40 protein-coding genes, 1 pseudogene and 1 riboswitch are annotated in these 47,809 nt (G+C 69.9%); of the genes and pseudogenes, 15 read left to right on the forward strand and 26 right to left on the reverse strand.

Annotation, left to right across the window (positions count from 1 at the left end; all coding sequences use genetic code 11):
• Window positions 1-158: 158 nt before the first annotated feature.
• From VIR15_RS06790 to VIR15_RS06815, 6 genes are all read right to left on the reverse strand, one after another.
• Window positions 159-1,373 (reverse strand): pyridoxal phosphate-dependent aminotransferase, encoded by a 1,215-nt coding sequence (locus tag VIR15_RS06790; RefSeq protein WP_331926711.1) that lies wholly within the window; start codon window positions 1,371-1,373, stop codon window positions 159-161.
• A gap of 158 nt (window positions 1,374-1,531) precedes the next feature.
• A complete protein-coding gene (mptB, locus tag VIR15_RS06795; RefSeq protein WP_331926712.1) occupies window positions 1,532-3,676 on the reverse strand; it encodes a polyprenol phosphomannose-dependent alpha 1,6 mannosyltransferase MptB in 2,145 nt (714 codons plus the stop codon).
• Entirely contained in the window at window positions 3,669-4,265 is a 597-nt protein-coding gene (locus tag VIR15_RS06800; RefSeq protein ID WP_331926713.1) for a histidine phosphatase family protein, read from the reverse strand. Before VIR15_RS06800 ends, mptB begins: the two co-directional genes overlap by 8 nt.
• Before the next feature lies 1 nt (window position 4,266).
• Window positions 4,267-4,746, reverse strand: a complete 480-nt coding sequence (locus VIR15_RS06805; RefSeq protein ID WP_331926714.1) for a hypothetical protein — start codon at window positions 4,744-4,746, stop codon at window positions 4,267-4,269.
• A gap of 39 nt (window positions 4,747-4,785) precedes the next feature.
• On the reverse strand, window positions 4,786-7,170 hold the full coding sequence (locus VIR15_RS06810) for an ATP-binding cassette domain-containing protein (protein WP_331926715.1): 2,385 nt from the start codon (window positions 7,168-7,170) through the stop codon (window positions 4,786-4,788).
• 15 nt (window positions 7,171-7,185) lie between these two features.
• Window positions 7,186-7,818, reverse strand: a complete 633-nt coding sequence (locus tag VIR15_RS06815) for an ECF transporter S component (RefSeq protein ID WP_331926716.1) — start codon at window positions 7,816-7,818, stop codon at window positions 7,186-7,188.
• Between the two features lie 98 nt (window positions 7,819-7,916).
• Window positions 7,917-8,033: riboswitch (TPP riboswitch) on the reverse strand.
• Window positions 8,034-8,095: 62 nt separating this feature from the next.
• Between VIR15_RS06815 and VIR15_RS06820 the strand changes: the two genes are divergently transcribed.
• Complete coding sequence (locus VIR15_RS06820; RefSeq protein ID WP_331926717.1) at window positions 8,096-8,512, forward strand: DUF4235 domain-containing protein; 417 nt, start codon at window positions 8,096-8,098, stop codon at window positions 8,510-8,512.
• Window positions 8,513-9,004: 492 nt separating this feature from the next.
• Window positions 9,005-9,463 (forward strand): annotated as a pseudogene (locus VIR15_RS06825) (SAM-dependent methyltransferase); the annotation flags it as partial.
• A 33-nt stretch (window positions 9,464-9,496) separates the two neighbouring features.
• Here the strand turns inward: VIR15_RS06825 and VIR15_RS06830 are convergent.
• Together VIR15_RS06830 and VIR15_RS06835 are read right to left on the reverse strand one after the other, a co-directional pair.
• Window positions 9,497-10,162 (reverse strand): response regulator transcription factor, encoded by a 666-nt coding sequence (locus tag VIR15_RS06830; RefSeq protein WP_414654938.1) that lies wholly within the window; start codon window positions 10,160-10,162, stop codon window positions 9,497-9,499.
• A 17-nt stretch (window positions 10,163-10,179) separates the two neighbouring features.
• On the reverse strand, window positions 10,180-11,466 hold the full coding sequence (locus VIR15_RS06835; RefSeq protein ID WP_331926719.1) for a sensor histidine kinase: 1,287 nt from the start codon (window positions 11,464-11,466) through the stop codon (window positions 10,180-10,182).
• Window positions 11,467-11,609: 143 nt separating this feature from the next.
• Between VIR15_RS06835 and VIR15_RS06840 the strand changes: the two genes are divergently transcribed.
• Both VIR15_RS06840 and ppdK read left to right on the forward strand, forming a co-directional pair.
• Window positions 11,610-11,819 carry a DUF1918 domain-containing protein gene (locus VIR15_RS06840; protein ID WP_331926720.1) on the forward strand — a complete coding sequence of 70 codons (210 nt, stop codon included), beginning with the start codon at window positions 11,610-11,612 and terminating at the stop codon, window positions 11,817-11,819.
• Between the two features lie 125 nt (window positions 11,820-11,944).
• A complete protein-coding gene (gene ppdK / locus VIR15_RS06845) occupies window positions 11,945-14,650 on the forward strand; it encodes a pyruvate, phosphate dikinase (RefSeq protein WP_331926721.1) in 2,706 nt (901 codons plus the stop codon).
• Window positions 14,651-14,736: 86 nt separating this feature from the next.
• On the opposite strand, the gene VIR15_RS06850 is transcribed toward ppdK, so the two are convergent.
• Window positions 14,737-15,426: a response regulator gene (locus VIR15_RS06850; protein WP_331926722.1), complete on the reverse strand. Its 690-nt coding sequence runs from the start codon at window positions 15,424-15,426 to the stop codon at window positions 14,737-14,739.
• A gap of 13 nt (window positions 15,427-15,439) precedes the next feature.
• The gene (locus VIR15_RS06855) at window positions 15,440-17,122 is read right to left on the reverse strand and encodes a GAF domain-containing sensor histidine kinase (RefSeq protein ID WP_331926723.1); all 1,683 of its coding nucleotides are present in this window, start codon (window positions 17,120-17,122) and stop codon (window positions 15,440-15,442) included.
• A gap of 135 nt (window positions 17,123-17,257) precedes the next feature.
• Between VIR15_RS06855 and VIR15_RS06860 the strand changes: the two genes are divergently transcribed.
• Window positions 17,258-17,773, forward strand: coding sequence for a dsRBD fold-containing protein (locus VIR15_RS06860; RefSeq protein WP_331926724.1), 516 nt, complete (start codon window positions 17,258-17,260; stop codon window positions 17,771-17,773).
• Window positions 17,774-17,807: 34 nt separating this feature from the next.
• Here the strand turns inward: VIR15_RS06860 and hutI are convergent, their stop codons facing one another.
• Genes hutI through VIR15_RS06875 form a run of 3 tightly spaced genes read right to left on the reverse strand, consistent with a single transcriptional unit; the run spans window position 17,808 to window position 21,636 of the window.
• A complete protein-coding gene (hutI, locus tag VIR15_RS06865; protein ID WP_331926725.1) occupies window positions 17,808-19,031 on the reverse strand; it encodes an imidazolonepropionase in 1,224 nt (407 codons plus the stop codon).
• Window positions 19,028-20,365, reverse strand: a complete 1,338-nt coding sequence (locus tag VIR15_RS06870; protein ID WP_331926726.1) for a formimidoylglutamate deiminase — start codon at window positions 20,363-20,365, stop codon at window positions 19,028-19,030. Before VIR15_RS06870 ends, hutI begins: the two co-directional genes overlap by 4 nt.
• Complete coding sequence (locus tag VIR15_RS06875; RefSeq protein ID WP_331926727.1) at window positions 20,362-21,636, reverse strand: allantoate amidohydrolase; 1,275 nt, start codon at window positions 21,634-21,636, stop codon at window positions 20,362-20,364. Before VIR15_RS06875 ends, VIR15_RS06870 begins: the two co-directional genes overlap by 4 nt.
• Window positions 21,637-21,667: 31 nt before the next feature.
• Here VIR15_RS06875 and VIR15_RS06880 point away from each other — a divergent pair, with 31 nt between their 5' ends.
• Window positions 21,668-22,159: an aminoacyl-tRNA deacylase gene (locus tag VIR15_RS06880; protein WP_331926728.1), complete on the forward strand. Its 492-nt coding sequence runs from the start codon at window positions 21,668-21,670 to the stop codon at window positions 22,157-22,159.
• On the opposite strand, the gene hutU is transcribed toward VIR15_RS06880, so the two are convergent.
• Both hutU and hutH read right to left on the reverse strand, forming a co-directional pair.
• The gene (gene hutU / locus VIR15_RS06885) at window positions 22,160-23,815 is read right to left on the reverse strand and encodes a urocanate hydratase (protein ID WP_331926729.1); all 1,656 of its coding nucleotides are present in this window, start codon (window positions 23,813-23,815) and stop codon (window positions 22,160-22,162) included.
• Between the two features lie 22 nt (window positions 23,816-23,837).
• The gene (gene hutH, locus VIR15_RS06890) at window positions 23,838-25,409 is read right to left on the reverse strand and encodes a histidine ammonia-lyase (protein WP_331926730.1); all 1,572 of its coding nucleotides are present in this window, start codon (window positions 25,407-25,409) and stop codon (window positions 23,838-23,840) included.
• Window positions 25,410-25,500: 91 nt separating this feature from the next.
• Between hutH and VIR15_RS06895 the strand changes: the two genes are divergently transcribed.
• Window positions 25,501-26,262 carry an IclR family transcriptional regulator gene (locus VIR15_RS06895; RefSeq protein ID WP_331926731.1) on the forward strand — a complete coding sequence of 254 codons (762 nt, stop codon included), beginning with the start codon at window positions 25,501-25,503 and terminating at the stop codon, window positions 26,260-26,262.
• Between the two features lie 217 nt (window positions 26,263-26,479).
• Window positions 26,480-27,457 carry an NAD(P)H-quinone oxidoreductase gene (locus tag VIR15_RS06900; RefSeq protein WP_331926732.1) on the forward strand — a complete coding sequence of 326 codons (978 nt, stop codon included), beginning with the start codon at window positions 26,480-26,482 and terminating at the stop codon, window positions 27,455-27,457.
• Window positions 27,458-27,529: 72 nt separating this feature from the next.
• On the opposite strand, the gene VIR15_RS06905 is transcribed toward VIR15_RS06900, so the two are convergent.
• On the reverse strand, window positions 27,530-28,999 hold the full coding sequence (locus VIR15_RS06905; protein WP_331926733.1) for a PhoX family protein: 1,470 nt from the start codon (window positions 28,997-28,999) through the stop codon (window positions 27,530-27,532).
• 246 nt (window positions 29,000-29,245) lie between these two features.
• On the opposite strand from VIR15_RS06905, the gene VIR15_RS06910 reads away from it, so the two are divergent.
• From VIR15_RS06910 to VIR15_RS06920, 3 genes are all read left to right on the forward strand, one after another.
• Entirely contained in the window at window positions 29,246-29,857 is a 612-nt protein-coding gene (locus tag VIR15_RS06910) for a hypothetical protein (protein ID WP_331926734.1), read from the forward strand.
• A 147-nt stretch (window positions 29,858-30,004) separates the two neighbouring features.
• On the forward strand, window positions 30,005-30,643 hold the full coding sequence (locus tag VIR15_RS06915) for a bacterial proteasome activator family protein (protein ID WP_331926735.1): 639 nt from the start codon (window positions 30,005-30,007) through the stop codon (window positions 30,641-30,643).
• A gap of 142 nt (window positions 30,644-30,785) precedes the next feature.
• On the forward strand, window positions 30,786-32,531 hold the full coding sequence (locus VIR15_RS06920) for a metallophosphoesterase family protein (protein WP_331926736.1): 1,746 nt from the start codon (window positions 30,786-30,788) through the stop codon (window positions 32,529-32,531).
• On the opposite strand, the gene VIR15_RS06925 is transcribed toward VIR15_RS06920, so the two are convergent.
• A complete protein-coding gene (locus tag VIR15_RS06925) occupies window positions 32,521-34,299 on the reverse strand; it encodes an AMP-binding protein (protein ID WP_331926737.1) in 1,779 nt (592 codons plus the stop codon). The two genes, VIR15_RS06920 and VIR15_RS06925, sit on opposite strands and share 11 nt — an antisense overlap.
• A 90-nt stretch (window positions 34,300-34,389) precedes the next feature.
• Here VIR15_RS06925 and VIR15_RS06930 point away from each other — a divergent pair, with 90 nt between their 5' ends.
• Window positions 34,390-34,812: a VOC family protein gene (locus tag VIR15_RS06930; RefSeq protein WP_331926738.1), complete on the forward strand. Its 423-nt coding sequence runs from the start codon at window positions 34,390-34,392 to the stop codon at window positions 34,810-34,812.
• A 749-nt stretch (window positions 34,813-35,561) separates the two neighbouring features.
• Window positions 35,562-36,398: a nuclease-related domain-containing protein gene (locus VIR15_RS06935; RefSeq protein ID WP_331926739.1), complete on the forward strand. Its 837-nt coding sequence runs from the start codon at window positions 35,562-35,564 to the stop codon at window positions 36,396-36,398.
• Window positions 36,399-36,555: 157 nt separating this feature from the next.
• Here the strand turns inward: VIR15_RS06935 and VIR15_RS06940 are convergent, their stop codons facing one another.
• The 5 genes from VIR15_RS06940 to VIR15_RS06960 form a co-directional block, all read right to left on the reverse strand.
• Window positions 36,556-38,145 (reverse strand): GntT/GntP/DsdX family permease, encoded by a 1,590-nt coding sequence (locus VIR15_RS06940; RefSeq protein ID WP_331926740.1) that lies wholly within the window; start codon window positions 38,143-38,145, stop codon window positions 36,556-36,558.
• A gap of 14 nt (window positions 38,146-38,159) precedes the next feature.
• Complete coding sequence (locus VIR15_RS06945) at window positions 38,160-38,699, reverse strand: gluconokinase (protein ID WP_331926741.1); 540 nt, start codon at window positions 38,697-38,699, stop codon at window positions 38,160-38,162.
• 544 nt (window positions 38,700-39,243) lie between these two features.
• A complete protein-coding gene (locus tag VIR15_RS06950) occupies window positions 39,244-40,434 on the reverse strand; it encodes a 6-phosphofructokinase (RefSeq protein WP_331926742.1) in 1,191 nt (396 codons plus the stop codon).
• A 94-nt stretch (window positions 40,435-40,528) separates the two neighbouring features.
• On the reverse strand, window positions 40,529-40,918 hold the full coding sequence (locus VIR15_RS06955; RefSeq protein ID WP_331926743.1) for a nucleotidyl cyclase domain-containing protein: 390 nt from the start codon (window positions 40,916-40,918) through the stop codon (window positions 40,529-40,531).
• The gene (locus VIR15_RS06960; protein ID WP_331926744.1) at window positions 40,890-41,021 is read right to left on the reverse strand and encodes a hypothetical protein; all 132 of its coding nucleotides are present in this window, start codon (window positions 41,019-41,021) and stop codon (window positions 40,890-40,892) included. Before VIR15_RS06960 ends, VIR15_RS06955 begins: the two co-directional genes overlap by 29 nt.
• A gap of 146 nt (window positions 41,022-41,167) precedes the next feature.
• On the opposite strand from VIR15_RS06960, the gene VIR15_RS06965 reads away from it, so the two are divergent.
• Window positions 41,168-41,428 carry a hypothetical protein gene (locus tag VIR15_RS06965; protein WP_331926745.1) on the forward strand — a complete coding sequence of 87 codons (261 nt, stop codon included), beginning with the start codon at window positions 41,168-41,170 and terminating at the stop codon, window positions 41,426-41,428.
• Here the strand turns inward: VIR15_RS06965 and hcaB are convergent.
• The 4 genes from hcaB to VIR15_RS06985 all read right to left on the reverse strand — a co-directional run bounded on the left by hcaB (window position 41,422) and on the right by VIR15_RS06985 (window position 46,892).
• Window positions 41,422-42,228 carry a 3-(cis-5,6-dihydroxycyclohexa-1,3-dien-1-yl)propanoate dehydrogenase gene (hcaB, locus tag VIR15_RS06970; RefSeq protein ID WP_331926746.1) on the reverse strand — a complete coding sequence of 269 codons (807 nt, stop codon included), beginning with the start codon at window positions 42,226-42,228 and terminating at the stop codon, window positions 41,422-41,424. The genes VIR15_RS06965 and hcaB overlap by 7 nt on opposite strands.
• Window positions 42,229-42,245: 17 nt before the next feature.
• The gene (locus tag VIR15_RS06975; RefSeq protein ID WP_414654936.1) at window positions 42,246-45,437 is read right to left on the reverse strand and encodes an ATP-binding protein; all 3,192 of its coding nucleotides are present in this window, start codon (window positions 45,435-45,437) and stop codon (window positions 42,246-42,248) included.
• 207 nt (window positions 45,438-45,644) lie between these two features.
• Window positions 45,645-46,151: a nitroreductase family deazaflavin-dependent oxidoreductase gene (locus tag VIR15_RS06980; RefSeq protein WP_331926747.1), complete on the reverse strand. Its 507-nt coding sequence runs from the start codon at window positions 46,149-46,151 to the stop codon at window positions 45,645-45,647.
• A 162-nt stretch (window positions 46,152-46,313) separates the two neighbouring features.
• On the reverse strand, window positions 46,314-46,892 hold the full coding sequence (locus tag VIR15_RS06985) for a GNAT family N-acetyltransferase (protein WP_331926748.1): 579 nt from the start codon (window positions 46,890-46,892) through the stop codon (window positions 46,314-46,316).
• Window positions 46,893-47,246: 354 nt separating this feature from the next.
• Here VIR15_RS06985 and VIR15_RS06990 point away from each other — a divergent pair.
• Window positions 47,247-47,809 (forward strand): SGNH/GDSL hydrolase family protein (locus VIR15_RS06990; RefSeq protein ID WP_331926749.1); only part of this gene is annotated, 563 nt, incomplete at its 3' end.

Raw genomic sequence — 47,809 nt, forward strand, 5'->3', positions numbered from 1 at the left:
GCGGGATCAGCCTCACCCGCGAGCCGCAGGGACGGCGCCACGCCCTGTTGGCCATCGCGCTGTCCATTGCCTTGACCATCGTCTGGGGCGTCGTCCTCGGCGCCCTGCTCAAGTGGTGGGCCAGCAACACCGCGTGACCCAGCCCAGCGGCATACGGCCTATTGGGAGTAGGTGGACAGGAAACGCTCGAGCCGTCCGACGGCGTCCTCGAGCTCCTCGATCCTGGGCAGGAAGACGATCCGGAAGTGGTCGTGGGTGGGCCAGTTGAAGCCGGTGCCGTGCACGACGAGCAGCTTCTCCTCGCTCAGCAGGTCGAACGCGAACCGCTCGTCGTCGCGGATCCGGTGCACCTTCGGGTCGAGCCGCGGGAAGAGGTAAAGAGCCCCCGCCGGCTTGGTGCACGAGACGCCCGGGATCTGGTTGAGCAGCTCCCACGCCCGGTCGCGCTGCTCGAGCAGGCGCCCGCCCGGGAGGATCAGCTCGTTGATCGACTGGTAGCCGCCGAGGGCAACCTGGATCGCGTGCTGGGCCGGCACATTGGCGCACAGGCGCATGTTGGCCAGGATCTCGAGGCCCTCAATGTAGTTGCGCGCGTGCTCCTTGGGCCCGGTCAGCGCGAGCCAGCCCGCCCGGAAGCCCGCCACCCGGTAAGCCTTGGAGAGGCCGTTGAACGTGAGGCAGAACAGATCAGGGGCGAGCGCTGCGATCGACGTGTGCTTCGCGTCCTCGTAGAGGATCTTGTCGTAGATCTCGTCCGCCATGATGATCAGCTGGTGCTTGCGGGCGAGCTCCGCGATCGCCGCCAGCACCTCGGTCGGGTAGACGGCTCCGGTCGGGTTGTTGGGGTTGATGACGACGATGGCCTTGGTGCGGTCGGTGATCTTGCTCGCGATGTCGTCGAGGTCGGGCGCCCAGTCGGCCTCTTCGTCGCACCTGTAGTGGACGGGCGTGCCGCCCGAGAGCGAGGCGGCAGCGGTCCACAGCGGGTAGTCCGGCGCGGGGATGAGCACCTCGTCCCCGTTGTCGAGCAGCCCCTGCATCGCCATGACGATGAGCTCGCTGACACCGTTGCCGAGGTAGATGTCCTCGATGTCGACGCGGGGGAAGTCGCGGACCTGATAGTGCTGCGCGATGGCCCGTCGGGCGCTGACGATGCCCTTGCTGTCGCTGTAGCCCTGCGCGGTCGGCAAGGCCTGGATGACGTCGACGAGGATGTCCTCGGGCGCCTCGAAACCGAACGGCGCCGGGTTGCCGATGTTGAGCTTGAGGATGCGATGCCCCTCGTCCTCCAGTCGTTTCGCCTCGGCGAGCACTGGTCCGCGGATCTCGTAGCAGACCGTGGCGAGCTTCTTCGACTGGGTGACCAAACGCATGTCGTACAGGTTCTCAGGTGGTCGTCCCAGCGGCGCCGTGATTCTCGTCATGTGGCCTTGGCGCGTGGCAGGGGCACAAGCGGTGGCCGTATGCCGCTGAGCTCGCCGGGTGCCTCCGTGCAGTCTCAGGGCCGTCTCAAAGCCGTCTCAGAGCCGTCTCAGTGCAGCAGGCACGCCAGCGAGTTCGCTGCGCTCGTGGCAGTCAGCCGGACGCCGATGTCACCGCTCGGCGGGCTGATGCGTGCCGTCAGCTCCCGGCCGTCCTCAAACGCGGACAGGACGGCCGTACCGCCCTCCGGCGACCCCCGCTGCCAGCCGAAGGCCCGGAGCCACGTCTCGATGTCGTCAACGGATGGCCCGGTGAGCGGACCCCACGTGAGCTCGGCCCAGCCCTCGTCGGTGATCCCGCACGGTGGCCGCGAGCTCGAACCGAGCGGCGGGAACTGCTGCTCGACGTCGTCGATCCGGGACATCATCGCCTCGTGGGCCGCGACGTCGTCCTCGGCGATCCTGGCCGTCACGGCCCAGACCGCGAAGGCGACCAGCGCGAGGACCGGCAGCGCCAGGAGGAGCCAGCCACGGCGGGCGCGTCGCCTCGGGACGTCGGTTGCCGTCGTCGCCCAACCCGAACCGGCTCCCGGGAAGCCCGATCCAGGCTCGGAGGGCGAGGGTCGCGGGCGCACGCGGCCATCATTCCGCACAGGCCCGGGGGTCAGGGGCCGGTTGAGGTCGAGGATTCCCGACCACTCGACCCGTCGCGCCCACCGCCCGCCGCGCATCGCCAGGACGACCGCGGCGACGACGGCGATGGGGACGCCGATCGCCGTCGTGGTCAGGCCGAGGCTGTAGCCATCGGGAAGTTGGGCGAAGCACAGGATCGTCACCGCCACCGGCAGCCAGCGCTCGAGCCCGTGAGAGAGTGATCCGGCGCCGAGGGTGGCGGCGAGCAGGGGCAGGGCCCAGAGGAAGTACCAGCCGAGGAAGACCGGCGCGAGGACGATCACGGCGAGGAGGGCCCAGCCGGCCCCCCGCACCACCCGGGCGCGCTCAGCCTCGACGACGTCGACGCCGTTTGCCTCCATGCGCTCGACCGCCCCGCCCGGCTTCGCGGCCCCGAGCCAGACGAGCACGAGGATGACCGCTAGCACGAGGAGACCGACGACGCGTGCGACGGAGATGCCGGAGTCGCGCCACTCGGGTCGGCCGAGGACGTGGCCGACAGCGCCGACAGCCATCCCCACGCCGGTCGGCAGGGAGGTCCACTGCTCGTTCCGGCCGGCCGTGCCGGCTGGATTGAGCCAGGCGAAGCCCAGGCCGGACGCCCGGCTGACGAGCGCCATCAGGAGTGCCGCGGTCACACCGGTGAGCGCCAGGCCGGACAGCACCTCTCGCGGCCGGAGAGGCACCCGCCACGGCTCGGTGAGGTCGCTGGCGTCGTCCACCCCCAGCCGGGCGGCGGTCAGCCGGCGGGCCCAGATGAGGGCGATGAAGGGCAGCGCGATCACCGCCGTGACCTTGACCATGGCGCCCAGAGCCACGACGAGGACGGCGCGGACGAGCAGGCCGCGCAAGGCCAAGGCGAAACCCGCGACGACAGCAGCCACCATGACGGCGTCGTTGTGGGCACCACTGACATAGTGCGCCCCGACGAGCGGGGCCGCCACGGCCAGCCACGCGGCGGTGCGCTGGGACGTGCCGACGCGGCGGGCCACGTCCGAGACCGCCCACGCCATGACGACGACCCCGAGGACGGCGGCGATCCTGAGCAGGAGCAGGGCCAGCCAGAGCCGGTCGCCTGCGACGGTGGCCGCTCCCCGGGCCATGAGCAGCCAGACCGGTCCGTACGGTGCCGGCGTGTCGAGCCAGGTCGGGGCGGTCGACTCCCTCCAGTCCGACGCCAGGTCGCGCACGCCATGCTCGTAGGGGCTGAGGCCCTCACCCCACAGCGCGCCCTGCGCGGCATAGGAGTAGAGGTCTCGGCTGTAGAGCGGGACCGACGCGAGCAACGGCGCGAACCACAGGGCCGCCGTCACCCACCACCACCGCTCCGTCAGGGGCGCCGTCCGCAGCCGCCACCACGCGAGGAGGAGCACGGCCATGGCCAGGATCGAGATCGTGGCCGCAAGGGGCGATCCGCCCGTCTCGGCGGAGAGCGAGAGGCCGGGCCAGAGAATCCGTGTGTGCAGCTCGGGTCTCGAGCCGGATCCCCAGGACGACGCCGCGAGCGCGACCGCCGCAGCGACGCCGACGAGGCGCCACGCAGTGGGCTCCCGAATGGATGACCGCTCTGGCGCCTCACCCATGGGTGACCGGCTCGTCACCCCACGCGAGGAGTCGCCAGCCGGCATCGGGGTCACCGTCGAGCGTCAGGACCAGGGTGTTGTCGAGCCGTCGCCCCTCGAGCCACGTCGGGTCGAGACCGGCTGTGGCCGCGACCCAGACCCGCATCGCCGCTCCATGGCTCACCGCGACGGCCGACTCGTGACCGTCGCCCGCGATCCGCCGGATCGCCGCTTCGTAGCGGGCCATGAAGCCGATGCCCGAGTCCCCGCCCGGGATGGCGTGCTCGGGATCCTCGCGCCACCGCTTGACGGTATCGACGAACGGCCCCCATTCCGTCGACATCTCGTAGTCCCCGGCCTGGATCTCGCGCAGCCCCGGAAGGACGACGACCCGAAGGCCCAGTGCTCTGGCCAGCGGCGCCGCCGTCTGCTGGGCGCGAACGAGGTCGGAGGTGTAGATCGCGCCGAGGTCCTCCGTGGCGAGCCGCTCCGCGAGCGCCCTGGCCTGTTGTCTTCCCGTGTCCGTCAGGTCCAGTCCGGGGACGGCCGTGTCGAGCTGGCGGGCGACGTTGGCATGGGTCTCGCCGTGCCGGACGAGGAAGAGCCGCATGTCACTGTTCCTTGTCGGTGACGCCAGTGAGGCACTGGACCGTGGCCGGGTCGACGTCCTGGTCGGAGTAGAAGCTGGGCGCCTCCACCGGCACGGTCTCGCCGGCCGGGACGCGAAGGTCGAGCTCGTGGACGGTGAGCAGCTTCTCGTCGGCCGACGAGACGAGAGAGATCGCGACGGTGACGTCGAGCTCCTCCCCCGTGTCGTTGGCGAGGGTCCCCCGATAGCTCCACACGCCGCCCGTCTGGTCGCAGGAGGTCGTCGTCAGCAGCTCGCCCAGGTCGAAGAGTCCGCCGGTCCCCGCGGCCGTGGTGCTCACCGTCTCCGGTTCGGTCCGAAGGGGAGTGATCGTCGGCTGGATGGCGACGCTGACGGTGCCTCCATCAGTCGGCGCCTGCTCGGGCTGAGCGCAGCCGGCCGCCCCGAGGAGCGTGGCGGCTGCGAGACCGAGCCCAGCGGCATACGTCATCGGCGTGCGCACGTGGCCATTCTGCCCTGTGCCGACGCACCAAACTCATCGTCAGGCGGGCAGGAGGACGCGCGCCGCAAAACCCGCGGCGATGATGACCAGTCCGGCGGCCAGGGCCACGTTGTCGGCGAGGCGCCACGGCGCATCGGACGCCCACGTGCGGCGGCGAGCCTCGGCGAAGCCGCGGGCGTCCATGGCCAGGGCCAGGGTCGCGGCCTGGCCGAGCGCACCGATGAGCAGGCCGCCGGTCACGACGACGGCCTCGCGGAACCTCGCGACGACTCCGCGGTCGGCACGGATCCCACGCACGCGCCTGGTCCTCATCAGGTCATACCAGAGGGCGTCGAAGGCCTGAACCCGCTGGAGGGCCGCCGTGGCGGCGACGACGGGCCGCGGTGGGAGACGGAGCCGCTGGGCGAGCTGGTCGCCAAGGCGTTCGGGGTCGATGTAGCCGATGACGAACGCCGAGGGCACGACGAGGCACAGGACCCGAAGCGCTGCGCCTGCGGCGACCTCGACGTCGCGGCCGCCGAGCAGCCACGCGGACCACGTGACCCCGACGACCGCCAGGCCAGCGGGGGCGAGACGGGCCAGGACGCGGCGGATCCGGCCAACGGGCCGGCGCCCCGGACCGGGCGCGACGAGGGCGAGGAGTCCGAGGACCACCTCGACCCCGAGCACCGCGAGGCCCTGGCGCCACGTGTCGAGGAGGGCAGGCAGCGGAAGAACGCTGAGGCCGACCGCGAGGAGGGCCAGTGGTCCTGCCCGGGCAACGAGCGGCCTGCGCTCCGGTTCGGCGGGAGCGGGTCGGGGCGCGGGTGCGCTGAGTCGGAGGGTCCGGTCCGACCGTTCGATCGCGCCGTCGTCGTGGGTCGTCACGACGAGTGCCGCTCCCTCGTCGCGCGCCGCCTCGAGCACCCCCACGACGGCCGCCCACGTCAGCCGGTCCTGCCCGACGGTGGGCTCGTCCGCGAGGACGAGTGCCGGGGCATGGACGATCGTCGAGGCGACGGCGAGGCGCCGCTGCTCACCACCGGACAGGTGCCGGGGATCGACGTCGGCGACACTGCTGAGGCCGAGGGCTGCGAGGACCTCGTCGGCGCGTTGCTCGCTCAGCTGCGGGTCCAGGTCGAGCGCCCGCGAAGTCGTCAGGACGTCGTCGCGGACCGTGCGCCCGACCAGGGCCGACGCTGCTCGCTGCGGCACCCAGGCGACGACCCGGGCGAGGTCGGTGGAGAACCACTCGTGCGGCGGGGTCACCTTGTGTCGCGCCGTCGCCTCGTCACCGGAACCGGCCCGGGTGAGGGGCAGCGCGAAATCGACCCGGCCCGACGACGGTGCCGTCAGACCGCCGAGCGCTCCCATGAGCGACGTCTTGCCGGAACCGCTCGGGCCGACGAGCGCGAGAGTCCGGCCGGCCTGTACCTCGAGGTCGACATCCTGGACCGCCGTGGTCGTGCGGCTCTCGGCGCCGAGGCGGCGCGAGCGGTGCTCCACCGTGACGTCCCGCGCCGCGACGACGACGCCGGCGGGGTCGATGCTGCCCGCGGCGGTGCCAGAGCCCTCGGGCCAGGCGGTGAGGCGCAGGTCGAGAGGGTCGGGATCATCTACTCCGGGCACCCAGATCCCTTCGGCCACAAGTTGTTTCCCGTGAGTACTGAGCACGACGGCCGGCGCGTCGTCGGCGATGACGGCTCCCCCGGCATCGAGGACGACGAGCCGGTCGACGAGGTCGACCCAGCCGGTCAGGCGGTGCTCGACGACGACGAGCGTGAGGCTGCGGCGACGGGTCACCTCGTCGACGAGGTCGCGGACCGTGCTGGCCGTGAGGGCGTCGAGCATCGCCGTCGGCTCGTCGAGCAGGAGCACGCTCGGCTCCATGGCGAGCGCTCCGGCGAGCGCCAGCCGCTGGGACTCACCACCGCTCAGCGTCGTCGGGGCGCTCTCGGAGTCCATCGTGAGCCCGACCTCGGCCAAGGTGGAGGCGACCCGCGGTGGCATCTCACCTCGGGGCACCTCGATGTTCTCCAGGCCGAAGGCGACGTCGCGCCCGATCGTCGAGGCGACCACGCCGGCTCCGGGGTCCTGGAGGACGAGGCCGACCGCTCCGGGCTGGTCCTGCGGGGCTCGGCCATCGATCGTCACCGTCCCGGACAAGTCACCGGAGTCGGCGGTGAGGAGCAGCCCGGCGATGCCCCGGAGGAGCGTCGACTTGCCGGAGCCACTGGGCCCGGCGAGCAGGACCCGCTCGCCGGGCGCGATGGTCAGGTCGAGCGCGGCGAGGACCGGCCGGCTCCGGCCGTAGGGCCGCCAGGTGAGGCCGCTGACCGTGACCTCCCCGGCGTGACCTTCCCCGGCGTGCACCTCCGCGCGTTTGAGGTATTCGGCCGCGGGTTCCATCGGCGTGTTCACCTCAAAGGGATTGGGATCGGGCATGGCGCATCAGCACCATCAGACCGCGTGGCGCTCCCTCGCCTCCTGCCCCGGCGGGAAGGCGTTGAGGGCGCCGGCCTGCGCGAGCACCCACGTCAGGGCGACCGCGAGGAGCGAGCCGAAGATCGCGACGGCCCCGCCAAGGAGGAACAGGTAGGCCCACTTGTAGCCCATCCCCCAGTCCTGCCAGTACGAGTACCACTCGTAGACCGCCTCGAACGCGCCCCCGAGGAAGCCGCCGAGGAGCAGCGGTCCCCAGCGGAAGGTCGCATATCCGAAGGCCGCGAAGCCGAGCTCGACGCCGAGGCCCTGGACGAGGCCCGAGACGAGCGTCGTGAGCCCCCACTGGGTGCCGATGAGGGCGGACACGGTCGCTGCGAGCAGCTCCGTGAAGACGGCCGCACCCGGGCGCCGGATGATGAGCATGCCGACGATCCCGGCCACGAGCCAGGGCCAGGCGAAGAGCGCTCCGAGCGGCGGGAACCCGGCGGAGACGGCGTTCGACGGCGCCTCGTAGGCCAGGCCCCAGGCCCAGTAGGCGACGCCGAACGCGACGCCGAGGAAGGCGCAGGTGAGCAGGTCGATGGTCCGCCACCGAGAGAGCTGGCCGGACGCGCGGATCTCGGTGGGCTGTGTGACCGAGGTGGACATGGTCATGGTGTGTGACTCCCGTGGTTTCCGAAAAGGGTGGACACCTCGGGGAGGGCACCCAGCGGCATACGTCATCGAAGTGACGAGCCACGTGGGTGTCCTGAGAATTACCGACTTCCTTCGCCGGTGCTAACCGGAGCAGGTTCGAGGGTCTGCGGCCTCACGCTGTCGTGGGCACGCACTCTCAGCGCTTCTGCGCTCCCCTGTCGTGAAAAAGGGTGGTGCTGTTCAGTTGTCCTGACGACTCTACCTCCACCGCCATGGGTACAGTCACTGCATGGCGAAGGCGGCGAACGAACCGACGCAGCAGGACGAGCCCAAGCGCTCAGCACTGGGCGGAATGGTGTGGGGGCTGTTCAGCATCGGAACCACGGTCGTGGCGACGAAGCTCGCGACCAGCGTGGCCTCGAAGGGCTGGAAGCTCGCGACCGGCAAGTCGGCTCCGGTGAAGGGCGACTACGACAACGAGAAGACGCGAGACGTCGTCGCCTACACGGCACTCTCGAGCATGATCCTGGCCACCACCAAGGTGGCGGCCGAGCGGAAGGCCGCCGAGTACTACCGCCAGTCGACCGGCCATCTCCCCAAGGCACTCGTGCACACGAGGCTGACCCGCGAGGAGAAGAAGCAGCACAAAAAGCTCGCGAAGGCCATGGCCAAGGCCGAGCGGAAGGCCAAGAAGCTCACGAGCTGAGCCTGCGTCGTCCTTGTCAGGCCGTATGCCGCTGGGCTGGCCCGCCTGCGTAGAGTCTTGGTAGCGGTAGGACTGATGGATGTTTCGGGAGCTTGACGATCTCGCCGACTCGACGTGGGCGCTGGCCGTGCTGGCCGCCAGCGCGGAGTGCGGCCTGCTTGCCTCGATAAGCGCACCAGCGACTGCCGAGGAGGCCTCTGAGCAAGCCGGTATGTCAGTGGATCTTGCGCGACGGATGCTCGACGTCCTGGTCGCTCTCGATTTCGCTCACCGGCCGGGCGACGAGTACGTCGCCGCCGAGGCTGTACGACCGATGCTCACGCCGGACGGGCTGCTACAGCTGCGGGCGGACCTTCGAACCACGTTCCTGCAGAGCCGCGACCTCGTGGATCGCGCCGAACGGCATACGCTGGCTCCGGGCTGGGTCCACACTGACCCCCATGTGCTGCATGCACAGGGCGACTCGGGCCGTGCGGCCGCACTGGTGTCGGCGTCATCGCGATTGAGATGTGTCACGCCTACCCGCAGCTGCGGGTGGTCGGCCTCGAGCCGGCCCAGGCGCCACGTCGCGAGGCCATCGAACGGGTCGCCGACGCAGGCCTCTCAGACCGTATCGACATCCGCGCGCAAGCCCTCGAGGCCCTGACCGACGTGGAGTGCTTCGACCTCGCCTACGTTCCGCAGGTGTTCCTCCCCGATGAGGCTTTCCCTAGCGGCATCCCTTTGGTGTGGCGGGCTCTGCGCCCGGGTGGCTGGGTGACCCTCCCCGTCATCAGCGCGCCCGGCAACGACCTCGGTGCGGCGCTCGCGCGGCTGCGGAACACGCTGTGGGGTGGGGGTGCCCGCTTCGCCGACGAGGTCGCCGAGGCGATCACGCGTGCCGGGTTCATCGACGTCCAGGTCCGTCACGTCGGTAGGACGGGATCAGCGATCGCGGGACGCCGACCGTAACGCATAACAGCCGACCGGGCGCCCGCACCAGGATCAGTGATCGCCAACCCGGACCAGCCCGGTCTCGTAGGCGAGGACGACCATCTGGACCCGATCGCGGAGTCCGAGCTTGGCCAGGATGCGCCCGATGTGCGTCTTCACCGTGGCCTCCGCCACGAACAGGGAACTGGCGATCTCCGTGTTGTTGAGGCCGCGCCCGACTGCCAGGAGGACCTCGTGCTCGCGCTCGGTGAGGACCTCGAGCCGGGAACGATCGTCGTCCGACGCCGGCGACTCGATGAGCGGCAGGAACCGGTCGAGCAGCCGACGGGTAGGCCCGGGCGCGACGACCGCGTCCCCAGTGTGCACCGCGCGGATCGCCGCGAGCAGCTCCGACGGTCCGGCGTCCTTGAGCAGGAAGCCCGCGGCGCCCGCCCGCAGCGCGGCGTAGACGTACTCGTCGAGGTCGAAGGTCGTGAGGACGAGGACCTTCGGCACCGGACGGTGGGGTGTGCCGCGCGCCACGATCCGTCTCGTCGCCTCGATCCCGTCGAGCCGTGGCATCCGGATGTCCATGAGCACGACATCGACACCGCGACCGGGAAGAGCGTCGAGCGCGGCCTGCCCGTCTCCCAGCTCGGCGACCACCTCGATGTCCGGCTCCGCGTCGAGGACCATCCGGAAGCCGGCCCGGACGAGGGCCTGGTCGTCGACGATCATCACGCGGATCCGGTCAGTCACCGCGGCTCCTTCCGTGCTGCCCAGTAGTCCGTCTGTGAATCCGTCGGCGCCGGTCTGTCGCTCGGCGCCGGTCTGTCGCTCGGCACGGGTCTGTCGCTCGGCACCGGCAGCGTCGCACGGACCTCCCAGCCACCGCCCGAACCGGGCCCGGCCGTGAGCACGCCGCCGTGGAACAACACTCGCTCCCGCATCCCGGGGAGGCCGTGCCCGAGCCCGTCGTCAGGAGAGGCAGCTCCGATCCCGTCGTCCGCGACGGTGATCCGGAGGGCGCCGGGAATCCGCTCGACGGCGACCTCCGCAGCGGCTCCGGGACCCGCGTGCTTCATGACATTGGTCAGCCCCTCCTGGACGACGCGGTACGCGGCCAGGCCCACGCCGACCGGGACCGCGCTGCTTTGATCCAGCCGATCCAGCTCGTCCCGCAACGTCACCCGGACGCCTGCCGCACGCACCCGCTCGACAAGCTCGCCGAGCTGCTCGAGGCCACCCGCCGGGGCCAGCTCGGCCCCCGAGGTGGGGTCACGCAGCACTCCGACGAGCCGCCGGGTCTCTGACAGCGCGTCCCGGGCGGTGGCACCGATCGTCTTGAGGGCGGCCACGGACTGAGGCGCCGTGTCCCGAGGACTGCGCTCAGCGGCATACGCCGCCCCGTCTGCCTGGACGACGATGACGGACAGTGCGTGCGCGACGACGTCGTGCATCTCCCGCGCGATGGCCGCCCGCTCCTCCTGAGCGGCGAGCTGCAGCTCCCGCTCCCGCTCGCGCTCCACCCGCTCCGCCCGCTCGCGAAGGTCTGCCATGCGCTGGAGGCGGGTGCGTTTGAGGTCCCCGAGCATCCATGCCGAGAGCGCAGCAGTCGCGCAGGCGATCGTCGTCGCCACGAGGGCGGTCCCGCTGGCGAACTCTCCGTTGACGCTGGTGAACCGGAGCCCGGCGACCACGGACCCGATCGCCGCCACGCCCAGCCCGGACAGACGCACCCAGCGTCGGGACTCGTAAGCGGCGAGCGAGTAGATCGCGACGAGGAAGGCGACGTCGCCCGGAAGGACGTTGCTCACCGGGATGACGCGGAGTGCAAGGGCGAGGCTGACCGCGGCGAACGCGAGGGCAGGCCGTGTCCGCCGCACGGCCAGGGTGAGGAAGAGCAGACCGAGAAGAGCCCAGTAACCGGGCAGCGAGCCCGTGTAGGGGAGGGAGTTCAGCAGCGCCAGCACCAGGGCGAGCGGGAGGTCGAGGAGCCACGGCCGACGCTGGAACCAGTCGTAGACGGAGCCCTCCTTCACGCCTCGAGCCTAAATGGCCCGGTGGGGCGGCACGTCAGACCAGGGACTGACACCGGCGATCCGCGCGTACCCCTTCCGGCGGACGCACCGAGATGATGTGCTTGGACCGGTAGATGTCGACCGTCTCGAGGAGGACCGGATCCATGAAGGCAGCCGTCGGAGACCGAATCACCATGGCGGCCGAGCACGTCGACGGACGCGTCCGTGAGGGCACGATCCGCGAGGTGCACGGCGAGGGTGGGGCCCCGCCCTACCTCGTCGAGTGGTCGGACGGACACACGGGTCTCATCCACCCCGGCCCCGGGTCCGTCCTCAAGTGCGAGTCGGCGGAGGCCGGCAACTCCAAGACGTGACGAACGCCAGGGACCAAAGTCCCTTCTGTCCGGATGGGGTGTGCGGCGCAGGATGCGAGTAGGCGGGACCCCTCGTCAGCCTGCGCCATGAGGCAGGGCCCGCCGTGCAACAGCTGGAGAGTGCCATGACTGCCTCGGAGACCACTACCCCCCGCCCGCTCGTCCTCGAGTTCCACGAGGGCGATCGCACGATGGCCGAACTGCTGGGCGGCAAGGGCGCCGGGTTGGCCGAGATGACCCGTCTGGGGCTGCCCGTCCCACCCGGCTTCATCGTCACGACGGACGCCTGCCGCGCCTTCCTCGCCGCCGGTGGCGACCCCGAGGGGCTGTGGGACCAGGTTGATGCCGCCCTGGCCGAGCTCGAGCAGCGCTCCGGCCTCGCACTCGGCGACCCGGAACGACCCCTGCTCGTGTCGGTCCGGTCGGGGGCGAAGTTCTCCATGCCGGGCATGATGGAGACCGTCCTCAACATCGGGCTCAACGACGAGGTCGTCGCCGCCCTGGCTGAGCGCGGGGAGGACCACTTCGCCTGGGACAGCTACCGGCGCCTCGGCCAGATGTACGGACGCACCGTCCTCGGCGTCGAGGGCTCCCGTTTCGACGACCTGCTGACTCAGGCCCGCGCCGACGCCGGAGTCGCCACCGACGCGGAGCTCGACGTGGCACACCTGCAGCGCCTCGCCGCCGACTTCAGGGCGCTCATCGTCGAGGAGACCGGCAAGGAGCTGCCGCAGGATGCGCGCGTCCAGCTGCGCGAGGCGGTCCGCGCGGTCTTCCGCTCCTGGAACGGCGAGCGAGCCCGCCTCTACCGGGCCCATGAGGGCATCCCCGACGACCTCGGGACGGCTGTCAACGTCGTCCAGATGGTCTTCGGCAACCGCGGCGAGCGCTCCGGCAGCGGGGTCTGCTTCACGCGCAACCCGGTGACCGGCGAGGCCGGCCCCTTCGGCGACTACCTACCGGATGCCCAGGGTGAGGACGTCGTCAGCGGGGTCCGCAGCCCGATGGACCTCTCGGAGCTGCACCGGCGCGACCCGGACATCCACGCGGAGCTGTCTCGGCACCTCGAGGCGCTGGAGCGGCACTACCGCGACCTCTGCGACGTGGAGTTCACCGTGGAGCGCGGCCGCCTCTGGATCCTGCAGACCCGGGTCGGCAAGCGCAGCCCGGCCGCGGCCTTCCGCATTGCGGCCGAGCTCACCGACGAGGGCGTCATCGAGCTCGACGAAGCCCTCACCCGGGTGAACGGCCACCAGCTGACGACCCTGCTCCACCCCACGTTCGGGGTGGGCGAGGCCGCCCCGCTGGCGACCGGCCTCGCGGCCAGCCCCGGAGCGGCCGTTGGACAGCTCGTCTTCGACGCCGCCACGGCGATGGAGTGGGCCGCCCTCGGTCGCGACGTCGTGCTGGCCCGTCCGGAGACGAGCCCCGACGACTTCGGCGGGATGCTTGCCGCGAAGGCGATCATCACCTCGCGCGGCGGGCTCACCTCGCACGCCGCAGTCGTGGCCCGCGGCCTCGGCAAGACCGCCGTGACCGGGATCGAGGTCATGACCGCCGACCCTGCAGCTCGGGTGGCCACCTTCAACGGTGACCACGTCCTCCGTGAGGGGACCGTCGTCTCGGTGGACGGCAGCTCTGGCGAGCTCTTCGAGGGCAGCCGCGAGATCCAGGCGAGCGTCGTCGCGACCGCGATCCAACAGGCCTCATCCGACGATCCGACGGCCCGGGCCGTGCTGCGCCTGCTGGAGCACGCCGACAAGACCCGGACCATGGGCGTCCGGGCCAACGCCGAGACCCCCGAGGAGGCCCGGGCGGCCCGCCGATTCGGCGCGGAGGGCATCGGCCTGTGCCGCACCGAGCACATGCTCATGGGTCCACGTCGGCAGCTCGTCGAGCGCGTCGTGACCGACGAGGACGCTGCTGGAGCCCTGGCGGAGATCGAGGCCACGGCCCTGGACGAGTTCACCACGCTCCTGACGGTGATGGAAGGCCTGCCGGTCGTCGTCCGGCTGCTCGACCCGCCCCTGCACGAGTTCCTCCCTGACCTCGTCGACCTGTCCGTCGACGCGGCCGTCGCCGCCGCCAAGGGCGAGGCCGTCGACCCGGTGGCCGAGAAGCGGCTCGCGGCGGTCCGTCGGCTGCACGAGGCCAACCCGATGCTCGGGCTGCGGGGCGTCCGGCTGCTCCTCGTTCACCCCGAGGTCGCCGAGGTCCAGATGCGGGCTCTCGCCGAGGCCGTCGCCCGGCTCGTCGAGCAGGGCCGGAACGTCCGTCCCGAGGTCATGTTGCCGCTCGTCGCCGACGTCGCCGAGCTGACTGCCGCCCGCGAACGGCTCGAGGCCGTCATCGCCGAGGTCGGCGCCCAGCACGGTCGGACCCTCGACATCCCTGTCGGCGTCATGATCGAGCTGCCGCGCGCCGCGCTCACCGCGGGAGAGCTGGCCGCCCACGCGGACTTCTTCTCCTTCGGCACGAACGACCTGACGCAGACCACGTGGGGCATCTCGCGGGACGACGCCGAGGCGAGCTTCCTCGCCCTCTACCGCGAGCAGGGCCTCATCGCCAGCGACCCGTTCGAGACGCTCGACGAGGTGGGCGTCGGGGCGCTCGTCCGGGAGGCCGTGGAGAAGGGCCGCAGCACCAGGCCGGACCTCGAGCTCGGGGTCTGTGGGGAGCACGCCGGCGACCCCACCTCGATCGGGTTCTTCGCCGCGGCCGGCATCGACTACCTGTCCTGCTCGCCGCCGCGGGTCCCCGTGGCCCGGCTCGAGGCGGGCCGGCAGGCCGTCCTCACGGCCGGCGCGCATCCCACCTCCGACACGAGGTGATCACAAGACGATGCCGTATGCCGCTGGGCGGGCTTGCGTGGCAAGCCCGCCCAGCGCTGTGCTTGAGTGCGTGACCACTCAGCCGGTCAGTTGACTGGCGGACCGTGCTGCTCGCGGTGGGTCGCGGCGTAGACAGCGGCCTGGGTGCGGGTCTCCATGCCCATCTTGCTGAGGACCGACGAGACGTAGTTCTTCACTGTCTTCTCGGCGAGGCGGAGGCGGTCGCCGATCTGGCGGTTCGTCATGCCGTCGGCGACGAGGTCGAGGATGCGGCGCTCGACCGGTGAGAGCGACTTGAGCCGCGGATCCGTCTCCTCGTGGGACGCCCAGCGCTCGCGCAGCGCCTTCGCGTGTGGATGGTCCGAAAGGTCCTCACCCGCGGCGACGCGGCGGATGGCGGCGACGATCCCCTCGCCGCTCAGCTGTTTGAGCAGGTAGCCGGACGCTCCCGCGAGCACGGACGACACGAGTGCCTGGTCGTCGTCGTAGGAGGTCAACATGAGGGCCCGGATCCGGGGGTCCACCGAGCGGATCTCGCGACACACCTCGATGCCGGACCCGTCCGGGAGGCGCACGTCGAGCACGGCGACATCGGGCAGGAGCGCGGGGATGCGGCGGGCCGCCTCCCGTGCCGAGCCGGACTCGCCGACGACCTCCATGTCCGGACTGCCCTCGACGAGCTCACGCAGGCCCCGCCGGACGATCTCGTGGTCGTCCAGCAGGTAGACCCTGATGGGCTGTCTGCCGGCATCTTCCATCGACGTCGCCTCGCTCATCTCGCTCCCCTGGTCATTCTCTTGAGTCGATCTTCGGGATGTGCCAGTGCAGCGCAGTGCCACCGGATCGGCCGGGACGGATCTCCAACGTGCCTCCGTGCGCCGTGGCGCGGTTCCGCAGGTTGACCAGACCGCTGCGGGCCTCGGCCGGGTCGAAGCCGATCCCGTCGTCCATGACGTCGACCGACAGACCGCCCACGCTGCCCATGCCGTCGACGCGGACCGTCGCTGAGCGGGCGTGGGCGTGCCGCGCCACGTTGGCCAGTCCCTCGCGGACGACGGCGATGACGTCCGCGCGAAGCTGCTCGGACAGCGGCGCCAGCCCCCGCGAGACGGTCACGTCGGGCGCGAAACCCAGGCTCACGGCATACGACTCCGCGATGGCCCGCAGGTTGCCGAGGAGACTCTCACCGGCGTCCTCCGTGTGCAGCTCGAAGATCGCCTGGCGGATCTGCCGGATGGCCCGGTCAAGGTCGTCGACCGCCTTGCTGAGGCGAGTGCGGACGACTGGGTGCTGGGCCAGCGGCACCGCGGACTGGAGGGAGAGTCCGGTGGCGAACAGCTGCTGGATGACGTTGTCGTGCATCTCGCGCGCGATCCGCTCGCGCTCCTCGAGCAACGCCACCCGTCCCCGGTCCGCGTGCGCCTGGGCGGCGAGGATGGCGACACCGGCCTGCACCGCATAGGTCGTCTGCAGCGGCAGGGCGTCCCGCGCGGTCGACTCCTTGTGCCGCTCCCAGCCCGTGATGAGGACGCCGATGCCGCGCGGACCGGTGCCGAGCGGCACGACGGCCACTGCAGTCGTGGCAGCGAGGCCAAGGACGGCGCGAGCCTCCTCCGCCGGCTTGGCGCGGGGATCGGCCGGCCCACCGGGCACGTGCAGCACCGGCAGGCGCGACTCGAGCAGCTCTTCCCACTGGTGGCCGCCGAGGATGGCTCCCGACGGCTCGCCCGACGATGGCACGCTCGACGCCGGGCCCCGGTCGATGGCCCGGATCTCGAATCGCCCCGCGGCATCGACGACAGCCACGGCCGTGACGAGGGCGCCACTGAGGTCGCGCACCTGCGCGGCCATGAGCGCGACCGAGGGGTCCTCGGACTCCGACTCGAGCAGGGACTGGACCAGCTCGCTCGTGGCTGCGGACCACTGCTGCCGGATCTCGCTCTGGGCCAGCAGGCGGGCGTTCTCGAGCGCGGAGCCGGCGGCACTGGCGAGCGACACGAGCAAAGCCTCGTCATCGCTCGTGAAGTCGCCACCATCGACCTTCTCGGCGACGTAGATGTTGCCGAAGATCCGGTCGCGGATCCGGATGGGCGCGCCGAGCAGGCTCCGCATCGGGGGATGGTTCGGGGGGAATCCCACCGACTGGGGATGCGTCGTCAGGTCGTGCAGGCGCAGGGGCCGGGGGTCGGTGAGGAGCAGGCCGAGCACCCCGTGTCCCGTGGGCGGCGGTCCGATGGCCGCAGCCTGCTCGGGGGTGATCCCGTGCGTGTGGAAACCGGACAGGGACCGTCTGTCCGGTCCAAGCACCCCGAGCGCGCCGTACCGGGCGCCGAGGAGCTCGCAGGCGCCGGACACGATCCGGGAGAGCACTTCCGAGAGCTCGAGGTCGGCGCTCAACGGCATGATGGCATCGACGAGGGAGCCGAGCCGGCCGTCGACGACCTGCTCGCGCGACACCGCGGCCGATTCCATGTCCCGATCGTATGCGCGGGCGTCGCATTCGGGCCGTTTCGTCGCAGGGCAGCGGGATCGGGACCTTCGGCCCTCCCCGCCCGTCAGCCGCTTTGCTGTGCTGGTTCCGTCGGTTCAGGATCCAAGGAGGCCACCATGCGCGCACGAGTCGGAGACCGCATCATTCTCGCTGCCGAGCACATCGACGAAGCCACGAGGGACGGCGAGATCCTGGAGATCCGCGGCGCCGAGGGTGCACCGCCCTACATGGTGCGGTGGTCGGATGGCCACACTGGACTGATCTATCCCGGGCCGGGTGCCGTGCTGAGGATCGGCGCTGCACCCGGGGCGCCCATCCCGGCGTCGGTGCCCGTGACAGCGCACCACCACGGTCCCGAGATGGGCCACGTCCGCGAATGGAATGTCCGAGTGTCGATCTTCGAGTCGGGTGACGAAACGAGCGCCAACGTCGTGCTCATCGCGGACTCACCGGATCCCGTCAGCGCGAGAGGCACCGCACACCGGTCATCCCGCGACCAAGGAGTGCCCGAGATCGGCGACGAGGTCGCCGTGGCCCGCGCGCTGCGGCACCTGGCCGACAAGCTCATGGAGACGGCCGAGACAGACGTCTCGGTGATGACAGGCGAAGAGGCCCATATCAAGGCCATCTGAGCCGGGGCCGCGCGACGTCACCTCGGCGAGGGCTTCAGGGCTCGTAAGACCTCACGAGTGGGACGCCGGCGCGGTACGACAGGTGCAGGTGGCTCGGACCGTTGACCACCGCGAGCTCGGCGGGCTCGCCGACCGCGAGACGCCGGTCCAGGCCGAGCGACCTGCCCGACGTGGCCGTCGAGGCGTACAGCGCCTCGGCGGGCGTCATCCCCATCTCCCGCACGGCCAGGGCGATGGCGAAGGGGATCGACGACGAGTAGCAGGTGCCGGGGTTGCAGTCCGAGGCCAGGGCGACATCGACCCCGGCGTCGATGAGTCGGCGGGCGTCCGGATAGGGCGACCGCGTCGAGAACTCGACGCCCGGCAGCAGCGTCGCCACCGTCGTGCCGCGGGCCGCCGCGAGCGCCTCGACGTCGTCGTCGGTGAGGTACGTGCAGTGGTCGACGCTCGCCGCGCCGAGCTCGCAGGCGAGTTGCACCCCGGGACCGTGGCCGAGTTGGTTGCCGTGGACACGGAGCGCGAGGCCACGCTCCCGGCCCGCTGTGAGGATGGTGCGCGCCTCGTCCTCGTCGAACGCGTGCTTCGCGTGGGGTTCACAGAACACGTCGACGTATGCCGCTGGGCTCGCTTCCAGCCCATCGGCGAGGAGGGCGTCGAGCATGGGTCCCGTGACGAGGTCGACGTAGTCCGCCCGGCGGTCGGCGTACTCCGGCGGGACCACGTGGGCGCCGAGGAAGGTCGTGTGGGGCGTGAACTCGCGCGCGATCCGCAGGGAGCGGAGCTCGTCCTCGAGGGTGAGCCCGTAGCCGCTCTTGATCTCGACCGTTGTCGTGCCCTGGGCCCGCATCTCTGCGACGCGGCCCGCCACCAGGGCGCGCAGCTCGTCGTCCGTCGCAGCGCGGGTCGCCGCCACCGAGACCGCGATGCCGCCGCCGTCGTACGGCGTCCCCGTCATCCGGGCCGCGAACTCGGCTGAGCGGTCACCGGCGAAGACGAGGTGAGTGTGGGAGTCGACGAAGCCGGGGATGACGGCGCGACCGCCGAGGTCACGGCGGTCGTCCGCGTCGGGAGCGTCCGCCGCCGGGCCAACCCATTCGATGACCTTCTTCCCACCGGCATTCCCATCGACGCTGTCTCCGACGACCAGTGCCGCGTCGCGGATGATCCCGAGGAGTCGGTCGCCCGGGTCGGCCTGATCCTCCCGCCGGGCCGGGTCGTTGGTGACGAGCTCGGCGATCCCCGTGAGGAGCGTGCTCACGCGCCGACCGCCGCGCCGACGACGCGCTCGATCGACGACCCGAGCAGGCGGCCGACGTCGCCGAGTCGGTGCTGGCCGTCACGGACGACGATGTCGCCCCCGACGACGACGGTCGACACGTCGGACGCGACACACGAGTACATGATCTGGTCCGGGGCAGAGCCGGCGGTGTTGACCGTGTCGGTCCGCACCGTGACGAAGTCGGCGAGCGCCCCCTTGGACAGGTGCCCCCCGTCAGACCAGCCGAGCGCGCGGTAGCCGTTGAAGGACGCCGCCTGGAGCAGGTCGGCGGGCGTGAACCGGTCCCGCTCGTTGGTCACGAGCCGCTCGTGCATCTCGACGCCGCGCAGCTCCTCGAAGGGGTCGATGACGACGTGCTGGTCAGATCCGAGGGAGAGCGGAGTGCCCGCGTCGTGGAGCGCGCGGCCGGGTCCGATACCGTCGGCGAGATCCCGCTCGGTCGTGGGGCAGAAACAGGCTCCCGTCCCCGTGCCACCGAGGAGCTCGATGTCGCGGTCCGTCAGGTGGGTGGCGTGAATGCTCGTCAGGTTGTGGCCGAGCGCGCCTGCCTCGTCGAGCAGCTCCGTGGGGGTGCAGCCGTAGTACATCTGGCAGGCCATGTTCTCGCCGGGCTGCTCGGACAGGTGGACGTGGAGCGGCATGTTGCCCGCGGCCTCGACGACCTTGGGCAGGTCCTCCTTGCGAACCGCCCGGATCGAGTGGATCGCAGCGCCGAGGCGCACCCGGTCGTTCTCGGCCCGGCGGGCCAGCATCCGCTCCGCCCAGGCGTCGACGGAGCCGTCGCTGAACCGCAGCTGTCCGGGATGCAGGTCGACGTAGCCGCCGCCGTTGAGGCCGCCCTCGAGGTAGCACGTGTCGAGCAGGGTCATCCGGATGCCGGCCTCGTCCGCCGCCTGGCGCACGGCGAGACCCATCGCGTTGGGATCGCGGAACTTCTTGCCGCCGGGCCGGTGGTGCACGTAGTGGAACTCACCGACGAGGGTGAAGCCCGCGAGCACCATCTCCGCGAACACCGCGCGGGCGAGCGCGAGATAGGTGTCCGGGTTGAGCTGGGCGGCGACCTGGTACATCTGCTCGCGCCAGTTCCAGAAGTTGCCGCCACCGCCGTTGACCCGTCCCCGGAGGGCGCGGTGGAAGGCGTGGCTGTGCGTGTTGGCCATTCCGGGCAGCGTGATGCCCTCGAGGATGACGTCGCTGGGCTCCGGCTCAGCGTCGACGAATACCTCCTTGAAGAGGCCCCCCGAGACGACGAGCCGGACTCGCTTCGCGAATCCACCTGTCAGGAAAGCGCTCTCGCACCAGAAAGCGGTCATGCGTCAAGATCCTCCGTCCGGGTCCCTAGGTCTCGATGGTCCGACGTGCACAGCTCAGTGACGACTGCGGTGAGGGCCGCGACCCCGCGGTGGCAGTCCTCGGGCTCCGCGAACTCGGCCGGTGAGTGCGAGACCCCCGTCGGGTTGCGGACGAAGAGCATCGCGGTCGGGATCCCATGGGTGGCGAGGATGCCCGCGTCGTGCCCCGCTCCGGTCCCGAGCAGGGGCGCGTCAGGCAGTGTGCCGGTCAGACGGCTCACGAGGCCGGCGTCGAAGCGTGTCGTCGGGGTCCAGGACTCCTCCTCGTGTGTCCCGCCGAGCTCGTCCGCAGCACCCAGGACGCCCGCCACGGTGGCGCGCACCGCGCGCTCCGCGGGACCACGAGCGTCCAGCCACGCGGTCACGTGACTCGGGATGGCGTTGACCCCTCCCGGCTCGACCCGCACCTTGCCGACGGTGGCCACGCAACCCAGCTCAGCGGCATACGACCTCGCTTGTTGGACGATGGTCGCGAGGCCGAGCATGGCGTCGCGACGATCCTCGAGGCGGGTCGTTCCGGCATGGTTGGCCTCGCCCGGGATCTCGATGCGCCACCGGCCGTGCGGCCAGATGTCCGTCCCGATGGCGACCGCACGGGTCGCGTCGCTGCGGTCGCCGGGCGCCGATCCGTCAGGCTCGAGCGCGAGCGCCCTGCCCTGCTCGACATGCAGCTCGACGAAGGCGTGGACCCGTCGGAGCGCCTCCTCGTCGGGGCCGAGCCCCAAGGGGTCGCGGCCCGCGGCGCGCCAGGCCTCGGCCATCGTGATGCCGTCGGCGTCGGTGAGGCCGCGGGCGCGGTCGGCGCTCAGGGCGCCGGTGATGATGCGGGAGCCGGCGCAGGCGATCCCGAAGCGGGCACCCTCCTCGTCGACGAAGTTGACGACTCCAACCGGGCGGCTCGGAGTGACGCCGGCTGCGCGGAGGGCGTCGACCGTGGCGAGGGCGCTGACGACGCCGAGCGGACCGTCGAAGGCGCCCCCGTCCGGCACCGAGTCGAGGTGGCTGCCCATGACGATCCCGGGCGTCGTGTCCGGATTACCCCACCAGGCCCACTGGTTGCCGGCCCGGTCCTCGGTGAGTGCGAGACCGCGATCCGCGCACTCCCCCGCGAACCATTCGCGCAGGTCGTGGTCGGTGCGGGTCCAGGCGAAGCGCCGGTAGCCCCCGGTGGCGCCGTCCCGCCCGATGGGCGCCAGAGCCGCCCACATCGGGTCGAACCCGGTCGTCGTCATCGACTGCACCCCCTCAACTTAGGCTGTCTCCATGACGGACGACGAGCGGACCACACCGGCGATCGAGGCGGTGCGGGCCGCCGGTATTGACCACAATGTGACACGCCACGGCCGGGTGCGCTCGCTGGAGGAGGCCGCCGCGGCTCGCGGGATCCAGCCGCGAGACCTCATCAAGACCCTGGTCGTCCGGGTGTCGGAGGGCGAGCACGTCTTCGTCCTCGTGCCCGGCGACCGGACGTTCTCGTGGGCCAAGGTGCGCGGGCTGCTCGGGACGAACCGGATCTCGATGCCCGACGCGGCCGAGGCGAAGGCGGTCACCGGGTACGAGCGGGGGACGATCACGCCGTTCGGGTCGACGACGCGCCTGCCGGTCATCGCGGACACCCACCTGTGCGGCCGGACCATCTCGCTCGGCGGCGGTGACCACGGGGTGGGGCTCACGGTCGCCGGGGACGACGTCATCCGCGAGTTCGACGCCACGGTCGCCGACATCTCGGACGAGGAGACCCGCCCCACCCCCTGATCAGGACTCCTTCATCGGGACCCGGACCCCGCGCTCCCGCGCGACCTGCTCGGCCCGCTCGTAGCCCGCGTCGACATGCCGGATGACGCCCATGCCCGGGTCGTTCGTCAGGACCCGCGCGAGCTTCTCGGCAGCGAGCTCGGTGCCGTCGGCCACCGACACCTGCCCGGCGTGGATCGAGCGACCGATCCCGACCCCACCGCCGTGGTGGATGGACACCCACGAGGCGCCCGAGGCCGTGTTGACGAGCGCGTTGAGCAGCGGCCAGTCGGCGATCGCGTCAGAGCCGTCGGCCATCGCCTCGGTCTCCCGGTAGGGGCTCGCCACGGAACCGGCGTCGAGGTGGTCGCGCCCGATGACGATCGGTGCAGAGATGTCCCCCGAGGCCACCAGCTCGTTGAACCGCAGCCCGGCCTTGTCCCGCTCGCCGTAGCCGAGCCAGCAGATCCGCGCCGGTAGCCCCTGGAACGCCACGCGCTCCTGCGCACCGCGGATCCACTTGTGCAGCCGGTCGTTGTCCGGGAAGAGGTCGAGGACGGCCCTGTCGGTCACGGCGATGTCCCTGGCGTCCCCGGAGAGCGCCGCCCAGCGGAACGGACCCTTGCCCTCGCAGAAGAGCGGCCGGATGTAGGCCGGCACGAAGCCGGGGAACTCGAACGCCCGGTCATACCCGCCCAGCCGTGCCTCGTCCCGGATCGAGTTGCCGTAGTCGAACACCTCGGCACCGCCGTCCTGGAACTCGACCATGGCCTGGACGTGCTTGGCCATCGACGCCCGCGCCCGGTCGGTGAACTCCTCGGGCTTCTTCTCGGCGTAGTCGTGCCAGTCCTCGACCCCGATCCCCTCGGGCAGGTAGCTGAGCGGGTCGTGCGCCGAGGTCTGGTCGGTGACGATGTCGATCGGCACCCCACGACGCAGCAGCTCGGGGAACAGCTCGGCGGCATTGCCGACGACGCCGACGGACCAGGCCCGCTTCTCCTCCCTGGCCCGCACGGCCTTGTCGACCGCCTCGTCGAGGCTCTCGGCAACCTCGTCGAGGTACCTGTGCTCGACGCGGCGGCGCAGGCGTGCAGGATCGACATCGACGATGAGGCAGGCTCCGCCGTTGAGGGTGACCGCGAGCGGCTGTGCACCACCCATGCCACCGCAGCCGGCCGTCAGCGTCAGCGTGCCGGCAAGCGTTCCACCGAAGCGCTTCTCCGCGACGGCGGCGAACGTCTCGTAGGTGCCCTGCACGATCCCCTGGGTGCCGATGTAGATCCACGACCCGGCGGTCATCTGGCCGTACATCGTCAAGCCGAGGTGCTCAAGGCGGCGGAACTCGGGCCAGTTCGCCCAGTCGCCAACGAGATTGGAGTTGGCGATGAGCACGCGCGGCGCCCACTCGTGCGTCTGCATGACGCCGACCGGCCGGCCGCTCTGGACGAGCATGGTCTCGTCCTGCTTCAGCGTGGTCAGCGTGCGGACCATGGCGTCGAAGGACGTCCAGTCACGCGCGGCCCGGCCCGTGCCGCCGTAGACGACGAGGTCGTCGGGCCGCTCCGCCACCTCCGGGTCGAGGTTGTTCATCAGCATCCGCAGCGGCGCCTCGGTCGCCCACGACTGCGCAGTCAGCTGCATGCCGCGCGGGGCGCGGACGGGTCGTGCACCTTCCATGTCGGTTCCCTTCTCTTGGTTCTCAGCGGAGCGGGCCGGTGACCGACTCGGCAGCCCCGATGTAGGAGCGGTCGAGGACGCCGAGGTAGGCAGCGCCCAGCGTGTCGGCGACAACGCGGTCGGGCCCGGTGGTGTCGCCGACGAGGTCCTCAAGCGCACGGATCACCGCCTGCGAGGCCGGTCCCGGCTCGAGCGGGGATCGCAGCTGGAGCCCCCGCGCTGCGGTGACGAGCTCGATGGCGAGGACCCGGCCGAGTGCGTCAACCGACTTGCGCAGCTTGCGGGCAGCGGACCACCCCATCGAGACGTGGTCCTCCTGCATCGCCGAGCTCGGGATCGAGTCGACCGACGCAGGTGCCGCCAGCCGCTTGAGCTCCGAGACCATCGCCGCCTGGGTGTACTGGGCGATCATCAGCCCCGAGTCGACGCCGGGGTCGTGCGCGAGGAACGCAGGCAGGCCCTGGTTGCGCGCCTTGTCGAGGAAGCGGTCGGTCCGGCGCTCCGACATCGACGCGACGTCGGCCGCCACGATGGCGAGGAAGTCGAGCACATAGGCGACTGGCGCGCCGTGGAAGTTGCCGTTCGACTCGACGCGGCCGTCCTTGGTCACGACAGGGTTGTCGATCGCCGACGCGAGCTCCGCCTCGGCCACCCGTGCCGCATGCTCGATCGTGTCGCGCGCGCCACCGTGGACCTGGGGCGCACAGCGGAGCGAGTACGCATCCTGGACCCGCGTGCAGTCGTCCGTGCGATGGGACTCACGGATCGGCGAGTCGGCCATCACCGCCCGGATGTTCGCGGCGGAGAGGGCCTGTCCCCGATGCGGCCGGAGCTCGTGCAGGTCGGCCGCGAAGACGTCGTCCGTCCCGAGCAGGCCCTCGACGCTCATCGCAGCAGCCACGTCGGCAAGCTTGAGGAGCGAGCGCAGGTCCTCAATGGCGAGCACGAGCATGCCCAGCATGCCGTCCGTGCCGTTGATGAGGGCGAGTCCCTCCTTCTCCCGCAGTTGGACCGGCTCGATCCCCTCCTGTTCGAGCGCGAAGCGGGCGTCCATCATCTGGCCGCTGGCGTCGACAACAGTGCCCTCACCCATCACGACGAGAGCGCAGTGCGCGAGCGGCGCGAGGTCACCCGAACAGCCGAGCGAACCGTACTCGTGCACAAGGGGGGTGATCCCGGAACTCAGCACAGCGGCATATGCCCTCGCTGTTTCCAGGCGCACGCCGGTGCGGCCGGTGGCGAGGGTGGACAACCGCAGCAGCATGAGCGCCCGTACGACCTCGCGCTCGACCGCAGGACCGGCGCCGGCGGCGTGCGACCGGATGAGCGAGCGTTGGAGCTGCGCACGCCGGTCCACCGGGATGTGCCGCGTCGCGAGCGCTCCAAAGCCCGTCGAGACGCCGTAGTGCGGCTTCTCGTCGTCCGCCAGCGCCTCGACGACTTCGCGGCTGCGGGTGATCTCGGCCTCCGCCTCGGGTGACAGTGCGACCCGCGCGTCGTGCCGGGCGACGGCGATGACGTCCTCGAACGACAGCGGGCCCACGCCGACCGTGACGGGCGCCGCGCGCATCTCGGGTTCCTCGATGAAGGTCATGCCACCCATGGAACCGTGACAACGCTGGCGAGACACCCCACCGCAAGGCACAATTGTCTCAGATACGAGACATCACATGGGAAGGGGCGGGATGACCAACGCTCCGGCCGCAGCCAGCGCGCTCGACGTCCTCGAGCACCTGTCCCGCCATGCTGAGCCGGTGCCGGCCGCCTCGATCGCACGCGCCCTGTCGCTCCCCCGGTCGTCGGTCTACCACCTGCTCAACGTGCTCTGCTCACGCGGCTATGTGACGCACTACGTCGAGGAGCGCCGCTACGGGCTCGGTTCCGCCGCCTACGAGCTCGGCTCGGCCTACCAGCGCCAGGCACCGCTGGCCCGCGTGGCCCGCACCGCGATCCGCCGCCTGGCCGACCAGTGCGGTCGCAACGCCCACTTCGCCACCCTCGACGGCCGCGACGTCATCTACCTGCTCGAGGAGCGGGCGCCGGGCCAGCCGACGCTCGTGACCGACGTCGGGGTGCGGCTCCCCTCCCACCTCACGGCGAGCGGCGTGGCCATGCTCGCCGGCCTGCCGCCGGCACAGGTCCGCGCCCTCTACCCGGATCGTGGGTCGTTCACCCAGAGGCACGGTGCCGGCCCCACCTCGCTCAAGGAGCTCCGGGCCCTGCTCGTTCGGACCCGCGCCGCCGGCCACGCGCGCGAGGACGGGACCATCGCCCCCGATCTGTCGTCGGTCGCCCGGGCCGTCGTCGACGGCGCCAACCGGCCCATCGCGGCCGTCGCGGTGACCCTTCGCTCGACCGATGCCGATGACGACCACGTGGCAGAGCTGGTCGCCCGGGTGAGGACCGCGGCCGACGACATCGCCCGCCGCCTCAGCCCGAACCGCTGAGCCACGTCCATCAGGCCGTATGCCGCTGGGCGGGCTTCCAGCCAGAGGCGCCTTTGTCCCCGGACGACCATTGCTCCTCCCGGGGGTGCCAGGCCAGGGCCGCGCACGCGCGCACCATCCCTGCCCGGCGAGAAACGGTCGTCCGGGAACGCTCAGGCCGGTCCGGGGTCGCGACCTCACTGATCGACCCGAACTGGCCCGCCATTACAGTCTGCGCATGCGCGCCATCACGATCCCCGAGCCGGGCGGGCCCGACGCGCTCGTGCCCGCCGATGTCCCCGCCCCGACTGCGGGGCCGGGCCAGGTCCTCGTCGACGTCGTGGCAGCGGGCGTCAATCGGGCTGATGTCATGCAGCGCAAGGGCTTCTACGACCCACCGCCCGGGGCGTCGCCCTATCCCGGCCTCGAGGTCAGCGGCCGCGTCGCCGCACTGGGAGAGGGCGTCGACTCCTTCACGGTCGGGGACGAGGTCTGCGTCCTGCTCGAGGGCGGCGGCTATGCGGAGCGGGTTGCCGCGCCGGCCGGCCAGGTCCTCCCCAAGCCGGCCAACGTCGACCTGGTGGACGCGGCCGGCCTCGCCGAGGTCGCCTGCACCGTCTGGTCCAACGTCTTCATGACCGCCAACATCCAGCCGGGCCAGTGGCTCCTCGTCCATGGCGGCAGCTCGGGCATCGGCACCATGGCGATCCAGCTCGCCAAGGCGGTCGGCGCCCACGTCGCGGTGACGGCCGGCAGCCAGGCGAAGCTCGACTTCTGCCGCGAGCTCGGCGCAGAGGTGCTCGTCAACTACACGGATCAGGACTTCGTCGACGAGCTGCGCGCCGCCAACAACAACCACGGCGCCGATGTCATCCTCGACAACATCGGCGCGAAGTACCTCGCCAAGAACGTCGACGCCCTGGCCGTCAACGGCCGCCTGGTGACGATCGGCCTCCAGGGCGGCCGCAAGGCCGAGCTCGATCTGGGCAAGCTCATGTCCAAGCGGGGTGCCGTCATCGCCACGACCCTGCGCGCCCGACCGGCCGCAGAGAAGGCCGCGATCGTCGCCGCCGTCCGTGAGCACGTCTGGCCACTCATCGAGTCCGGTCACGTCCGCCCCGTCATCAACTCCCGCTACTCACTTGACCGGGCGGCCGACGCCCACCGCGAGATGGAGGCGTCCACCCACATCGGCAAGATCCTGCTCACCACCTGAACTGGGGGACGGCACTGGGCTCGCCTCACGGCGGAAGCGAGCCCAGCGGCATACGGCTGAATCAGTCCGGGATCACACGCCGTGCTTGTGCCACGGCCCCCAGATGGCGAATGACATGCCGGCGCTCGCCTGGATGTTCACAAAGAGCGTCTGCCCGCCGGGGCTGAAGGTCGACCCCGCGAACTCGTCGTTGTAGCGGGGCAGCCCCGTACGGGCACTCTCGACCCGGTTAAGCGCGATGTCCCACAGCTGACCACCGCGGTTGAGGCCGCGCACGTAGTTGTCCTCGTCGCTGTCCTCGCAGACGACGAGCGTCCCTCGCGCGCTGACCGTGATGTTGTCCGGCAGGTCGAGGACCTGCTTGCCCGGCGACTGGTAGATCAGCTCGAGCTTCTCGGACCGGCAGTGGTAGGCCCACACCTGGCCGAAGCCGTTCCCATAGCCACCGACGTTGTCCGATGGCGCCGTCTCGGCCGGGCCGCCGCCCTGGGTCGAGGTGAAGTAGACGATGCCGTTGTCGTGGATGGCGCCCTCGAGCCGGGAGAAACCCGCCGCTCCCTGCGCACGGCCCTGGTTCCCGACGTAGGTGATCGCCTGGTCATTGGTCGTGGGCGCCGTCTGTCCTGGCGTGTACGGGAAGGTCGGGTCCGGGTCGTCGATGTCGACCCACTCGACGCTGAAGGTGGCCCGCTGATGCTGGGACGCCTCGAGGTGCGCGTTGGGCATCCCCTTGACCGCGAGCATCTGGAGCGTGCCGTCGTTGTCGATGTGCCCGGTCTCCAGCGGGTGGTGACTCGGCCGGTAGCGGTAGAAGCCGGAGGGGAAGCCGAAGTTGTCCTCGGTGAGGTAGAGGAAACCGTCGACCGGGTCGAGCGCCACTGCCTCGTGCGCGAAACGACCTGCACGCGTGATGGGTTCGCCGGAAGCCCGCCCTGTCGTGGGGACCTCGAAGACGTAGCCGTGCGGCTTGGTCAACGGGATGTTGGAGGCACCGGTGAAGTCCGGACCCACGTCGGGGCCGTTGACCGTTTCCTCGCAGGTGACCCAGGCGCCCCAGGGCATCGGGCCACCGGAGCAGTTCATCATCGTGCCGTTGAGGCCGGTGTAGGCGGAGTCGACCTGCCCGTCGTGTGACACGTTGACCACAGTGCAACCGCCCCGAGCCATCGGGTCGTAGGTCCAGTCACCCGTCGGGCCAAAGGCGGGGCCCGGGTTGTTGACCTCGTGGTTGCGCACCAGCGTGACGAGCCCGTCAGGCCCGTCGAAAGCCGCCATGCCGTCATGGCGGCCGGGAAGGTTCGTCCCGTCGTCGAGGACGACCGGGAACTCAGTGTCGTGGAAGGACCGGTAGCTGAACCCTTCGGGCAGGTGGAGGCGGACCTTCCCATCCCGCAGGTCCGGGATCGGGCGCAGCGTGCGGAAGGCGGGGGCGCCGAGAGCGTTGGCGGGTCCCGCCACGAGCCCTTGGAACGGGCCGCCGAGGGCGGCCGCCCCGGCAACCGCTGCGCTGCCCTTGAGCATGGTGCGTCTGTCGATGGCCACGGTGGTTTTCCTCCTGGTCTAGGAACTGCTGGCCCCGAGGGTCCTGTGGGTGATCCGGATCACACTAGGGCCAGCCAGCGGTTCCAGGGGGGAACCGATCGGACCGGAATGGTCAGCGGGCCGGAGAACCTGCCCGTTTTCCGCGTTTTCGGCCCGGTGACGGGCCCGCGCCCGCGGCGTAACGTCGATACGTGGACCACTTCGGCTGAAGCGGCCCTCCCAACTCACACAGCGGGAGGTCAAGAGGTGTTCATTCAGGTGATTCAGGGCCAGTGCAACGACGCGGACCAGCTGCACCGTCGCATGGACCTGTGGCGTGAGGAGCTCGAGCCGGGCGCGATGGGCTTCCTCGGAGGCACGTATGGCCTGACCGACGACAACGAGTTCATCGGCGTCGTGCGCTTCGACTCGAAGGAGTCGGCGATGCGCAACAGCAACCGGTCGGAGCAGGGCGCCTGGTGGGCGGAGACGGAGCGGTACTTCAACGGCCCCGTGACGTTCCACGACTGCGACGATGTGCAGCTCATGCTCGACGGCGGGTCGGACGACGCCGGCTTCGTCCAGGTCATCCAGGGTCGCATCAGCGACCCGGAGAAGTTCCGCATGATGATGGACCAGCCGATGGACATGCTCCACCGCGAGCGTCCCGACATCCTGGGCGGCACCATCGCGGTCGACGAGAACGGCTACTTCACCCAGACGATCGCGTTCCGCACCGAGGCCGAGGCCCGAGAGGGCGAGAAGAAGGAGATGCCCCAGGAGATGCAGGACCAGATGGCCGACATGGGCGAAGCCATGACGGACCTCTCGTACCACGACCTGCACCACCCCTGGTTCGCGACTGCCGGAAAGCACTGACGTCAGCACGCGTACGCTCCTGCACATCCTGCGTGCGCAAAGCCCTCCCCTGACCGCACGCAGGGTGTGCAGGTCCCGTCAGGCGGGGACTCGATCGATCATCCGTCGATGGACGACGTCGGGGACCGGTGGGGCAGGATGGGAACCATGAGTGACAGCCCCCGCCAGCCAGTGCCCGGTCAGGACCCCAGCAGCGATCAGCCGCGGGAGGACCAGCGCATCGTCGTGCTCACCCCCGATGGCATGGGCGTGGCGGATGCGCCGGGAAGCGGCTCCGAGGGCGAGTCGGCTGCCCAGGGCGAGCGCGAGCGAACCAACCCTGCGGACCTCGTCGAGGAGCCGGCGAAGGTCATGCGCATCGGCTCGATGATCAAGCAGCTGCTCGAGGAGGTGCGGAGCGCGCCGCTCGACCCTGCCGGGCGCCGCCGCCTCGCAGAGATCCACCACCAGTCGCTCGAGGAGCTCAAGGACGGGCTCTCCCCCGAGCTCGTCGACGAGCTCGAGCGGATCGCACAGCCGTTCCGTGACGAGTCGCCGAGCGACGCCGAGCTTCGCATCGCCCAGGCCGCCCTGGTCGGCTGGCTCGAGGGCCTGTTCCACGGGATCCAGACCGCGCTGGTCGCGCAACAGATGGTCGCGCAACAGCAGCTCCAGCAGATGCGGGCCCTGCCGGGTGGTCCCGGCGGGTCCTACGGCACTCCGCCGGGAGCCGGCCACGGCCACCTGCATCGCCCGGACGCGACGCAGGCAGGTCACGACATCGGTCCCACGGGCCAGTACCTGTGACCAACCGCGCGTGAGCGCGGAGCCAGCCCAGCGGCATACGGACACATGCTTGTGATGCCGTATGCCGCTGAGCCCGGTTCCCGGGTCACGCGCGCTGGGGCTGTGGCGGGCTCTCCAGAGGTCCGTGCATAGGGTGGACGCGATGCGACTGAGGACGGATCACCCCGCCTGGGCCCGGGCGGGCCTCGTGGCCCGCTGGGTCGCCATCGTCGTGGCCTGCTACCTCGGCGGGGTCGCGGCGACGAACCTGTCGCCGACGACGGTGGAGACCTCCAACTACCGGGCGACGCTGCGGCTCGACCCGGTGCCGCGACACACCCCGGTGCTGCACAGCCCGACCATCGTCGGTGACGTCGACCTCGCGTTCCGGTCGCCTGCGCTCGCTCCGGGACTCGACGTCGCAGTCTCCGTGCGGGAGGAGGTCACCGACCTCCTCACCGCCGGCCCGGTGAGCGTGCGCTCGTTGCAGCCCACGGATGCGGAGATCTCGGAAGCGATCCGGCAGGCCGCCGTTGGGGTGGGCTTCCGCTTTGGCCTGGGGGCGCTCTTCGTGGCCGTCGGCCTGTCCGTGGCCGTGCACTACGCCCGACGGCGACGCCCGGAGCGGATGTACCTCGTCCTGGTGGGCGCGGCTCTCGTCCTCGTCTCCGGCGGCACGGGCCTGAGCACGGCCCTGACCTATCAACCGGACCGCTTCGCAGCCTTCACCACGACGGGCCTGCTCGGCACGGTCCAGCGCAACGCGGGGCTGCTGGCCGACGTGGAGACCCGCGCCGAGCAGGCCACGCCGTACCTGCGCAACCTGCTCGCGCTGTCCCAGGCGCTGCAGGAGAAGTTCGTCCCCACCGACCTGACCCAGCCGACCGTGTCGGCCCGCTTCCTGCTCGTCTCGGACATCCACGGCGCCAACCAGTACGCCCTGATGCGCACCATCATCGAGGAGGAGGGCGTCGACGCCGTCATCGACACGGGCGACATCATCAACTTCGGCCGGGTGCAGGAGGGCGAGGCGGCGGGCATCTTCCGCGGCATCGAGTCGCTCGGCGTGCCGTACATCTTCACCAGCGGCAACCACGACCAGTCCGCACCGGCCGACCGGGCGCTCCTCCGGCGGATGGCGGCCGTGCCCAACGTGGTGCTGCTCCAGGACCCGGACGGCGTGCACCGCGAGCTGTCGTTCCACGGCCTGCGCATCACGGGCTTCAACGACCCGCGCTACTTCGGTGACGACAACAAGGACCCCGCGCGCAAGCAGGCACCAGCGGTCGATGCGTACAACCTGGCGATGGAGAACGAGCCGGAGAGCGACCTCGTGGTCACCCACGAGCCCTATGCGGCGACCGAGGTTGCCCGCGGTCGCGTCGTCATCAACGGGCACATCCACACGCCGGCGCTCGAGGGGTCCCGGATCCAGGTCGGTACCTTCACCGGCGGCGGCGTCGTCTCGCACTTCATCGCAACCAAGGACGAGGAGCTGACCGGCCAGCCCTACGCCTTCGACCTCGCCAGCTTCGGCCCACGGTGCGCGCTCACCCAGCTGACCCGCTACACGTACCGCAACCTCATCGAGGGCCGACCGGCCTACGACAACATCCAGGTCGTCAACGGCGCGATGATCGACCCGCGCGGGGCCCAGGAGACCAGGGACGCCGAGGCCGCTGGACCGCCAGAGCCGGCTCCGACCGTGGAGCCCGCCCAGCCCGGCGCGGAGGGTGACCAGCCACGCACGTGCAGCCAGTCGGCGGAGACGACGATCCGGGAGATTGCCACCGCGACGCCCGACGACCCCGGCACCTCGACCCCGGCCACCGTCCGGACCTCGACCCTGACATCGTCGGCGACGCCGTCGTCGGCGTCACCCTCAACCAGCCCCACGGTTACCCCCTGAGGTCTGGGAACTGGTCGTCGCGCCACTCGAGCTCAGGCTGCGCGGCACCGGTCGCGTCGAGCTCCTCCTCCCGACCGCGCAGCTCGACCCGGCGGATCTTGCCCGAGATCGTCTTCGGCAGCTCGTAGAACTCGATGCGCCGGACCCGCTGCCACGGCGCCAGCTTCGCCCGGCAGTGGGCGAGGATCGAGCGGGCCACCTCCGCGCTCGGCTCGTAGCCGGCGACCAGAGCGACGTATGCCTTCGGCACTGCCAGCCGCACCGGGTCCGGGGACGGCACGACCGCGGCCTCCGCCACGGCGACGTGCTCGATGAGGACCGACTCGAGCTCGAACGGGCTGATCTTGAAGTCACTGGCCTTGAAGACGTCGTCCGTCCGGCCGACATAGGTGATGTAGCCGTCCGCATCGACCGAGGCGACGTCGCCCGTGTGGTACCAGCCGCCGGCCATCGCGGCCGCGTCGCGCTCGGGGTCGCCCTGGTAGCCGGTCATGAGTGGCACCGGCCGCCGCGACAGGTCGAGGCAGATCTCGCCCTCGACCTTGCCGTCTGCATCGGGCTCGGTCGCCAGCATGTTCGTCAGCGGGTCGACGATGGCGACCGGCACGCCTGGGAGCGGCCGGCCCATCGAGCCGGGCTTGAGCCGGGCGCCGGGGCTGTTGCCGATGGCGGCGGTCATCTCGGTCTGGCCGTAGCCGTCCCGAATGGTCATGCCCCACGCCTTCTCGACCTGGGTGATCACCTCGGGGTTGAGCGGCTCACCCGCGCCGATGACCTCGCGGAGCGCCCCGGGTCCGCCGGACAGGTCGGCGTTGATGAGCATCCGCCACACCGTCGGCGGTGCGCACAGGGAGGTCACCTCGTGGGTCCGCAGGACGCGGAGCAGGGCCGCCGGGTCGAAGCGGGTGTAGTTGTAGAGGAAGATTGTCGCCTCGGCGATCCACGGGGCGAAGAAGCACGACCACGCGTGCTTGGCCCATCCCGGGCTTGAGATGTTGAGGTGGACGTCCCCGGGGCGCAGGCCGATCCAGTACATCGTGGACAGGTGCCCGACCGGATAGGAGACCTGCGTGTGCTCGACGAGCTTGGGCTTGCTCGTCGTGCCGGAGGTGAAGTAGAGGAGCAGCCGGTCGTCGGGTGCCGTCCCCGGGTGTTCGGCTGGCTCGGCGTCGATGTCGTATGCCGCTGAGTACCTTTCCCAGCCCGCCGGTCCTTCGGCTTCGGCTGAGCCAGCAGACGGGTCGACGCCGACGGCGATGCGCAGGTAGTCGCCCGGGACGTCGTCGAACTTGTGCACCTCCGAGGCGTTGGTGATGACGGCCCGCGCTTCGCCTCGCTCCATCCGGTCGACGAGGTCACCCGGCCCGACCGCCACCGTCGTCGGCATGATGACGGCGCCGATCTTCATGACCCCGAGCATCGACTCCCACAGCTCGACCTGGTTGCCGAGCATGAGGATGACGGAGTCACCCTTGCGCACGCCGAGCCGGGTCAGGTACGCGGCGACCTGGTCGGAGCGGCGGGCCATCTCTTCGAAGGTCACGGTTTGTGCTGACTCGTCCTGCTCGACGATGGTGAGGGCGGGACGGTCGTTGCCGCGGGCGATGGCGTCGAACCAGTCGATGGCCCAGTTCCAGCGGTCGCCCACGTCGGGGAAGGTGAACTCGGCGACGGCCCGGTCGTAGTCCTCGCGAAGGTCCACGAGGAGGTCCCTCGCGGCCCGGAATCGGTCGGTCACGGCTATGTCGGCGGCGGCACTCGATGTCATGATCCGACTCTGCCGGACCCTGCCGACGGTGTCACGGGCGGATGGGAAACCTCATCGACTCCGGCGGCCCGGTCGTACAGGCTGTCCTCCATGACTTCACGCGTCTCCCACACGACGATCGACTGCCGCAACGCCTACGAGCTCTCCGAGTGGTGGAAGCAGGTGCTCGGCTATGAGGACATCCCCGACGACCCCAACGAGCCCGGCCACGAGGAGTGCATGATCCGCTCCGGCGCGGACGGGCACCACATCCTGTTCATCGAGGTCCCCGAGGCGAAGTCGGTCAAGAACCGCATCCACTTCGACCTGCGCTCCACCGATGTCACCCAGGACGAGGAGTACGAGCGCCTGTTGGGCATCGGCGCAACGCTCGTCGCAGATCGCCGTGGCCTCCACGGCCCGGGCACCGGGTGGTACGTGATGGCGGATCCCGAGGGCAACGAGTTCTGCATCCTTAAGAGCGACGCCGAATACGCAGCCTGGGTCGCCAAGACGTCCGCACCCTCGGAATGAGCGGCTCCGCGGCCGCGCCGCTGCGCCGTGGTCGAGTCAAACGCCACTACTGGCTGCGGACAGCAAAGCTCAACGCCGTCGGATGGGCTGCGCTGCTTGGCGCGTGCTTTGTGGCAGCGGCTGTCGGTGTTGCCGCGGCTTGGGCCATTGCCGTGCCGCTCTGGTGGGGAGCGGTTCTCGGCGTTATTCCGCTGGTCGCGGTATTCCTCTTGGACCGGAGACGCTGGGCCGCGATGGAGACCGGTTTCGGGTGGGGTGGCTCGGTGCCTGAGGTGACTCGCATCGCTTCAGAACTTGCAGCCCTGGGAGTCGTTGTGCAGGTTCGCCCCGAACCACCCACCGAGCGGTGGCACGAGCCTCCATACGAAGGGGGCGTGCGAGAGGAAGTCCACATGGACCCGGCTCTCCAGACGGCGTCCCTCAGTTACCGCAATCGGGACACCAAGACTGTGGCGTCTACGCTCCGGGCGCATGACCTCCCCTTCCCGGAGTTTCCTTAGGGGACAATGGAGCCGGTATGAAGCTCCCCGAAACTCCTTCAGCGTGAAGCGTTCACCCGTACGGTGAGCCAGTGGACCCGGAGCCGACCCAGAGGCAGATGCGGCTGCGCTACACCGGCACGTGCCGAGTCTGTGGGTTGAATCTTCCTGCCAAGACCGAGGCGATCTACGACCGGGCCACGAAGACGGTCCGATGCGTTACACACGACTTGGCGTCGCCGGCCGAGCCGGCCCTCGTGGACATTCTCGGTGGCGGGACGGCAGGAGCCTCGGCCCGTCGAGAGTTCGAGCGCCGCAGAGCAGCAGTCCACGAAGGCCTGGGACATCGGAGCGCGGGGCGAGGAGCGACCCGGACGCCAGCTCGACCAGCTCGCCTGCGAGACACTCCGGCTGCTGCATGACCGGCGGATTCCCGGCGGCAGGGCAAACATCGACCACTTGGCCGTCACTCGCACCGGCATCTACGTCATCGACGCCAAGAAGTACAAGGGCCGTCCCCAGCTCAAGATCGAGGGCGGATTCATTGGGCCACGACACCACTCGCGGAGTACGCGCCTTGTGGCCCAAGAAGCTCTTCCCCCAGGTGCAGGCTGTCGGGCCTCTCACAGTCGAAGCCGTCGCGGATATCCACCGGAAGCTCGCGCACGCCCTGGTAGTGGCCTGATCGGCAGCCGCGGCATACCGCGATCTGCCTCAGACGTGGGTCATTCACGCGACACCGCAGTCGCGTCGCCGCGTCACGTGCCATGTGACCTGACTTGGGCCACTCGGAGAGCGTTCGGGTTGGCGTTGAAGGCGGCCGCGCGGCAGAAGCTCGCGGCCGGGCAGGGTGGGCGCGGATGGGGCACCTGTGGGACGCGCTCGAACACGCGTACGGGGTGCTCGGGTTCGATAGGGCGGCCGGGGATCGCATGTTCCGGGACCCGGCGCTGGCGCACCCACCCAGCGAACGGGCGCTGCGTGACTCCTCAGCCAGACGGGGACGGTCACGTCGGTCGGGGTCCGAGCTCAGCGGCATACGGCCCTCGTCGTCGTCATCCTCAGCCGGCTCGTAACCCGGCCGTCCGTGCTCGGCCCGGCCGTTGACCACCATGCGACGGCGCGCCCGGAGTTGATGATCCGGTCGAGCAGGGACTGATCGAAGGAGACGTCGGTGCTCTTTGGAGAGGGTGATTGCACCCGAGGGCAACGAGTTCTGCATCCTCAAGAGCGACGCAGAGTATGCCGCCGCGCTCGCCACGGGCTAGACAACAAGGCTGAGCAACATCACCAGAACGAAGCCGAAGACGGAGATCACGGTTTCCATGACCGACCAGGACTTGATCGTCTCTCCGACCGTGAGGCCGAAGTACTCCTTCACCAGCCAAAAGCCCGCGTCGTTGACGTGACTGAAGAAGAGCGAGCCGCACCCGATCGCCAAGACCAGCAGTGCCAGGTGGCTGGTCGTGAGCGTGGATGCGAGGGGGCCGACGATGCCGGCGGCGGTGATTGTCGCGACGGTCGCCGATCCGGTACCGAGCCGGATGAGGACCGCGACGAGCCAGCCGAGCAGGAGCACGGAGATATTGATACCGGTGGCCCAGTCCTTGATGACGTTGCCGACGCCGGCATCGATGAGCGTCTGCTTGAAGCCGCCACCGGCGGCAACGATGAGGATGATGGCCGCGATCGGTGGCAATGAGGCGCCGACCGACCCGCTGACCTGCTCCTTGGTCATGCCGGAGCCGATTCCGAGCACGACGTAGCAGAACAGCACGGAGATCAGCAGGGCGACGGTGGGGGTGCCGAAGAAGTCGATGACCTTGCGAGCGCCGTTCTCCTCGTCGGTGACGAGCAGCTTGGTGATGGCGTCGATGAGCATGAGCATCACGGGCAGGGTGATGCCGATGATCGCGGCCGCGAAGGAGACGCGTCGACGCCCCGGCTCGAGAGGCGCCTCGAGGTCGCCGAACGTGGTGACTGGCCCGGCTGGTCCGCGGCCTGTCTGCGTGACGTCTTCGTTGCCAGGTGCGCCGCGCGAGCCCTGAACGTTGGGCCCACCCGTGCGACTACCCGTGTCGGTATCCACATTGCTCACGCCTGAGCCGCCTGCGCCGCTCGCCACCGTCGCAGGAAACCGTGCCTCGGCAGCGACATATTTGGGAACCCACCTGTCCACGTAGCGGGCGAGCACCGGCCCCGCGACGATGACGGTCGGGATGGCGATGATGATGCCGTAGAGCAGGGTCCGTCCGAGGTCGGCGTTCAGCAGGCCGATCGCGGTCAACGGGCCTGGGTGTGGTGGCACGAGGCCATGCAGGACGGACAGGCCGGCGAGGGCGGGGATGCCGACCTTCATCAGGGACAGGCCCGTGCGTCGGGCCACCAGGATGACGACCGGCACGAGAAGTACGACCCCGACCTCGAAGAACAGCGGCAGGCCCAGGATCGCCGCGATCGCCGCCATGACCCACGGCAGCCGACCCGGACCGACCCGCCCAACCATGGTCGACACGATCCGGTTCGCTCCGCCGGAGTCCTCGAGCAGCTTGCCGATCATCGCACCGAGGGCGATGAGGACCCCCACGGATCCGGCCGTGGCCCCGAACCCGGCGAGGAAGCTCGTGACGATCACCCCGGGTGGCATGGTCGCCACGGCACCGAGCACGGCCGAGCCGAGCATGAGCGACAGGAACGGATGGACCTTGGCGACGGTGATGAACAGCACGACCGCGAGGATGCCCAGGATGCAGGCTGCAACGAGCTGCCCGTTGCCTGCATACGGCACCTCCGGCGGGTCCGCCGGGAGTGCGACGGGGGAAAGGAGGGGCGCGAGCGTCGGGTGCGTAATCATGCCTGATGGTCCTTTCACAGGCCAAGGGCAGCCAACGCGCGATCCAGCACCTGTGCTGGGGTGCCCTCGTTTGTGACAGACGTACCCGATTCGTCCTCCTCCAACGGTTCGAGTGTGGCGATTTGGCTGGGCAGCAACGAGGCGGGCATGTAGTGGCCGGCCCGATGCTCCATCCGGTCCCGGATGACCTCGGCCGGGGCGATGACATGGAGGAAGCGCACATGTGGGCGGCCGCGACGCAGGAGGTCGCGGTACGCGCGGCGCAGCGCCGAGCAGGTCACGACCGCTGACTCACCCGCGGCCTCCTTGGCACTGATCCAGCTGCCGATCGACTCGAGCCACGGCCAGCGGTCCTCGTCGGTGAGGGCTTGGCCGCTGCGCATCTTCGCGACATTGGCCTCCGAGTGGAAATCGTCGCCCTCAGCGAACTCCCAGCCCATGACGGCCGAGATTCCCTTGGCCACGGTCGACTTCCCGCTTCCCGACACCCCCATGACGATGATGACCTCGGGATCCGCTGATGGCGTCCGGGCTGCAGCTGTTTCGTCGACCATGCCCTCGAACGTAGTCCGCTGAGGTGCCGAAATGCGGCTTGGCGCCGGGGCACCGACAGCGCCATGCGTGCCCCGCGGGTTTCTTGAGCCGCTGTGGGTGCTCTCATCCGACGGACCGCTTGAATCAGGGTCAACAAGAAGGGATCGTATGCCGCTCAGCTCGCCAGGCGCGAACGCCACCGTCCGCGCGAGGCTGGCTCAGCGAACGTCGCGGAGACCCTGAAGTGTGTGCCAGCCAGATCGCGCTGCGCCGAGTTCGTCTCTCGCGCAGGTGATCGCGCTCCTGGTCGCCCAGCATGCTGCCTCGCCCGCGGCAGGCGCGTTAGTGGCTACTGATGCTCGAGCGCGAGAACCCTTTGAAACGGGTGCCCTGATAGGTGAGCTGTCCGGTGTCACCATCGGCGATCGGCCCCAACTAGCGAGGCATTGTTGCGGCTCCACTGGCGGTTCATTGCTCGTGTCGATGGAGGGATGGACGAGATGGTGGACCGTGACCGCTACAGGAGTGGGAAGAGGCGAGCCTGATCGTGTGCGATAGCCGGCGTCAATCGCTCGTCATGATGAACAACGGCGCGCCGTCGAACTCGTAGATCGGGCGGAGGCGGTCCTTGTTGTAGTACTTCTCCACAGCCACCACCTTCTTCTCCGAGGTCACGCTGGCGATGGGCACGCTGTCGTAAGTTCCTCGGTGAATGCTCACGAGGCGGCCGAACTGCTTCCTGTGGACCAGGTCAAGCGCAAGATTGCCGAATGCCATCGGCACGATCGAGTCCAGAGCGTCCGGGTCCCCCGACCGAACCAGGTATCCGAGTCGCTGGTTCACCACGTCGATACGTCTGGCGTTGTTGTAGCGAGGCGAGAACTCCTTCAGCGCCGACGCGACCTTGTCGCCGATGCCGCCGAGCTTGCGGTGACCGAACATGTCCGTTTCCTCGCTCTCGAAGCTCATCCCCTCATGCGATGTCAGGTTCGCGCCCTCCGAGACCAGGACCACCGAGTACCTGCTCGGGTTCCTGTTGTGGTCGTAGACCAGCAGCTCGGTGAGCTGCTCGACGTCCGCCGCGTGCTCGGGAATCAGGCAGCGGTCGGCTGCACCGGCCATGGTGGGGAGTAGAGCGGTGAAGCCCGCATACCTGCCGAACACCTCGATGACGAGGAACCGTTCATGAGACCCCGCGGTCGTACGAAGCCGATGGGTCAGCTCGATGGTGCGGGTGACGCAGGTGCTGAACCCGATGCAGTAGTCGGTCCCGTACACGTCGTTGTCCATGGTCTTGGGGATCGCGACGACGTTCGCTCCTTCGTCATGCAGCCGCTTGCCGTAGCTGAGCGTGTCGTCGCCGCCGATCGGGATGAGGACGTCCACGCCGAGGTGCTCGAGGTTCGCCAGGACGTCCTTGGTCAGGTCGTTGATCGGGTCTTCGTACCCGCTCAGATGCTCCGGCACCCGGTTGCGGGGCAGCTGACTCGGCTGGGTACGAGAGGTGTGCAGGAACGTGCCGCCCGTCCGGCCGGCCCGGTTGACGACAGCCTCCGAAAGCTCTTGCACGCAGTCCGAGTTGTCGGCGCCCGGCTCAGGGTTGTAGTCCACCAAGCCCGCCCATCCGCGGCGGATACCCAGGACACGATGCCCCTCGCGCAGGGCGCGGACCGTGATCGCTCTGATCGCCGGATTGAGGCCCGGCACGTCACCGCCGCCGGTCAGGATCCCGATGGTTGGCCTGTTGCCCGCCATGCCACCAAACTACAGCGACCCGGCGGCGCTGAATCAGGAGATCCGCAGCCGCACAAAGACGCGTATCGGGTATCGCGCTTCGCGTCGAGGCACGTCACCGCCAGCCGATGGACGCGACGTCGATGGGTTCGCTGAAGCCCTTGAGCTTCACCGACCGACGATCGGCCGGCAGGTCGCGCCGTCGCGACGACTCCAGCGTCACAACGCTCGCCAGCACCTCGAAACCAGCCGCGGCCACGCTGATGCGGGCGGCGAGGTTGACGCCGCCTCCGATGTCGTCGATGCCGGCCCGGCTCGCCTCCGCCCTGTGGACACCGGGCACCGGCCCACGACGGTCGGCCCACCAGCCGGCCGCGGCCAGCGAGACGAGGTACGTCGCGAGGGGCGCCGCGCTGACGAGCCCGTAGCTCGTCACGGCGTCGAGCTCGAGGAGCACCGTCGGCATCGCCGCCTTGTCACTCCTCAGCCAGCCGGGGACGGTCACGTCGGTCGGGGTCCGAGCTCAGCGGCATACGGCCCTCGTCGTCGCCGTCCTCAGCCGGCTCGTAACCCGGCCGTCCGTGCTCGGCCCGGCCGTTGACCACCATGCGACGGCGCGTGTCGTCCTCGTCGATGAGGCGGTTGATCAGCTGCTGGACGTGGTTGGGAGCCGGAGTTGATCATCCGGTCGAGCAGCGACTGGTCGAACGAGACGTCGGTGATCTTGGAGAGGGTGATGTCCCGGCTGTCCTCCATGACTTTACGCGTCTCGCACACGTCGATCGACTGCCACAACGCCTACGAGCTGTCCGGGTGGTGGAAGCAGGTTCTCGGCCAAGAGGACATCCCCGACGACCCCAACGAGCTCGGATCGGCGCGACGCTCGTCGCGGATCGGCGAGGCCCTCTACGGCCCGGGCACTGGGTGGTACGTGATGGCCGATCCTCAAGAGCGACGCCGAGCGCGCCGCCTCACTGGCCGGGCAATGAGCCTGTCTCAGCTCGTTCGTCACTGACCGGGAGGCGGTCCCATGCCCCGCACCGAGAAGCCGCCGTCGCACTCGACGACGACGCCAGTCGTGGCGGCCGCATTGGCTCGCGAGGCGAGCTGGACGAAATGGCCGGTGTAGTCCGACGGATCGGGCAGGAACTGCATAGGCAGCAGCGCACGCGCCAGTTCGTCGAGATCCGGCATCGAGCCCAGGGTGCGGTCCGCCAGGCCCAGGGCCCGAGGGCCCCGAATGTCCGTGCGCATGAAGCCCGGGGCGACGCCATTGACGCGAACGTTCGGCGCGAGTTCGAAGGCCAGCTGCTCGACCAGACCGACGACCGCGTGCTTCGATGCGGTGTACACGGCACCGCCGACGCCGGCATTCCGCGACGCCACCGAGGCGGTCAGTACGACACTTCCGCCGGACTCGATGAGAGCGTCGACTGCGGCCTTGACGCCCAGCAGGTAGCCCTTGACGTTGACCGCGAAGAGTTCGTCGAAGCCGCGGCTCAGCGCCTCCATGGGTGTGTCGACCAAGCGCGCGCCGTAGTCGAACAGGCCCGCGTTGCCGACAAACGTGTCCAGGCGTCCAAAGACCGACAAGGCCAAGGCCACCGCCTTCTCGTTGTCCGTAGGGACGGTGACATCCCCCGCGATGCCGGCCACCTTGCCGGGGTAGCTCGCCTCGACGCTCCGCACCCGGTCAGCGTCACGGTCGAGTGCGAGCACTCGGGCGCCCTCTGCGACGAAGCGGTCCACCAGCGCCAACCCGAGTCCCGAACCCGCGCCCGAGATGAGTGCCACGTCGCCTTCCAGCCAGCCCATGCAGTCCTCCTTGGTTGTCAGTCGGCTCGCGTCGTGCCTGAGCGTTCGATCTCGGCCAGAGCACGAAGCGCACGATCCACCGCCGAAGCTTCAGCCGGGGCCCCTTCCTCCTCCACGACCCGCGGGCGCGCGTCCAGGAGCGCGCGGACCGCTGCGAGGTCACCAGTCTGACGTGGCGTCGCCACTGCGGCGCAGGAGTCGCGAATCCGCCCGGCCTCTGACAAGAGGGCGTCGGCAATGGACGGGTCCGCGCTGGCGATGACGGCCGCCGCGCCGACGAGAGATTCCGCCACGCTGAGCCGATCACCCATGCTGTGACGCAGGCTCAGGGCCTGTCGATGCAGCCGGGCAGCCTCGGGTGCATCGCCGGTGGCGAGACTCGCTCGCGCCAGACCCCACCTGCTGTTGGCCAGGTGACGTGGTGCGGCGGTGGCACGGTTTCCGACACCGGCGCGAAACTGGATGTCGGCCTCGTTCAGGTCACCGCGTTCCAGAGCCACGACACCGAGGACCCACTGGGGGAAGGTCGTGCGCATGGGGTATCCCAGGGCCTCGAGGGCGAGGGCGGATTCTGCCAGCTGCGTCGCGGCGCTGTGGTCCCGCTGCTCGAGGGCAGCGTGGGCCTGGGTGCACCTGACACCGGCGGTCTCAGCGGGGGCACCCAAGCCCTCGGCCACGGCGAGCGCACGCTGCAGCTCTTCGTCCGCGTCCCCGAATCGGCCCTGCCGCAGCGAGGACTCGGCCGTGAGCCGCAGGGAGCTGGTCATCGCCCGGCGGTTACCGAGATCTTCTGCCACCTCTAGCGCCTCACCGGCCAACCGCCCCGCTGTGGGCAGGTCACCGGTGAGCAGGGAGACCCAGCCCAGCTCGCAGAGCAGCAACGCACGCGCAGAAACGTCACCGATGGTCGAGGCGAGGCTGAGCGCCTCGCCGTAAAGGTCCATCGCGTGGTCGTACCGGCCGAGCCAGAGGTCCATCTCCGCCCTCGAGCCGAGGAGCAGTCTGAGCAGCTGGTCATCCTGAACACGCTCGGCTGAGCGAATCGCATGGTCGATCAGCTCGGCCGCCGCCGTCTGGTCACCGCGGGCGCCAGCGGCGATCGCGAGACTGCGGAGGACGCCTGCAGCAACGCGCTCGTCGCCCGCCCTGTCGGCGTGCGTCAGGGCGTCCCGCCAGCGCGTCTCGGCCCCCTCGAGGTCGGAGCGACGAAAGGCGACATAGCCAAGACCAGAACGAGACCGGGCGAGCGTGATCTCGTCGTCGCTGCCGGCCGCGATGTCGGCCGCCTGCAGGAAGCACTGCTCGGCGTCGACCGTCTCACCGCGGAGGATCAGCAGGTTCCCCAACGCGGTCAACGCCTGGCCACGCCGAGCCTCGGCTCCCGGCACGCCAAGCGCCTGGCGCAGGTGATTCACGCCAGCGCTCCAGTCTCCGTGCGATACCCAGAACGGCTCCATCGCGACGGCCGTACGCAACGAGCGGTCACCGTCACGGGCACTTACGCCGCTGGCGAGAGCCTGACGGATGTTGTCCAGATCCGCCAGCAAGTCGGCCCGTGCCTCGGTGTGACCCCGCAGTCCGAGTTGGCTCCCGAGCGTCTCAGCACGCCGGGCAAACCACTCACGATGCCGGGCGGCCACGTCGTCGGACTCCTGTGAGGCGGCCAGCTCCATACTGGCGAGCTCGTGGACCGAGTCCAGCATGACCCAGCCATCCGCGTCGTCGCGGTAGGACAGCAGGGAGCTGCGGCGCAGCCGCCGCAGGAGCTGCGGGACGTCTGCCTCACTCAGCGGCGGCGTACCGCAGACAACCTGTGTGGCCACGATCGTGCCGCTCCGAGCAAAGACTGCCAGCCGGCCGAAGAGCAGGCGCTCGTCCGGGGGAAGCAGGTCGAGACTCCATCCGAGCGCCGCCCGGAGCGTCTGATGCCGAGCCGGCGCCGTGCGGCGGCCGTGCGTGAGGAGCGAGAACCGATCCGACAATCCGCGCAGGACTCCGGAGAGCGAGTTGTCGGCGAGTGCGGCCGCGGCGAGCTCGATGGCAAGAGGGATGCCATCAAGCTGCCAGACGATCCGGGCCACGATGGCCGCGTTGTCATCATCAATGCGAAAACCTGGGCGCACCAATGCTGCTCGCTGCTCGAACAGCCGGATGGAGGCCTCCGCCGCTACGTCTGCCTCGGCAGCGACCTTCGCCGGGTCCGGCGCCGGCAATGGACCCAGCTGCCAGACGACCTCTCCCTCGATGCCGAGGGGTTCCCGGCTGGTGGCGAGCACTGCCAACTGTGGACAGCGTTGCGCCAGCACCTCCGTGAAGCCCGCCGCTGCGTCGAGCACCTGCTCGCAGTTGTCGAGAATGAGCATGGCTGACCTGGCCGAGAGCTCGTCCAGCACGACATCCTCAAGACTGCGTCCAGGCACCTCTGTGATGTGCTGCACGGCAGCCACCGCACTTACCACGGCCTGCCGATCTGTGGCTGAGGCCAGTTCAACCAACCACGCACCATCATCGAACTCATCCATCACGTCGAAGGCCACCTGAACCGCCAACCGTGTCTTGCCGACACCTCCCAGACCGACGACGGTCACCACTCGCGCCTGACGCATGTATTCGGCCAGTTCGCGCCGGTCGTCGTCACGTCCGAAGAACGCGGCTTTGTGGAACGGCATGTTGTGCTGTGTCACGCCATAAGCCCGCAGCGGTGGGAACTCCGTGGGAAGTTCGGCGTGCCGCACCTGGAAGAGGCGGGCAGGTTCTGCGAATCCGCGCAGCTGGAACGAGCCCAGCGGGGAGAGGGTGACGTCCGCCGAAAGGTCTGCCGACACCGCTTTCGCTGTGGTCTCGGACAGCAGGATCTGGCCGCCGTGTGCCGCGGCACAGATCCGAGCCGCCTGGTGCAGCCCGAGCGACACGTAGTTGTCACCCGTCGGTGCGGCGTGAGCCGTGTGCACGCCCATCCTGACGCGGATCTGCGCACCGGGTGGCCAGTCGTGCGCCTGCAGCGCCAGCTGACCGGCCACGCAGCCGCGAACCGCCTCCCCAGCGTCGTCGAAGGCGAGCACGAGTGCGTCTCCCTCAGTGTTGATCTCGGCACCTCGGTGAGCCGTGAAGGCCCCTCTCAGGAGGGCGTTGTGCGTAGCAAGAAGGCCGACATAGTCATCGCCCATCTCACGGAAGATCCGGGTCGAGGACTCGATGTCCGTCATCACGAACGTGACGATTCCGGCGGGCAACCGACGTGGCGCTTCAGCTGCCTTCTCCATGGGCCAGTCAGCGCCTCCCGCCGGCTTCTCGCTAAACAAACCTCGTCAGACGACGGTGCGGTTGCCTCCACGATAGGGCGTGGCCAGCCGCGCCGTCCGCAGTTCGGGCGCACTCCAGCTGGCACGGCACATGCCACGGCGCCGGGGCACAGGTCAGTCGTGCTCGGGGTGCAGCACGAAGAAGCCGAGGTCGCGGCCGCCTGCCCGCTCCTCATATGCCATGTATCCGCGGTACCAGCCCAAGGCCGCCTCGCGCACACGCTCCTTCTCGACGCCGTGCACCTGCTCCGCGCGCACCCGGTGCGCGACCCCGTCCAGCTCGAGCGAAGCGATGGGGTGGGCGCGAAGGTTGAAGAACCACGCCGGTGGCCGCCCCGACCCGTAGTTCGATGCGATGACACCCCAGCCGCTCTCGAGCGTGGTGACCAGGAGGGGTACGGTGTGCGGTTTCCCGGAGCGGGCACCAGTCGTCGTGAGCAGTCCCACGGGGACCGCAGCCAGCCACTGGCTCGGCGGGATGCGGCCCGGTGCGACGCGGTATGCGAGCATGTCGATCCGGTGAAGGGCGCGCTTTGAGACCCACGCACCCGGGCGCGATGCCACCACGGCCCGCAGGATCCGTTGGGCCGGGTTGGCTTCGTCGTTGCTGCGCAGCTGCACGCAAACGAGCGTAGGGGCCCGTTGCGCCTCGGGGGGCTGCTGACTTTGGACGTGGCGCGGCGGGTGGCCGGCCACACCGGTCTCCAGCGCCAGCCGCGCGTCCATCGCCGTGTGCGAGAGCCGCCCCACGCGGCTTCCGACGCAGCGGGGCACGTTCGGACCTCAGGTGTGCGCGGTCTCTCCGATCCGCGCAGCCCACTCGTCGTGCAGGAGCGCGTATCCCACCTCGTCCAGCCATCCGAGGTCCCGGTGCCATAGCGCTTTGAGGGCGTGGCGCTCCCGACGCATGCCGGCGCGTTCTAGCACACCTACGGACGCCAGGTTGTCGGCATTCGCCGCGGCGGTAACTCGACGCAGACGGAGCCCGTCGAAGGCGCCACGCAGGAGCGCACGGGCAGTCGCCGTCCCGATTCCCTGTCCAGCGGCTCTCGGATCCACGATGTAGCCGATGACACCCTCCGTGCCGGTGGGGTGACCGGGCTGGCCGGCACCATCCACGATCTCGAGAAAACCCATCGCCACGACCCGGCCGTCACGTTCGACGACACACGAGTAATCCGTCGGACTGCTCGGCACGGCGAGCCATTCACGGCGCAAGTCGTCGGGATCGACATAGGTGCGCACCATGAAGTGGTTGACGCCAGGGTCGTTCCGGAAGGAGATCAGCACGTCAAGATCTGATTCCACGACCTCGCGGAACAGCAGACCCTCCAGCCGCATCGGCCAAGGACTCTCCTTCATGACCCGGAGCGTCCCAGCCCCCGCCCTGCTCGGCAATCGGTTTTCCCCTCCAGCAAATGCCGCCAAGTCGCGCGCCTGTTCATCCGCGTCGTCGCATGGTGGGACGGACGACCGACGCGCCTTCCGAGCGGGCACCGCTGCACCGGTGCGCGGCATACCATCTGGAGCGTGATGCAGGGCGATCTGTTGCGTGTCGGACAGGCCGGTCTCCGAGGTATCCAGGACCGAGGCGCCCAGTGGTGGTGGCTAGGCCTGCCCATCGTGACGTTTCAGGGATATCGACTCATCCGCACCATGCCCCGCTTCGCTGAGGCTGAAGGCCTTACGGGGCGCGTCGGCTCTGGTGATCGCCACATGAGGGTTGTCTCGCTCGGGGACAGCGTCGCGGCGGGCTATGCCGTCGGACATCACCGATCGTCGGTGGCGGGTCAGCTCGCCATGCGGCTGGCCGACCGCTACGGGGCGACGGTGGAGTGGCAGGCCTGCGCAATGACAGGTGCCACTGCAGGGCGGGCGCTCAGTCTGGTCTCTGCCGAAGCTCTGGTCGACGCTGACCTGGTGTTCGTCTCGATCGGTGTCAATGACCTCAAGAGCCTGCACAGCGCGACCCGTTTCCGCCGCGAACTTCAGACGCTTCTCGATGCGATCCTCGTCGCCGCTCCTTGGGCCCAGGTGTGCCTGCTCGGCATCCCACCCCTCGATCACTTCCCCGCCTTTCCCCGGCCCCTCGCCGACGCTCTCGGCTGGCGTGGTCGGGTCTTCGACGCGATCGGGGCCACAGCGGTTCAAGCTCGCGAGCGAGCCTTCCGAATCCAGACCGCCGAACCGCTCGGGCCGGAGATGTTCGCCGGCGACGGATTCCATCCCAGCCCGACGCTGCACGCCGCATTCGCTGACGCTGTGATGGCGCGTCTGTC

The sequence above is a fragment of the Intrasporangium sp. genome, from assembly GCF_036566125.1.
GTDB lineage: Bacteria > Actinomycetota > Actinomycetes > Actinomycetales > Dermatophilaceae > Intrasporangium.

What these genes read in the sequence shown, in the direction of transcription:
- VIR15_RS06790 (WP_331926711.1), bottom strand. Translation starts at nt 1,373, where the DNA reads ATGCGTTTGGTCACCCAGTCGAAGAAGCTCGCCACGGTCTGCTACGAG.
- mptB (WP_331926712.1), bottom strand. Translation starts at nt 3,676, where the DNA reads ATGGGTGAGGCGCCAGAGCGGTCATCCATTCGGGAGCCCACTGCGTGG.
- VIR15_RS06800 (WP_331926713.1), bottom strand. Translation starts at nt 4,265, where the DNA reads ATGCGGCTCTTCCTCGTCCGGCACGGCGAGACCCATGCCAACGTCGCC.
- VIR15_RS06810 (WP_331926715.1), bottom strand. Translation starts at nt 7,170, where the DNA reads ATGCCCGATCCCAATCCCTTTGAGGTGAACACGCCGATGGAACCCGCG.
- VIR15_RS06815 (WP_331926716.1), bottom strand. Translation starts at nt 7,818, where the DNA reads ATGTCCACCTCGGTCACACAGCCCACCGAGATCCGCGCGTCCGGCCAG.
- VIR15_RS06820 (WP_331926717.1), top strand. Translation starts at nt 8,096, where the DNA reads ATGGCGAAGGCGGCGAACGAACCGACGCAGCAGGACGAGCCCAAGCGC.
- VIR15_RS06830 (WP_414654938.1), bottom strand. Translation starts at nt 10,162, where the DNA reads ATGATCGTCGACGACCAGGCCCTCGTCCGGGCCGGCTTCCGGATGGTC.
- VIR15_RS06840 (WP_331926720.1), top strand. Translation starts at nt 11,610, where the DNA reads ATGAAGGCAGCCGTCGGAGACCGAATCACCATGGCGGCCGAGCACGTC.
- ppdK (WP_331926721.1), top strand. Translation starts at nt 11,945, where the DNA reads ATGACTGCCTCGGAGACCACTACCCCCCGCCCGCTCGTCCTCGAGTTC.
- VIR15_RS06850 (WP_331926722.1), bottom strand. Translation starts at nt 15,426, where the DNA reads ATGAGCGAGGCGACGTCGATGGAAGATGCCGGCAGACAGCCCATCAGG.
- VIR15_RS06855 (WP_331926723.1), bottom strand. Translation starts at nt 17,122, where the DNA reads ATGGAATCGGCCGCGGTGTCGCGCGAGCAGGTCGTCGACGGCCGGCTC.
- VIR15_RS06860 (WP_331926724.1), top strand. Translation starts at nt 17,258, where the DNA reads ATGCGCGCACGAGTCGGAGACCGCATCATTCTCGCTGCCGAGCACATC.
- VIR15_RS06870 (WP_331926726.1), bottom strand. Translation starts at nt 20,365, where the DNA reads ATGACCGCTTTCTGGTGCGAGAGCGCTTTCCTGACAGGTGGATTCGCG.
- VIR15_RS06875 (WP_331926727.1), bottom strand. Translation starts at nt 21,636, where the DNA reads ATGACGACGACCGGGTTCGACCCGATGTGGGCGGCTCTGGCGCCCATC.
- VIR15_RS06880 (WP_331926728.1), top strand. Translation starts at nt 21,668, where the DNA reads ATGACGGACGACGAGCGGACCACACCGGCGATCGAGGCGGTGCGGGCC.
- hutU (WP_331926729.1), bottom strand. Translation starts at nt 23,815, where the DNA reads ATGGAAGGTGCACGACCCGTCCGCGCCCCGCGCGGCATGCAGCTGACT.
- hutH (WP_331926730.1), bottom strand. Translation starts at nt 25,409, where the DNA reads ATGACCTTCATCGAGGAACCCGAGATGCGCGCGGCGCCCGTCACGGTC.
- VIR15_RS06895 (WP_331926731.1), top strand. Translation starts at nt 25,501, where the DNA reads ATGACCAACGCTCCGGCCGCAGCCAGCGCGCTCGACGTCCTCGAGCAC.
- VIR15_RS06900 (WP_331926732.1), top strand. Translation starts at nt 26,480, where the DNA reads ATGCGCGCCATCACGATCCCCGAGCCGGGCGGGCCCGACGCGCTCGTG.
- VIR15_RS06915 (WP_331926735.1), top strand. Translation starts at nt 30,005, where the DNA reads ATGAGTGACAGCCCCCGCCAGCCAGTGCCCGGTCAGGACCCCAGCAGC.
- VIR15_RS06920 (WP_331926736.1), top strand. Translation starts at nt 30,786, where the DNA reads ATGCGACTGAGGACGGATCACCCCGCCTGGGCCCGGGCGGGCCTCGTG.
- VIR15_RS06925 (WP_331926737.1), bottom strand. Translation starts at nt 34,299, where the DNA reads ATGACATCGAGTGCCGCCGCCGACATAGCCGTGACCGACCGATTCCGG.
- VIR15_RS06930 (WP_331926738.1), top strand. Translation starts at nt 34,390, where the DNA reads ATGACTTCACGCGTCTCCCACACGACGATCGACTGCCGCAACGCCTAC.
- VIR15_RS06940 (WP_331926740.1), bottom strand. Translation starts at nt 38,145, where the DNA reads ATGATTACGCACCCGACGCTCGCGCCCCTCCTTTCCCCCGTCGCACTC.
- VIR15_RS06945 (WP_331926741.1), bottom strand. Translation starts at nt 38,699, where the DNA reads ATGGTCGACGAAACAGCTGCAGCCCGGACGCCATCAGCGGATCCCGAG.
- VIR15_RS06950 (WP_331926742.1), bottom strand. Translation starts at nt 40,434, where the DNA reads ATGGCGGGCAACAGGCCAACCATCGGGATCCTGACCGGCGGCGGTGAC.
- VIR15_RS06960 (WP_331926744.1), bottom strand. Translation starts at nt 41,021, where the DNA reads ATGGTGGTCAACGGCCGGGCCGAGCACGGACGGCCGGGTTACGAGCCG.
- VIR15_RS06965 (WP_331926745.1), top strand. Translation starts at nt 41,168, where the DNA reads ATGACTTTACGCGTCTCGCACACGTCGATCGACTGCCACAACGCCTAC.
- hcaB (WP_331926746.1), bottom strand. Translation starts at nt 42,228, where the DNA reads ATGGGCTGGCTGGAAGGCGACGTGGCACTCATCTCGGGCGCGGGTTCG.
- VIR15_RS06985 (WP_331926748.1), bottom strand. Translation starts at nt 46,892, where the DNA reads ATGAAGGAGAGTCCTTGGCCGATGCGGCTGGAGGGTCTGCTGTTCCGC.